Source organism: Mycolicibacterium arseniciresistens, assembly GCF_030519285.1.
GTDB classification, from domain to species: Bacteria; Actinomycetota; Actinomycetes; order Mycobacteriales; family Mycobacteriaceae; genus Mycobacterium; species Mycobacterium arseniciresistens.
In genome coordinates, this window is the sequence record NZ_JAUMSQ010000017.1 from 1 (window position 1) to 56959 (window position 56959).

The following is a 56959-nucleotide window of genomic DNA, read 5'->3' on the forward strand; positions in this document are numbered from 1 at the left end:
ACCCGCAGGCGCGGGCGCAGACGGCGGCGGCATGGAACATCTCCGCACTGCCCGCCGCCACCGGACGCGACACGGCGGCGATCCTCGACGCGGCGGGTTCGGGCGATGTGGGCGCCGTCCTCGTCGGCGGCCTCGACATCGCCGACCTGCCCGATCCGGACGCCGCCATGGCGGCTTTACGCGCCGCACCGTTCGTGGTGAGCCTGGAGCTGCGCGAGAGCGCGGTCACCGCGATCGCCGACGTGGTGTTCCCCGTGGCCCCTGTCGTGGAGAAGTCGGGTTCGTTCGTCAACTGGGAGGGCCGGCAGCGTCCGTTCCCCGCCGCGCTGCAGACCAACGCGAACGCCGACCGCAGGGTGCTGCACATCCTCGCCGACGAAATGGGTGTGGACCTCGGACTGCCCACGCCGGAGGCGGCCGCGGCCGAGATGGCGGAGCTCGGCCTGTGGGCCGGCGCGCGGCCGGCCGGTCCGGACGAGGCCGCGCCGGCCTCCCCCGCACCGGAGGCAGGCCAGGCGGTGCTGGCGAGCTGGCGCATGCTGCTCGACGCCGGTCGTCTGCAGGACGGGGAGCCGCACCTGGCCGGCACCGCACGCCCAGCCGTGGTCCGGATGTCGGCCGGGACCGCCGCCGAAATCGGGTGTGCCGAGGGCGATCCCGTGCGCGTCGGCACCGAACGCGGTGACGTCGTCCTGCCGCTGGCCGTCACCGACATGGACGACCGGGTGGTGTGGCTGCCGACGAACTCCCCCGGCGCCGCGCTGCACCAGCGACTCGGGGCCGGCGCGGGCGCCGTGGTGACGATCGGCCGGGCCACCTGATGATCCACCCCGACCCGACCCTGTTCGGCCACGACCCGTGGTGGCTGATCCTCGCCAAGGCGGTCGGTGTCTTCGTCTTCTTACTGCTGACGGTGCTGGCGGCGATCCTCATCGAACGCAAGGTGCTCGGCCGCATGCAGATGCGCTTCGGGCCCAACCGCGTCGGGCCGAAGGGCCTGCTGCAGTCGCTGGCCGACGGCATCAAGCTGGCGCTCAAGGAGGGCCTCACCCCGGCGGGGGTGGACAAGCCGATCTATCTGCTCGCCCCGGTGATCGCGACGGTGCCGGCGTTCCTGGCCTTCGCGGTGATCCCGATGGGCGGCGCGGTGTCGGTGTTCGGCCACCGCACCGCCCTGCAGCTGACCGACCTGGCCGTCGCGGTGCTCTACATCCTCGCCGTCACCTCGATCGGCGTGTACGGGATCGTGCTGGCCGGCTGGGCATCCGGATCGACCTACCCACTGCTGGGCGGACTGCGGTCGAGCGCCCAGGTGGTGTCCTACGAGATCGCGATGGCGCTGTCGTTCGCGGCGGTGTTCCTCTACGCGGGCACCATGTCCACCTCCGGCATCGTGGCCGCGCAGGACCGCACGTGGTTCGTGTTCCTGCTGCTGCCTTCGTTTCTCGTCTATGTCACGTCGATGGTCGGCGAGACGAACCGGGCGCCGTTCGACCTGCCCGAGGCCGAGGGCGAACTGGTCGGCGGGTTTCACACCGAGTACTCGTCGCTGAAGTTCGCGATGTTCATGCTCGCCGAGTACGTCAACATGACGACGGTCTCCGCCCTGGCCACCACGATGTTCCTCGGCGGCTGGCACGCACCGTGGCCGATCAGCATCTGGGACGGCGCCAATACCGGCTGGTGGCCGCTGCTCTGGTTCACCGCCAAGGTGTGGGCGTTCCTGTTCCTCTACATCTGGCTGCGCGGCACCCTGCCGCGGCTGCGCTACGACCAGTTCATGGCCATCGGCTGGAAGGTGCTCATCCCGGTGTCGCTGGCCTGGATCATGGTCGTGGCCACGGCGCACAGCCTGCGCGTGCACGGCGAAGGAGTGTGGGCGACCGCCCTGCTCATCGGCGGCACGGTCGCCACCCTGCTGCTCGCCAGGACCCTGTGGCGGGCGCAGCGCCCCGGCACCCAACGATTCATCGCCGACCCGGTCGCGGGCCCGGATTCCTTCCCGGTGCCGCCGTTGCCACACGAACATGCCGCAGCGACGGCCGAGTCCACCCCCAAGGAGAAGACCGATGCCTAAGCTCTGGGACGCCGTCGCCGGATTCGCCGTCACCTTCACCACGATGTTCAAGAAGCCGATCACCGAGGAGTATCCGGAGAAACCCGGTCCGGTCGCCCCGCGGTACCACGGCCGCCACCAGCTCAACCGGTACGCCGACGGTCTCGAGAAGTGCATCGGCTGCGAATTGTGCGCATGGGCCTGCCCGGCCGACGCGATCTACGTGGAGGGCGCGGACAACACCGAGGCCGAACGGTTCTCGCCGGGCGAGCGATACGGCCGGGTGTACCAGATCAACTACCTGCGCTGCATCGGCTGCGGTCTGTGCATCGAGGCGTGCCCCACCCGGGCGCTGACGATGACCAACGAGTACGAGATGGCCGACGACAACCGCGCCGATCTGATCTGGGGCAAGGACAAGCTGCTGGCGCCGATGCAGGCCGGGATGACGCCGCCGCCGCACGCCATGGCTCCCGGCGCATGCGACGACGACTACTACCTCGGTCGGATCGCCCCCGTCCCGGAGATCACCACGTGACCGATGCCGTGATGCTGCTCGCCGCCGAGGGCGCCACCCGCACCACCACCACCGAGGCCGTCATGTTCTGGGTGCTCGGCACCATCGCGGTCATCGGCGCGGTCGGGGTGGTGGCCGCACCGAAAGCCGTGTACTCCGCGGTGTCCCTGGCCGGCACGATGATCGTGCTGGCCATGCTCTACATCGCCCAGGACGCGCTGTTCCTCGGTGTCGTGCAGGTGGTCGTCTACACCGGTGCGGTGATGATGCTGTTCCTGTTCGTGCTGATGCTGATCGGCGTCGACCTGTCCGAGTCGCTGACGGAAACACTTCGCGGGCAACGGGTCACGGCGATCGCGGTCGGCGCCGGATTCGGCATACTGCTCATCGCCGGCATCGGCAGCGTGTCGACCACCGGGTTCACCGGACTGGCCGAGGCCAACGCGGGCGGCAATGTCGAGGGGCTGGCCGCCCTGATCTTCACCCGCTACCTGTGGGCCTTCGAACTGACCGGGGCGCTGCTCATCACCGCGGCGCTGGGCGCCATGGTGCTGGCCCACCGCGAGCGCTTCGAGCACCGGAAGACCCAACGCGAACTGGCCATCGAGCGCTTCCAGGCCGGCGGGCACGCGACGCCGATGCCCAATCCCGGTGTGTACGCCCGGCACAACGCCGTCGACATGCCGGGCCGGCTGCCGGACGGCTCGGCCTCCGAATCGTCGGTCAGCGCGACCCTGCAGCGGCGGCCCGTGCCCACGATGGACGTCGCACCGGTCGACGGCAACGGCAGGAACGGCCACGCCAACGGCAGGAACGGTCGTCGATGAACCCCGACAACTACCTGTACCTGTCGGCGCTGCTGTTCACGATCGGCGCCGCGGGAGTACTGCTGCGCCGCAACGCGATCATCATGTTCATGTGTGTGGAACTGATGCTCAACGCGGCGAACCTGGCGTTCGTCGCGTTCTCCCGGATGCACGGCCACCTCGACGGACAGGTGGTGGCGTTCTTCACCATGGTGGTCGCGGCCTGCGAGGTGGTGATCGGCCTCGCGATCATCATGACCATCTTCCGCTCCCGCCGCTCGGCCTCGGTCGACGACGCCAGTCTGCTGAAACACTAGGCGCGCATGACACTTCCGGTATGGCTGCTCATCGCCCTCCCGTTGGCGGGCGCCGCGGTCCTGTTGCTCGCCGGCCGTCGCACCGACCGGTGGGGCCACCTGCTGGGTTGCGCGGCGGCGATCGCGTCCTTCGCCGTCGGCGCGGTGCTCTTCGCGGGCATGCTCGGCCGCGAGGCCGAGGACCGCGCGGTGGTCGAGACGCTGTACTCCTGGGTGCCCGTCGCAGGTCTGCAGGTCGACTTCGGACTGCAACTCGACCAGCTGTCGATGTGCTTCGTGCTGCTGATCACCGGGGTCGGCTCGTTGATCCACGTCTACTCCGTCGGCTACATGAAAGGCGACGTCGGTCGCAGAAGGTTCTTCGCGTACCTCAACCTCTTCCTGGCCGCCATGCTGCTGCTGGTGCTCGCCGACAACTACCTCGGGCTCTACATGGGCTGGGAGGGCGTCGGTCTGGCGTCCTACCTGCTCATCGGATTCTGGTCGCACAAGCCGTCGGCGGCCGCCGCGGCAAAGAAGGCGTTCGTGGTCAACCGGGTCGGCGACATGGGCCTCGCGATCGCGCTGATGATCATGTTCGCCACCGTCGGGTCGGTCTCGTTCGCGACGGTCTTCGCCGGCGCCGAACAGCTCGGTGACGGCATGCTCACCGCCGTCGGGCTGATGCTCCTGCTCGGCGCGTGCGGCAAGTCCGCGCAGGTGCCGCTTCAGTCGTGGCTCGGTGACGCCATGGAGGGCCCCACCCCGGTGTCGGCGCTGATCCACGCCGCCACCATGGTCACCGCGGGCGTGTACCTGATCGTGCGGTCCGGGCCGATCTTCGACCTCGCTCCCACCGCGCAACTCGGCGTGGTGATCGTCGGCGCGGTCACCCTGCTCTTCGGCGCGATCATCGGCTGCGCGAAGGACGACATCAAGAAGGCGCTCGCCGCGTCGACGATGAGCCAGATCGGCTACATGGTGCTGGCCGCCGGACTCGGTCCCGCCGGATACGCGTTCGCGATCATGCACCTGCTCACCCACGGCTTCTTCAAGGCGGGGCTGTTCCTGGGCGCCGGTTCGGTGATGCACGCCATGGACGACGAGGTGGACATGCGCCGCTACGGCGGGTTGCGCACCGCGTTGCCGATCACCTTCGCGACGTTCGGACTGGGATACCTGGCCATCATCGGGATACCGCCGCTGGCCGGATTCTTCTCGAAGGACGGCATCATCGAGGCCGCGCTCGGCGCGGGTGGCGCCAAGGGCATCATCCTCGGCGGCACGGCGATCCTCGGCGCAGGCATCACCGCGTTCTACATGACCCGGGTGATGCTCATGACGTTCTTCGGTGAACGCCGGTGGGCGGACCACGTCCATCCGCACGAGGCGCCGAAAGTGATGACGTGGCCGATGATCCTGCTCGCGGTCGGTTCGGTGGGCTCGGGCGCGCTGTTCGCGATCGGCGGGACACTCGAGCACTGGCTCGAGCCCGTCGTCGGCAGCCACGAAATCCATCACGTGGCACCGGTGTGGGTGGTCACCACGATCATCCTCGGCGTGGTGGCGGTCGGTATTGCGGTGGCCGTCCGCGCCTACGGCACCCGGCCGGTGCCCGCCGAACCGCCTGCCGGATCGGCACTCACCGGGGCGGCCCGGCGTGACCTCTACGGCGACGCCGTGAACGAGGCGGTGTTCATGCGGGGCGGACAGGTGGTGACCCGGGCGATGGTCGACGTCGACGACAGGGGCGTCGACGGTGCCGCCACCGGACTGGCTGCGGTGGTGAGTCGGACATCGGATGCGTTGCGGCAGTGGCAGACCGGCTTCGCCCGGTCGTACGCGCTGTCGATGCTCGCCGGCGCTGCCCTGGTGGTCGGCATGATCATGGCGGTGCGGGTGTGGTGAGCGCCTTTCCGTGGCTGAGCGTGTTGTGGGCGGCGCCGATCCTGGGCGCCGGCGCGGTCATGCTGGTACCCGCGACCCGGCGGACGGCGGCCAAGTGGGTGGCGCTGGCCGTCGCGGTGGCCGTGCTGGTGTTGACCGCGACGATCGCGGTCCGCTTCGACCCGGCAGGAGCGCAGTACCAGTTCGTCGAATCCCGGCGCTGGATCCCGTCGTTCGGCACCGGATACATCCTGGGCGTCGACGGCATCGCGCTGGCACTGGTGGTGCTGACCGCGGTGCTGGTACCGCTGCTGATCGTCGCCGGCTGGAACGACGCAGGCGGGCAACGTCGCTCGGTGCACACCTACCTCGCGCTGACCCTGGCCGTCGAGGGCATGGTCATGATGTCTCTGGTCGCGCTGGACGTGCTGCTGTTCTACGTGTTCTTCGAGGCGATGCTCATCCCGATGTACTTCCTGATCGGCGGCTTCGGCGGCGAGAACCGGTCCGGGGCGGCGGTGAGGTTCCTGCTGTACAACCTGTTCGGCGGGCTGATCATGCTGGCCGCGGTGATCGGCCTCTACGTGGCGACGGCGGGCAGCTCCGCCTTCGACGCGGGCACCTTCGACTTCCGGGCCATCGTCGCCGCGGTGTCGTCCGGTGAGTTCGCCCCCAGCGCGGCCGTGTTGAACCTGCTGTTCCTCGGGTTCATGTTCGCGTTCGCCGTCAAGGCGCCACTGTGGCCGTTCCACCGCTGGTTGCCCGACGCGGCAGTGGAGGCCACGCCGGCCAGCGCGGTGCTGATGATGGCCGTGATGGACAAGGTCGGCACCTTCGGGATGCTGCGCTACTGCCTGCAGCTGTTCCCGGACGCCTCGACACTGTTCCGGCCCGTGGTGATCACCCTGGCGGTGATCGGCATCGTCTACGGCGCGATCCTCGCGATCGGGCAGACCGACGTCATGCGGTTGATCGCCTACACCTCGATCTCCCACTTCGGCTTCATCATCCTCGGCATCTTCGTGATGACGAGCCAGGGTCAGTCGGGGTCCACGCTGTACATGGTGAACCACGGCATCTCGACCGCGGCGCTGTTCCTCATCGCGGGATTCCTGGTGTCGCGGCGCGGTTCCCGCATGATCGACGCCTACGGCGGTGTGCAGAAGGTGGCGCCGGTACTGGCGGGCACCTTCCTGGTGGCCGGACTGGCGACGCTGTCGCTGCCCGGCCTGGCCCCGTTCATCAGCGAATTCCTGGTGCTGATCGGCACATTCACGCGGTACCCGGTGCTGGCGGTGATCGCCGCGACCGCGCTGGTGCTGTCGGCGGTGTACATCCTGTGGATGTACCAGCGGATGATGACCGGCCCGGTTCCCGACGACCTGGCCGACGGCGCCCACCGGATCCGCGACCTGGTGCCCCGCGAACTCGTCGTGGTCGTCCCGCTGATCGCCCTGCTACTGATCCTCGGCGTCTACCCGAAACCGGCGCTGGACGTGATCAATCCGGCGGTCGAGCACACGCTGACCACGATCGACCAGCGCGATCCGGCTCCGAGCGTCGCCGTGTCGACCGAAGCCGAAGGGGGCCGCTGACATGCCCACGCCGAGCGTCGAGTACGGCCTGCTGTCGCCGATGCTGATCGTGCTCGCCGCGGCCGTGCTCGGAGTTCTCCTGGAGGCGTTCCTGCCCCGGCGCAGCCGCTACGGAGCCCAGGTCGCACTGGCCCTCGGCGCCCTCGTCGCTGCGCTCGTCGCGGTGGTGGTGCTGGCGCGCAGGCACACCGAGAGCCGGGCGGTGATGGGCGCCGTCGTGGTGGACGCCCCCGCGCTGTTCCTGCAGGGCACCGTGCTGCTGGTCGCCGTGCTGGGCGTCCTGCTCATCGCCGAGCGTCAGATTCCCGCCCGCAGCGAAACCGGCGACACTGCAGGCGGACTCGACTCCTTCACGCCGCAGGCGTCGGCGATCACCGGAAGCGTCGCCGAGCAGTTGGCCACCAAGGCGGGGGTGATCCAGACCGAGGTCTTCCCGCTGACCATGTTCGCCGTCGGTGGCATGCTGCTGTTCCCGGCCGCCGACGACCTGCTCACCATGTTCATCGCGCTGGAGGTGCTGTCACTGCCGCTGTACCTGCTGTGCGGCCTGGCGCGACGGCGGCGGCAGCTGTCGCAGGAAGCGGCGTTGAAGTACTTTCTGCTGGGCGCCTTCTCCTCGGCGTTCTTCCTCTACGGCGCGGCCATGCTGTACGGCTACGCCGGCACTCTGGACCTGCGCGGCATCGCCACCGTCGTCTCCGCCGGGACCGGGCGACCGATCACGCTCGCGCTGATCGGCACCGGCCTGCTGCTGGTCGGTGTGTTGTTCAAGGTCGGTGCGGTGCCGTTCCACTCGTGGATCCCCGACGTGTACCAGGGCGCGCCGACCCCGGTGACCGCGTTCATGGCGGCGGCCACCAAGATCGCCGCGTTCGGGGCGATGCTGCGCATCTTCTACGTCGCGCTGCCCGAACTGCGCGACGATTGGCGGCCGGTGCTGTGGGCGATCGCCATCCTCACCATGGTGATCGGCACGGTCACCGCCGTCACCCAGACCGACGTCAAACGCATGCTGGCCTACTCGGCCGTCGCGCATTCGGGCTTCATCCTGACCGGCGTGATCGCCGAGAACCAGGCGGGGCTGTCCTCCACGCTGTTCTACCTGTTCGCCTACGGATTCAGCACGCTGGGCGCCTTCGCCGTGGTGAGCCTGGTCCGCGACGCCAATGGCGAGGAGGAGACGGCGATGGCCCGCTGGGCCGGGCTGGGCCGGCGGTATCCGCTTGTCGGAGTGGTGTTCTCGCTGTTCCTGCTCGCGTTCGCCGGCATTCCGCTCACCAGTGGCTTCGTCAGCAAGTTCGCGGTGTTCAAGGCGGCGGGCGAAGGTGGCGCGATCCCGCTGGTGATCGTCGGTGTGGTCGCCAGCGCCATCGCCGCGTACTTCTACGTGCGGGTGATCGTGCTGATGTTCTTCACCGAACCCCCCGACGACGCGCCGGAGGTGGTGGTGCCGAGTGGCCTGACGACGGCCGCGGTGACGGTCGCCGCCGCTGTCACGCTGGCGCTCGGCGCGCTGCCGCAGCCGCTGCTCGATCTGGCCGACAACGCCGACCAGTTCCTGCGCTGAGATGATCGGGCCATGACCGACCTCGACGCGCTCGTGCTGATCCTCGACCAGGGTGCGGTGCGGCTGATCACGATGAACCGGCCGCAGGCGCGGAACGCGTTGAGCCGGAGCCTGATTCGCGAGCTCTATACAGCGCTGACCGATGCCGACGCCGATGCCTCGGTGCGCGCGGTGGTGCTGACCGGCGCCGATCCGGCGTTCTGCGCCGGGGTCGACCTCAAGGAGGCTCAGCAGCTCGGCACGGCCTACTTCGAGGAGTTCCGTGAGCACAGCTGCATCAATGCCACCGGCCGGATGCGGACACCGATCATCGGGGCCGTCAACGGCGCGGTCTTCACCGGCGGCCTGGAGATGGCGCTGGGCTGTGACTTCCTGATCGCCTCGGAGCGGGCGGTGTTCGCCGACACCCATGCCCGGGTCGGCATCCTGCCCGGCGGAGGGATGACCGCGCGATTGCCCCACGTCGTCGGGTCGGCGATGGCGCGCCGGCTGTCGATGACCGGTGAGGTGGTCGACGCCGCCCGCGCCGAACGGATCGGCCTGGTCACCGAGGTCGTCGCGCACGACCGCCTCGTCGAACGGGCCCTCGAATTGGCGCACCAGATCGCCGAGGTACCGGCGCCGACGATGGCCGGGTTGAAGGAGATCTATGCGCGCGGCCAGGAGCCCGTCCTCTCCCCCGCGCTGGCGGCCGAGCAGGAGATCGCGGCGGCGCAGACCCGGGACTTCGCGGACCTCGGTGAGCGGTTCAGCCGGGTGAGCGCGCGCAACAAGGGGCAGATCGCCGGGGAATAGCCCGCCGCCGGTCGCGGTTGTGGCGCGCATGACCACACTTTCCGGCAAGACCGCACTGGTGACCGGCGCCTCGCGAGGGATCGGACGCGCGATCGCGCGCCGACTGGCCGCCGACGGGGCCGTCGTCGCCGTGCATTACGGCAGCAACGACGCCGCGGCCGCGGAGACCGTCGACGCCATCCGCGCCGCCGGCGGCGAGGCATTCGCCGTCCGAGCGGAACTCGGCGTCGACAACGACGTCGAGACCCTTTTCGCCGCACTCGAACACGGACTCGACGGTCGTCCTCTCGACATCCTCGTCAACAACGCCGCCATCGCCACCGCGGACGCCACCATCGAGAAGGCGACGCCCGAGCAGTTCGAGCGCGAGTTCGCCATCAACGTGCGGTCGCCGTTCTTCATCACCCAGCGAGCCCTGCCGCTGCTGCGCGACGGCGGCCGCATCATCAACGTCTCGTCGGGCGTCACCTGGTTCGCGACACCGCAGATCGTGTACTCGATGACGAAGGGCGCGCTGAACGTCCTCGGCCGCTCACTCGCCAACACCCTTGGGGAGCGTGGCATCACGGTGAACAACGTGGCGCCGGGCGTCACCGACACCGACATGAACTCGTGGCTGCACGACAGTGCCGACGCGCAGCGGGGATTCACGAACATCACGGCGCTCGACCGGATCGGCAAGGCCGAGGAGATCGCCGACGCCGTCGCGTTCTTCGCGTCCCCCGACAGCCGCTGGGTGACGGGCCAGACGCTCGACGTCAACGGCGGGATGTACCTCGGTCCGAAAGAGAAGCTGCTGCCGAGCTAGTCGTCAGCGTTGCCGCGTCAGGATGAACTCGACGGTGCGCCGGTTGCCGAACTCCGCCCGTGGCTGCGTCGCCATCTCGACCTGACGGCGGGCCTGCTCGATCACCGGGGTGTCCGGGTCGAGAACCGACAGATACGTGTGGTGGGCGGCCAACGACGCGACGGCCGCGTCGATGTGATCGTCGACCGTCTCGCCGTGGGTGCCGTCGGGACCGTTCTCGAACAGCCACCGCGGCGGGTCGGTGAGCGTGTCGTAGACCGCCGCGACCGCCCGGGCGAATTCGATGTGGTCGCGCTGATTCAGGGCGCCGGGCTCCCCTTCCGGCCCGCTGTAGATGGTGACGACGACGTCGGGGGCAGCGGCCGTGACGCAGCCGGCGATCGCGGCGCGCAGGGCGGGGGTGTCGCGGATGTCGCTGTCGGGGAATGACCAGAACTCGACCTTGTCGACCCCGACGACCGCCGCGGAGCGGCGCTGTTCGCCCTCCCGGATCGGGCCCGCCTGTTCGGGCGCCGTCCCCGCGATACCGGCTTCGCCGCGGCACGCCAGCGCATAGCGCACCGTGCGGCCCGCGGCGGTCCATTTCGCCACCGCGGCGCCGATGCCGTACTCGGGGTCGTCGGGGTGCGGGACGAGGACCAGCGCCGTGTGCCAGTCGTCGGGGAACGGCTGCAGGGCCTTCGCGGGCGTCACCGCCCTATGCCACCACGCCGCGCGCCACGATGGCCGTGGTCTGGTCGACCCAGGTGTCGTCGAGCGTGTGACCCGGCACGAGCAGCAGCCGGAGCATGGTGGCGCCACCGATGATCTCGACGAGCCGGTCGGGATCGACGTCCTCGTGCACCTCGCCGCGGCGCACCGCGTCGGCGAGCCGGGTGTGCACCGCGGCGAACACGCCGGCGAATCGGCCCATCACCCTGGCGTTCAGTTCGGCGTCAGCGGACATGTCGGCGATCAGGCCGGGCAGCGCCGCCCGCACCACCGGAGTGGTGAACACGTCGCGGGTGGCTTCGATCATCGCGCGCACGTCGGCGGCGATGTCGCCCGCTGGCGCCGTCAGCGCGGTCGGCGCCGCGGGGAACGCCGCCTCGTGCACCAGTTCGGCCTTGCTGGACCACCGGCGGTAGAGCGCGGTCTTGGTGGTGCCGGCCCGCTGCGCCACCGCCGCCATCGTCAGGTTCGAATAGCCGATTTCCACAAGCAGATCCGCGGTCGCGCGCAGTATGGCAGCGTCAATGCGCGGATCCCGGGGCCGACCGGCGCCGGGGGTCTTGTCAAGCGAAACAGGGTCTGCTTTCATAACGCTACCCACCGTATCGTAATTGCGGCAAAGGAAGGGTCTCATGCCCACAGAACCGGCTGTCGAAGACGTCGGCCGTCTGCAGCGCTCCGGCCGCGACACCAGCACGCTGCCCGATGTGCTGTCCCAGTGGCTGGCCACAGTGCTGCCCGGCGGGGTTGCGCCCCAGGTCACCGTCGAGAGCGGCATCGATGCGAACGGGATGTCCTCGGAGACAATCGTGCTCACCGTGCGCCGGGACGTCGACGGTGCTCCCGTCGAGGAGCGGTTCGTCGCCCGGGTCGCGCCGTCGGCGGAGGACGTGCCGGTCTTCGACTCCTACCGGCTGGACCACCAGTTCGAGGTGATCCGGCTGGTCGGCGAGTCGACCGACATCCCGGTGCCGCAGGTGCGCTGGCTGGAGCCGACGGGATCGGTGCTGGGCACCCCGTTCTTCCTGATGGACCATGTCGAGGGCATCGTGCCGCCCGACGTGATGCCCTACACGTTCGGCGGGAACTGGTTCTACGATGCGCCTGCCGAGAAGCAGCGCGAACTGCAGGACCGCACCGTCGAGGTGCTGGCCAAGCTGCACGCCGTGCCACAGCCGGAACAGACCTTCGGCTTCCTGGCCGAGAAGGCGCCGCAGCGGAATGCGTTGCGACGCAATCTCGATTGGCTGACGTCGTGGTACGCGTTCGCCGTTCCCGACATCGGCCGCTCCGAGCTGATCGAGCGGGCGCTGGCGTGGCTGGAGGAACACTGGCCCGCCGAGGTCGCCGACGCGGACCCGGTGCTGGTGTGGGGTGATGCGCGGATCGGCAACGTCCTCTACGAGGATTTCCGGCCCGTCGCCGTCCTGGACTGGGAGATGGCCACTCTCGGCCCGCGGGAGATGGATCTCGCGTGGATGATCTTCGCGCACATGGTGTTCCAGGAGCTCACCGGCCTCGCCGGGTTACCGGGCATGCCGGACTTCATGCGCGAGGCCGACGTCAAGGCCACCTACACCGAACTGACCGGCGTCCCCGTCGGCGACCTGCAGTGGTTCTACGTGTACTCGGCCGTGATCTGGGCGTGCGTCTTCATGCGGACCAGTGCGCGGCGGGTGCGCTTCGGCGAGATCGAGGCGCCCCAGGACGTGGAATCGCTGTTCTACCACGGCGCCTTGCTGCGCCGACTGATCGGAGACGACGCCTGATGCTCGGACCCATGGACGAGTTCCCCGTTCACCAGATCCCGCAGCCGATCGCCTGGCCGGGGTCGTCGGACCGCAACTTCTACGACCGGTCCTACTTCAACGCCCATGACCGCACCGGCGACATCTTCGTCATCACCGGGATCGGGTACTACCCGAATCTCGGTGTGAAGGACGCTTTCATGCTGGTCAGGCGGGGCGACACGCAGACCGCGGTGCACCTGTCCGACGGCGTAGACCAGGACCGGCTGCACCAGCACGTCGGCGGCTACCGGGTGGAGGTCGACGAACCGCTGCAGCGGCTGCGGATCGTGCTCGACGAGACCGAGGGCATCGCGGCCGACCTGACCTGGGAGGGCCTGTTCCCCGTCGTGCAGGAGCAGCGGCACCTGCTGCGCACCGGCCACCGGGTGACCCTCGACGCGCAACGGTTCGCGCAGGTGGGGACGTGGAGCGGGCACCTCGTCGTCGACGGTGAGGAGATCGCCGTCGATCCCGCCCGCTGGATCGGGACACGGGACCGGTCATGGGGTATCCGGCCCATCGGCGAGGCCGAACCGGCAGGCCGGCCGGCCGATCCGCCGTTCGAGGGCATGTGGTGGCTGTACGTGCCGATGGCGTTCGAGGACTTCGCGATCGTGCTGATCATCCAGGAGGAGCCGACCGGCTTCCGGTCGCTCAACGACTGCACCCGAATCTGGCGCGACGGCAGGGTCGAGCAGCTGGGCTGGCCGCGGGTGAAGATCCACTACACGTCGGGGACCCGGATCCCCTACGGCGCGACGATCGAGGCCACCACCCCCGACGGTGCACCCGTGGTGCTGGAGGTGGAGTCGAAGCTGGCGGTGCCCATCCACATCGGCGGCGGCTACGGCGGCGACTCGGACTGGATCCACGGAATGTGGAAGGGCGACAAGTTCACCGAGCGGCTGACCTACGACATGACCGACCCGTCGGTGTCGGGGCGGGCGATGTTCGGCGTCATCGACCACGTCGGGCGGGCGAGCTGCAGTGTCGGCGGTCAGACCGTCGAAGGGTGGGGCCTGTTCGAGCACGGGGCACTCGGCCGCCACGACCCGTCCGGCTTCGCGGACTGGCTGACCCTGGCGCCCTAGCGGAAGCGGCGGTGCAGCGACTGCTTCGATACACCGAGGATGCGGGCGATGTCGCCCCAGGAGTAGCCGGCGGTGCGTGCCGCACGGATCGCCGCGTCGTAGTTCTCCCGCGCGCGGTCGAGGTTGTCGCGAGCTGAATGGAGTCCGCGTCGGCATTCGCCCGACATGATCTCGGTGATGACCGGGTCGGGTTCGTCGACAGCAGGCCGGGGGTCGCGTGCTCCGCATTCGAGTTCCTCGAGGGTGCGGCGGCGCATCTCCTCGAGGTCAGGGTGGTTGGCCCACCATGGTTGCCGCGGTGGGGGCGGACCGGGCGGCTCCGGCATGCCGCTTCCGTCGGGTGCCATGGGCGCAGTATGCGGAGGAGCACCGACAGGTGCGGAGCGCGCCGCACCGACGCACCCCAACAACCCGCGCCCGTCAACAAAAGGTGACGCACGCAAGTGCACACACCATCCGCCGAGCGCGCCGCACCGACGCACCCCAACGACCCGCGCCCGTCAACAAAAGGTGACGCACGCAAGTGCACACACCATCCGCCGAGCGCGCCGCACCGACGCACCCCAACGACCCGCGCCCGTCAACAAAAGGTGACGCACGCAAGTGCACACACCATCCGCCGAGCGCGCCGCACCGACGCACCCCAACGACCCGCGCCCGTCAACAAAAGGTGACGCACGCAAGTGCACACACCACCCGCCGAGCGCGCTCAGGCGGTCTGGGTGACCGGCGCGGGCACCTTGCCGAACACCATCGACTCCTCGATGCGGTCGAAGCGGTGGTCGATGACGTCGAGGAAGTAGTTGTGCCGGACGTGCCACGGCCGCCTGGTGCCCGAGCGCGGCAACGCGTGCGGGGCCCGCTGGATGTAACCGGCCTGCAGGTCGAACGTCGGCTTCTCCTTCATCGGCGCCTCACCCAGATGCGGATATGCGTGGGTGTAGCCGTGAGAGTCCATGTAGGCCAGCAGCTTTGCCACCGCCTTGGCGGTCATGTCGGCACGCAGCGTCCACGATGCGTTGGTGTAGCCGATGCACCACGCCATGTTCGGCACGTCCTCGAGCAGGTACTCCTTGTAGACGAAGCGGTCGGTGGGTTTGATCTCGCTGCCGTCGATGCTGACCTTGATGCCACCGAGCGCCTGCAGCTGCAGTCCCGTTGCGGTGACGATGATGTCGGCGTCGAGGTGGCCGCCGGACTTCAGGGCGATACCGGTGGCATCGATGTGATCGATGTGGTCGGTCACCACCTCGGCCCGCCCGTCGCTGATGTGCTCGAACAGGTCGTGGTCGAGCACCAGGCACATCCGTTGGTCCCACGGGTTGTAGCGGGGATTGAAGTGGACGTCGACCTCGTAGTCCGGCGGCAGCGCCGCCATCGTCCGGTTCCTGATCAACTTCCGGCCGAACTTCGGCGCCTTACGGAACATGAAGTACGTGAGCACGTGGAACACCGCGTTGCGCAGCCGGACCACCGGGTGGGCCAACTTCGGCGGCAACAACTTCCGGATGAAGTCCACCATCGGGTCGATGCGCGCCATCGACATCATGTACGTCGGCGAGCGCTGCAACATGGTGACATGCGCGGCCTCCTTGGCCAGCGCCGGAATCAGGCTGATCGCGGTGGCGCCACTGCCGATCACCACCACCCGCTTGCCGGAGTAGTCGAGATTCTCCGGCCAGAACTGCGGGTGCACCACCTCGCCGCCGAACTGCTCGACACCGGGGAACTCGGGGGCATAGGGCTCGTCGTAGTTGTAGTAACCGGTGCCGCAGAACAGGAAGCGGCCCCGGTACTGCTTCTCCTCGCTCCCGTCGGGCCCCTCGTGCACCGCGGTGACCGTCCAGGTGTCGGTGCTGGAGTCCCAGTCGGCCGAGCGGACGTGCGTGTTGAACCGGATGTGCCGGTCGATGCCGTTGTTGCGCGCCGCATCGGTCAGGTAGTCGCGGATGTCGGCGCCCTCGGCGACATTCTCGGGCCGTCGCCACGGCTCGTAGGGGAAGCTCAGGGTGAAGATGTCGCTGTCGGACCGGATGCCGGGATAGCGGAACAGGTCCCAGGTGCCGCCGATGCGCGCCCGTCGCTCCAGCAACGTATACGTCAGCTGGGGGTTCTTCTCGTGGATCCGGTAGGCCGCGCCGATCCCGGATATACCCGCCCCGATGATGATGACGTCGGAGTATTCGGCCGCATGTGCCATCCCGATGAACCTCCCTTGGTCCGCTCGGGTACCACGATAGGACTCAGCCCTTGAGCTCGTCGACTATCCGGGCCAACGCCTCGATCTCGATGGGTCCCGGCTGGTAGAGACAGATCCGGTCGGACACCCCGGCCACCCGGTCGCGGATGTGTGCGGCCACCTCGGCCGGCGTGCCGCACGCGGCGATCGTGTGCAGCACCTCGTCGTCGATCAACGTTCCCATCTCCTGCCAGCGGCCCTGCTTGGACAGCGCATGCAGGTCCGGCTGCAGATCGCCCCAGCCGTGCACCTCGAGCACCGGGCGGTACGCCGGGGTCGACCCGTAGAACGCCAGCAGTCTGCGGGCGGCGGCGTGGTCGGGGTTGTCGTCGCCGAGGACCGACACGATGACCTCGGGCACCACGGCGAACTCGTCGAGTTTGCGGCCCGCGGCTGACAGGCCCTCACGCACGGCCGGCAGCGTGGCCTCCTCGAGGTACCGCCTCGATCCGAACGGCATCACCAGCAGGCCGTCGGCGACCTCGGCGGTGGCCCTGGTCAGCCGCGGGCCCAGGGCACCGACGTAGATGGGCGGTGGACCATAGGGATTCGCGCGCGGGGTGAACGTCGGCGTCATCAGCGTGTGCCGGTAGAACTCGCCGCGGAAGTCCAGCCGCTCCCCCGTCGACCACGTCTGGAAGATCGCCCGCAGCGCCGCGACCAGTTCGGTCATCCTGGCCACCGGACGGTCGAAGTCGGCGCCGAACCGCTTCTCGATCTGGGTGCGGATCTGGGTGCCCAATCCCAGCGTGAACCGGCCCTCGCTGAGCAACTGGTGATCGATGGCCTGGTGCGCGAGGTGGATCGGGTTGCGCGGAAACGCGATCGCCACGTTGGTCATCAGCTGCAGGCCGCCGACCGTCGAGGCGAGCGTCAGCGGCGCGAACACGTCGTGCGGCCCCTCGAAGGTGAACACGCCCGCCGCCCCGGCCTCGCGCAGTGCATGCGCCCGGTCGATCGCGTCCGTCGGGCCGAACAACGCCGTCATGACTTCCACGGCGTGAGAGCCTAGTCGGATGACCATGCCAGCCGAGGCAGATGTCGTCGTGGTGGGCGCGGGATTCGCCGGATTGTCGGCCGCCCGCGAGCTGATCCGGCTCGGCCGGGAGGTGGTGGTGCTGGAGGGCCGCGACCGCGTCGGCGGCCGGTCGCTCACAACCACCATCGCCGGGACCCCGATCGACCTGGGCGCGACGTTCGTCGGCCCCACCCAGGACGCGGTCACCGCCCTGGCAGCGGAGCTGGGCTGCCCCACCGTGCGGACCCACAGCCGCGGCAAGAACCTCATCCGCTGGCGCGGCAAGGTCCGGTCCTACCGCAGCACCGTCCCGCGGCTGTCGATCATCGAACTGGTCGACGTGTCGCGGATCCAGTGGCGGTTCGAACGGCTGTGCCGGCAGGTGAAGGTGGCCGAGCCGTGGGCGTCGCCCGCGGCGCACCGCCTCGACGAGCAGACCCTCGAGAGCTGGCTGCGTTCGGTGCACGCCAGCGCGTCGACCCGCGACCTGATGGCGATCATGGCGCGCGTGACGTGGGGCTGCGAGCCCGACGCGGTGTCGATGCTGCACGCCGTGCGCTACGTCAAGGCCGCGGGCGGGATCGGGCGGATGCTCGACGTGGAGGGCGGCGCACAACAGGACCGCTTCCCGGGTGGGACGCAGGAGATCGCGCTGCGGATGGCCGAACAGCTGGGTGCCCGCGTCGTGCTGAGCACGCCGGTGCAGCGCATCGAACGCCACGACGACGGCACGGTCACCGTGCACGGCGCGTCCGGCACCTCGACGACGGCGAAGGCGGTCGTCGTCGCCGTCGCGCCCGCCCACCGGGACGCCATCACCTTCGAGCCGGCCCTGCCCGACGGCTTGCGCGAGCTGGCCGCGCACTGGCCGCAGGGCCGGCTGAGCAAGGCCTACGCCGCCTACGAGACGCCGTTCTGGCGGGCCGGCGGCTGCTCGGGCGAGGCGCTGTCCGACGAGGGCCCGGTGTTCATCACCTTCGATGTCAGTCCGGGCGACGGGCCCGACGCGGACGGCCCCGGCATCCTGCTCGGCTTCACCGATGCGCGGACGTTCGATGCGCTGCCGCCGCAGGTCCGCCGCGACGAGGCGCTCGGCGGCTTCGCGGCGCTCTTCGGCGACCCGGCACTGTCGCCGATCGACTACGTCGACCACTGTTGGGGCGCCGAGGAGTTCGCGCCCGGCGGGCCGACCGCGGCCGTGCCGTCGGGGTCGTGGACCACCTATGGTCCTGCGCTGCGCCAGCCGGTCGGGCCGATCCACTGGGCGGGCACCGAGACCGCCGACGAGTGGACGGGTTTCCTCGACGGCGCGGTGCGGTCGGGACTGCGCGCGGCGGCCGAGGTGCACGCCGCCCTCGGCTAGGAGGTGGCGCGGCGGTCGGCCGCCGAGGACTCCAAGAGCTCGCGCAGGTGGCGGTTGACCTCTTCGGGGCGCTCGAGGATCGCGCAGTGGCCGCCGCTCAGTTCGACGAAGGCCGCGAGGTTGGGGGCGTTTTCGGCGATCCGCCGCGACGACGTGATCGGCAGCAGCCGGTCCTTCTCGCTGCCGATCACCAGGGTCGGCACGGTCAGGTTCTGCAGGCCGATGTGATCCCTGCCCATCGCGTCGACCAGGATGCGGGCCCAGCCGCCCCGGCCGGCCGGCGGGGTGTTCACGAACAGTTCGTAGACGAAGTCGGCGACCGACGGGTCGGCGTCCCGCCCGACCGCGAGCGTCGAGACGAAGCGGCGGCTCGACCGTTCGGCGGCCCGCAGCGCCGGGACCGCACCGAACGTCTTGAGCAGCGTGCCACCGGCGCGCACCCGTGCGGCCGACAACCGCTCCGGCACCGGCAGGAACTTCACGTCGCGCAGCAGGTCGCCGGTCGTGGTGTTGATCAGCGCGGCGCCGCGGACGCGTTGCGTCACCCGCTGCGGATACCGCTCCGCCCATGACGTGATCGCGATGCCGCCCATCGAGTGGCCGGCGACGACGGCCCGCTCGTCGGCGGACACGGTGGCGGCGAGGACGGCGTCGAGATCGGCGGCCAGGTAGTCCAGGCTGTAGTTGCCCCGCCGCGCGGGCACCCCGCTGCGGCCGTGACCGCGGTGGTCGAAGGCGATCACCCGGTAGTCGCGGGCCAGGTCGGCGATCTGGTACGCCCACACCCGGATGGCGCAGGTGATGCCGTGGGCCAGCACGATCGGCGGCGCGTCGTCCGGGCCGAACACCTCGGTGTGGATGCGGACCCCGTCGATCGACCGGACCGGCACGATGCGGCCGGTCGGGAGCGATCTCGCGGCGGCGAATCCGCCACTGCCTCTGCGGTCACGCGGTCCCATGATTCGCTCCGATCGCCGCCGGCAACGCTGCCGGGACTGCCAGATTAACTCCCGGTGACCAGAACCGGTTTGACGACCCGGCCGGATTTCGCCGCGGACCAGCCGTCGCCGAAGTCGTCGAACCGGTACCGCGTCACCACCTTCTCCAGCGGTAGCTCGCCGCTGCGGACCAGGCCGGCCAGCCGAGGGATGAACGTGTGCGGCTCGCTGTCGCCCTCGACGACGCCGCGCACGGTCAGGCCGCCGCCCATGATCAGCCCGACGGGCAGGGACGCGGTCGGCGCGCCGAGGCCCACGATCGCGAGCGTTCCGCGTGCCCGCAGCGCCGTCAGCGCCCCGGCCAGAACGTCGGGGATCGCGGTGGTGTCGATCGCGGCGTGCGCACCGCCGCCGGTGAGCTCGAAGATCTCGGCGGTGGCGTCCGCGGAGGTGGGGTCGACGGTGGCGGTCGCGCCCAACTCCGCGGCGAGGGCGCGGCGCTCGGGCACCGGGTCGACCGCGACGATGACCCCACAACCGGCGATTCGGGCGCCCATCACCGCCGACAACCCGACCGCGCCGACGCCGTAGACCACGAGGGTGTCGCCGCGCTGCGGCGCGATCGTGTTCAGCACGGTGCCCACGCCGGTCTGCACGCTGCAGCCGAGCGGGGCAGCCAGCGCGGGGTCCAGGTCGTCATCGATCGGCACGGTGTTGCGGGCGGAGGCCAGTGCGTAGGTGGCCAGGCTGGACTGGCCGAAGAAGCCGCCGGTGATCGCCTCGTCGCCCAGGTGCAGCGCGTCGCGCGCCCCGCGCATGTTGAGGTCGGTGGAACGCCTGCAGTACGCCGGACGCCCCTCGACGCAGTTCGGGCACTCACCGCAGCTGGCGAAGGTCAGCACCACCCGCCGGCCGACGGCCACACCGGCGGAGGGGCCGGCCGCCTGGACGGTGCCAGCCCCCTCGTGGCCGAAGACCATCGGCATCCGCCGCTGCGGCCAGCGGGCCGCCACACTGATGTCGGTGTGGCAGATGCCGACCGCGTCGATGCGCACCAGCACCTCGTCCCGGGCGGGCGGGCGGATCCGGATGCCGGTCAGCTCCGGGTCGGCCCCGGCGTCGAGCAGCACCGCGGCACGGGCATCGATCACCCGGGAAGGTTAAATGTTCAACGTCGACGACAGGAAGGCGGCCATGCGCGCGATCCAGATTGCCCGGCTCGACGGTCCGCAGGCGGCGGAGGTCGTCGACATCGACGAACCCGGTGCCGACGGCGCTGTCCTCATCGACGTGCACGCCGCCGGGGTGGCGTTTCCCGACGCGCTCCTCAGCCGCGGCCTCTACCAGTACAAGCCCGACCTGCCCTTCGTTCCCGGCGCGGAGATCGCCGGGGTGGTGCGCAGCGCCCCCGCCGATTCCGGTGTCTCCGCGGGCGACCGGGTGGCGGGCCTGACCATGCTGTCCGGCGGGATGGCCGAGGTGGTGGCGCTGCCCGCGGAGCGGGTGTTCACGCTGCCCGACAACGTGTCCTTCGAGGCCGGCGCCGGTCTGCTGTTCAACGACCTGACCGTGCACTTCGCCCTGCGTACCCGGGGCCGCCTCGCGGAGGGTGAGACCGTGCTGGTGCACGGCGCCGCCGGCGGCATCGGCACCTCGACGCTGCGGCTGGCGCCGGCGTTGGGTGCGTCGCGCACCATCGCGGTGGTGAGCACCGAGGACAAGGCGGACATCGCCCGCGCGGCCGGGGCGTCGGACGTCGTGCTCGCCGACGGCTTCAAGGATGCGGTCAAAGAGCTCACAGGGGGCCGCGGCGTGGACGTGGTGGTCGATCCGGTCGGCGGCGACCGGTTCACCGACTCGCTGCGCTCGTTGGGCGTGGGCGGGCGGCTGCTGGTGGTCGGGTTCACCGGCGGTGAAATCCCCACGGTGAAGGTGAACCGACTGCTGCTCAACAACGTCGACGTGGTCGGCGCGGGCTGGGGCGCGTGGACGTTCTCCCACCCCGACTACATCAGGGAGCAGTGGGCCGAACTGGAGCCGCTGCTGGCGTCGGGCAAGGTGTCCGCGCCTGCGCCGGAGGTGTATCCGCTGGAGCGGGCGGCCGACGCCATCGCGGCGCTGGAGAACCGCACCGCGAGGGGCAAGGTCGTCGTCGCGCTGCGCTGAGCGGGACTGACCTCGCGGGAAAGCCTCGCCCGCGCAACGCCCGCCATACACTCGGAGCACAGCGGCAGCCTGCTCAACGAGGAGCGTAGAACCATGACCTTGATCGACGCGGAGCCGACGGCCCGCACCAGCTTCGATGACGACGTCGAAGCCACCCAGAGCTACTTCGACAGCCCCAGGTTCGAGGGGATCATCCGGCTGTACACGGCGCGGCAGGTGGTCGAACAGCGCGGCACGATCCCGGCCGACTATCCGGTGGCGCGGGAGGCTGCCGCCGCCTTCTACCCGCGGCTGCGCGAGCTCTTCTCCGAGCACAAGAGCATCACCACTTTCGGCCCCTACTCGCCGGGGCAGGCCGTGACGATGAAACGGATCGGCATCGAAGGCATCTACCTCGGCGGGTGGGCGACCTCGGCGAAGGGGTCACTGAGCGAGGATCCCGGACCCGACCTGGCGAGCTATCCGCTCAGCCAGGTGCCCGACGAGGCCGCCGGGCTGGTGCGCGCCCTGCTCACTGCCGACCGCAACCAGCAGTACCTGCGGCTGCGGATGAGCGAGGAACAGCGCGCGACGACGCCTGCGGTCGACTACCGGCCGTTCATCATCGCCGACGCCGACACCGGCCACGGCGGTGATCCCCACGTGCGCAACCTGATCCGTCGCTTCGTCGAGTCTGGTGTGCCGGGCTACCACATCGAGGACCAGCGTCCGGGCACCAAGAAATGCGGCCACCAGGGCGGCAAGGTGCTGGTGCCCTCGGACGAACAGATCAAGCGCCTCAACGCCGCCCGCTTCCAGCTCGACATCATGGGCGTGCCCGGCATCATCGTGGCGCGCACGGACGCCGAGGCGGCCAACCTGATCGACAGCCGCGCCGACGAGCGTGACCAGCCGTTCCTGCTCGGCGTCACGAACGTGAACGTGCCCCCGTACAAAGCGTGCTTCCTCGCGATGATGCGCCACTTCTACGACAGCGGCGTCAAGGAGATCAACGGCCACCTGCTGTACGCCATCGCCGACGGCGAGTATGCGGCTGCGCACGCGTGGCTCGACCGCCAGGGCATCCTCGCCGCGATCGACCAGGCCGCATCGGACTGGAAGGACGGCGACCCCGCCAACGAAAAGCTCTACGACGGAATCGAATCGAAGCTCGTCGATGCCTGGCAGGTCGATGCCGGCGTGATGACCTACGGCGAGGCGGTCGCCGAGCTCATCTCGTTCCGGGAAGGCGAGGGCGACGGGCTGGACATGTCCGTCGCCGATTGGCGGGCATTCGCAGAGCGGGCCTCGCTCTACAGCGCCACCGAGAAGGCCCGTGAACTCGGCCTGGTCGCGACGTGGGACCCGGAACTGGCCAAGACGCCGGAAGGCTACTACCAGATCCGCGGCGGCATCCCCTATGCGATCGCGAAATCGCTTGCCGCGGCGCCGTTCGCCGACATCCTTTGGATGGAGACCAAGACGGCCGACCTCGCCGACGCGAAGAAGTTCGCCGAGGCGATCCACGCGCAGTTCCCCGACAAGATGCTGGCCTACAACCTGTCGCCCTCGTTCAACTGGGACACCACCGGCATGAGCGACGACGAGATGCGGGTATTCCCTGAAGAACTTGGCAAGATGGGGTTCGTCTTCAACTTCATGACCTACGGCGGCCATCAGATCGACGGCGTCGCCGCCGAGGAGTTCGCCACCGCGCTCCGCCAGGACGGCATGCTCTCGCTGGCCCGTCTGCAGCGCAAGCTGCGCCTGGTGGAGTCGCCGTATCGCACGCCGCAGACCCTGGTCGGCGGACCGCGCAGCGACGCCGCGCTCGCCGCCTCGTCAGGCCGCACGGCGACCACGAAGTCGATGGGTGAAGGCTCCACCCAGAGTCAGCATCTCGTGCAGACCGAGGTGCCGAAGAAGCTGCTCGAGGAATGGCTCGCGCTGTGGGGTGAGCACTATCAGCTCGACGAGACCCTGCGCGTGCAACTGCGGCCCCGCCGCGCCGGCGGCGAGGTGCTCGAACTCGGCATCTACGGCGACGGTGAGGACAAGCTCGCCGACGTGCTCGTCGACCCCATCAAGGACCGGCACGGACGCAGCATCCTCACGATCCGCGACCAGAACACCTACGCCGAGAAGCTGCGGCAGAAGCGCCTGATGACGCTCATCCACCTGTGGCTGGTGCACCGGTTCAAGGCAGCCGCGTTCTATTACGTGACGCCGACCGAGGACAACGTGTATCAGACGGAGAAGATGAAGTCGCACGGCATCTTCAGCGACGTGCACGAGGACGTCGGCGAGATCATCGTCGCGGAGGTGAACCAGCCGCGCATCGACGAACTGCTCGCGTCCGACCGCGAGGCGCTGCAGCGGCTGATCCGCAAGGAGGACTAGCCGGTCGTGACCACCACCGCAACCGCGCCGTTCCGGACGGCGTGGAACGACTGGCACGCCGATCGCGAACGCTACTACCGCGATCCGCTCGGCTGGGTGAGCATCACCGGGTTGTATTGGCTCACCGAAGAATTCGAGACGGTGGCCGATCTGCCGGGCCAATGGCGCGCCGACGCCGACGCGGTGTACGTCGAAGGCATCGACGGCGCCGAACGGCTGGAGCCCGTCGAGGGCGCGCCGGGACTGCTGGTCGACGACGGCGATCGGCGCATCGAGGTCATCCGTCGGACGGGATCGGTGGGGCTGCGGGTACACGATCCGCGGTCGCCGCACCTGGCGCAATTCTCCGGAATCCCCGCCTACGGGCCGGACGAACGCTGGCACGTGACGGGAACCTTCACGCCGTTCCAACATGCGGAGACGGTGACGACGGGCGCGGTGGTGGCGGGACTCGAGCACCATCACTCGGCCGTCGGCACCATCGATTTCGACATCGCAGGCACGGCAGCGCGATTGATCGCATTCGCCCGTACGGACGGGTCGCTGCATCTGCTGTTCACCGACGCCACCAGCGGGGTCACCACCTATCCGGGCGCCCGGTCGCTGGCGGTGGTCGGGCCGGACGACGCCGGGCAGGTGGTGCTCGACTTCAACCGAGCGGCGAATCTGCCGTGCTCGTTCACCGACTTCGCGACGTGCCCGGTGGCACCGCCGGAGAACAGGCTCGCCGTCGCGGTCGAGGCCGGCGAGAAGGATCCGCGGCACTAAGCGTCTGCCGCGAGCGATCGATCGCTGGGGTTCGCAGCGAAAAAACTTGTGTCACAGTGGTTTCTGCTGTCACACAGCCCGTGAGTTCTGTCGGACCCTCGCACTAGTGTTCGAGGCATGGACAGGGAGCAGGTGGTGGCGGCGTTGGAGGCTTTGGATGCCGCGCGTGCCGCGATCGCCGCCCTGCCCCTCGACAACCTCTCCGCCGCGGACCTTGTCGCGGTGTATGAGCGCCGCGTGTACGCGCACCGCCAGGACGCCGCGGTGGATCACACTGTGCTCGCGCACCTGAAGAATGCGTTCCGCCCCGAGGTGTACGGGAACACCAGTCTGCGAGATGTGCTGGCCCAGCGTTTGCATCTGGACACTGCCGATGTGACCCGACGCCTCTCCGCGACTGAGGCGTTGGGGCCGCGGTGGACGTTGACCGGCGAACGCCTCGACCCGCAGTGGGTGCACACCGCCGCCGCGTTGCGGGCGGGGGCAATCGATCTCGCGCACGTCGAGGTGATCCGCAAATGCCTCAAGAAGGTGCCCGGTTGGGTGGACGCGACGACCCGGGCCGACGCCGAACGCGACCTCGCCGGCTGGGCTCAACGGATGCCGCCGCAGGATCTCGAGGTGGCCGCGGACTACCTGCTCAACGCGATCGACCCCGACGGCGCCGAACCCGATCACGATGACCAGCAGCACCGCCGCAATCTGGTCATCGGTAAGCAGCAGCCCAACGGCATGACGCCGATCAAGGGTGACCTCGACCCGGAGACCGCTGCGCTGTTGGACGTGATCATCGCCAAGTACGGCGCCCCGGGTCAGAATCTGCCTGAGGATCCGGGTGCCGGGGAGACCGTCCCGCGGGAGGTCTTCGGGATCGCTGACCCGCGTACCCGCCAGCAGCGCCACCATGACGCGCTGAAGACCGCGTTGCGTGACGTCGCCGCCTCGGGATCCTTGGGTCAGGTCAACGGGGTGCCGGCCACCATCGTGGCCACCACCACTGTCACCGATCTCGAGTCCCGGGCGGGGTACGCCGACACCGCCAGCGGCCGCAAGCTTCCGATCCGGGATCTGATCCGCCTGGCCGGGCAGTCGCAGCATTACCTGGCGGTGTTCGACGACCACACCGAGGAAGTCCTGTACTTCGGGAGGGCGCGGCGGTGTGCGTCGACGGCGCAGCGGTTGGCGTTGTTCGCCCGCGACAAGGGTTGCACCCGACCCGGCTGTACCCGCCCGGCATTCGACTGCCAGGTTCATCACGCTCAACAGGACTGGCGCGAAGGCGGTTTGACGAACACCACCGACATGGCGTTGGCCTGCGCACCGGACAATCACCTCATCGAGAACACCGACTGGACCACCCGCCGCCGCAACGGCCGAACCGAATGGATCCCCCCACCACCCCTCGACACCGGACAAACCAGGGTCAACAACCACCACCACCCCCGCCGCTACCTCACCGACCATTCTGACGACGACGGCGAAGCAGACTAGCTGCGATCACCGCTCAGTCGGGTCACACCTGCATCCGCGACCCGACGAGTATCGTGCGGTCCCAAGGCAATCTGAAGTAGCCGGCGGCGGTCTGAACGGCGCCGTCGGGTTGCCGTGGCGGTCGTCGACGGGACGTGCGTGTTAGGTTGAACCTCGGCGTCGAACATGTGTTCTAATGGCTCGGACCGCGAGCCTGCGCACTGCGGGCGACGATCAGAAGGAGTTCGCCGTGACATTGACCGTAGACACTCTGGCAGAAGATGCGTTGCCGACCGCCTCGGACACTCCCGAGGTCCTGGTCGCTGCTGAGCCTCCTGCGGGGAAGCCGGAGAAGGCGCCGGCCAAGAAGGCGACGAAGAGATCCAAGACGCTCGAGCTCACCCTCACCGTCACCGGTACCGCCGACGGCGAATGGAGCGCGGAACTCAAGCGGGGCAGCAGCTACCTGGTGCGTGACCTCGCCGTCGCGGCTGCCGCGGTCTCTCGCGCCGCGAGGGAACTGCACGACGATCTCTCCGCCCCGATCGACGAGGTCATCGAAGAGGCGCGTGCCCAGCAGGCCGCCAGGGTCGCCGCCCTCGAGGCCGAACTCGAGGCCGCCCGAAAGGTTCTCGCCGACCTGGACTGAGGTGTCGCGTCGTCCCGTCCGCTGTCAGTCCATACATAAGCCAGGCTGTTTCCGTATCTGAGATGGTGTGGTGGTCGCGACGAACGGAGGACCACGTGGAGACCTGGGATGCGCTGCGCGCCCGACGTAACGTCAGGAGCTACCGACCGGACCCGGTGCCCGAGGAGGCGCTGCGGCGCATCGCCGAGGCCGGGTGGCGGTCACCGTCGGCGAGGAATCGTCAGCCGTGGGAGTTCGTGGTCGTCACCAACCCTGCGACGCTGCAGGAGTTGTCGACGGTATGGCAGGGCGCGGGTCACATCGCGTCGGCGCCCGCTGCCATCGCGCTCGTCGCGCCGGTGCCGCCAGAGGAGCGTCGCAAGACCCTCGACCAGTACGACCTCGGGCAGGCGACGATGGCGATGATGCTCGCGGCGACCGATCTCGGCATCGGCACCGGACATTCCTCGGTCGGCGATCAGGAGAAAGCCCGCGCCATCCTGGGTGTGCCCGAAGACCGCATCGTCGCGTATCTGCTCGGTATCGGATATCCCGCCGACCGCCCGCTGGCGCCGATCACCACACCGGATCGCCGCCCGTTCGACGACGTCGTCCGCGACGGCCGCTGGTGACATGCCGGTAAGGGGCCTCTACGTGTCTGCGTACAGACCGGAGGTGCATCTCCGCATTCATGGTTGAATAACGGTGAAATAGCCGCAGCTGCGGTTCTGCATTCGACCAGTGGGTGACGACGTGCCGGCAATGAAGATCAAGGACGCCGCGGTGATCCTCGGCGTCAGCGACGACACCGTCCGCCGCTGGATCGACAGCGGCAGCCTCGCGTCGCACAAGGACGAGACCGGCCGCAAGGTCATCGACGGCAAGGCGTTGGCCGAATTCGCCCGCGAACATGCGACGCCGCCACCGGACCCCCTCGGTGTGGGCAGTTCGGCGCGGAACCGGTTCGTCGGGCTCGTCACCAAGGTGACCGCCGACCAGGTGATGTGCGAGGTGCAGATGCAATGCGGACCGTTCACGGTCGTCTCCCTGATGAGCACCGAATCGGCCCGCCAACTCGGCCTCGAACCCGGCGTGCTCGCCGTCGCGGTCGTCAAAGCCACCAACGTGATCGTCGAGACTCCCGCAGGTACGTCATGAGGTCGATCCTCGCCATCGCCGCGACGCTGAGCGCTGTGGCGCTCGTCGCGGCGTGTTCGTCGTCGCAGACCGACTCGTCCTCCACAAGCGCAGGCGCGCCGATCACCGTGTTCGCCGCGGCATCGTTGACGGCGACATTCACCGAACTCGGCGCCCGGTTCGAACGCGAGAATCCCGGGGCCACCGTCGCGTTCAACTTCGCCGGCTCATCGGATCTGGCTACCCAGCTGACGCAGGGCGCACCCGCCGATGTCTTCGCCTCCGCCGACGTGAACAACATGACCAAGGCCGTCGACGCCGGCCTGGTGGCCGGTGAGCCGGTCAACTTCGCCACCAACAGCCTGACCATTGTCACGCAGCCCGGGAACCCGACGGGCATAACGACATTCGCAGACCTCGCCAAGCCCGGAACGCAGGTCGTCGTGTGTGCACCGCAGGTGCCCTGCGGCGCGGCCACCGAGAAGGTCGAGCGGGCGACGGGCGTCACCCTGACCCCGGTGAGCGAGGAGTCCGCCGTGACCGACGTGCTCGGCAAGGTCACCTCCGGCCAGGCCGATGCGGGTCTGGTGTACGTCACCGATGCCGTCGGCGCGCGCGACGACGTCACCGCGATCCCGTTTCCCGAAGCCGGCGACGCGGTGAACACCTACCCGATCACCGTCCTCGAAGACTCGCCGAATCCGGTTGCAGCACAGACATTTGTCAACTTGGTCACCGGTCCGGCAGGCCAGGAAGCCCTGGCGGCAGCGGGCTTCGCCGCGCCGTGACCACCACGCGGCGGACAAATGGGCTGATCCAGGTCGGGCTGCCGGCCTGGGTTTACCTCCCCGCCGCCGCGGGAGCGCTCTTCGTCATCGTGCCGCTTGTGGCGATCCTGCTCGAGATCGACTGGGCGAACTTCATACCGCTCATCACCTCCGAATCCTCGCGTGCGGCACTGCTGTTGAGCCTGCAGACCGCGACGGCGAGCACCGCGGTCTGCGTGCTGCTCGGCATCCCGATGGCGCTCGTCCTGGCTCGTGGCAGCTTCCCGGGTCAGTCGGTGCTGCGCGCGCTGGTGCTGCTTCCGCTCGTGCTGCCACCGGTGGTGGGCGGCATCGCGCTGCTGTACACGTTCGGCAGGCAGGGTCTGCTCGGCCAGCAACTCGACCTGCTTGGTATCCGGATCGCCTTCTCCACCTCAGCCGTGGTGCTCGCCCAGTCGTTCGTGTCGCTGCCCTTTCTCGTCGTCAGCCTGGAGGGTGCGCTGCGTTCGGCGGGGACGGGCTACGAACACATCGCCGCCACGCTCGGCGCCCGGCCCACCACGGTGCTGCGGACCGTGACCTTGCCGCTGGTGCTTCCCGGATTGGTGTCGGGCGCAGTGCTCGCCTTCGCGCGCTCGCTGGGCGAGTTCGGCGCCACGCTGACGTTCGCCGGCTCACTGCAGGGCGTGACCCGGACCCTGCCGCTGGAGATCTACCTCCAGCGCGAAACCGACGCCGACGCTGCCGTCGCGCTGTCGCTGCTGCTCATCGTCGTCGCCGCGGTGATCGTCATCGCCTCGGCGGGCCGCCGCCTGACGGGCCGACTGTGAGCAGCGTGCGCGTCGATGCGCGCCTGACAGGACGCGGCGTCGACCTCGACCTGGCTCTGGGCGACGGCGAAGTCCTTGCGGTGCTCGGCCCCAACGGGGTCGGCAAGTCCACCCTGCTGCTGATGATCGCGGGCCTGCTGCGGCCCGATGACGGACGGATCGAACTGGGCGGCACCGTCGTCACCGACACTCAGACAGGCACCTTCGTCCCGGCTCACGCCCGCCACGTCGCGATGCTCACGCAGCGGCCGCTGTTGTTCCCGCATCTGAGCGTCGAGGCCAACGTCGCCTACGGGCCGCGCTGCAGTGGGCAGTCCCGGTCGGCGGCGAGGGCCACCGCCCGCCGCTGGCTGGACGCCGTCGACGCCACCGATCTCGCCGACCGTAAGCCTGCCCAGCTCTCGGGCGGGCAGGCGCAGCGGATCGCCATCGCCCGCGCGCTTGCCGCCGAACCACGACTGCTGCTGCTCGACGAACCGCTGGCTGCGCTCGACGTCGCCGCCGCTCCGGCGCTGCGCCGGCTGCTGCGCGAGATGCTCCGTGACGCGGGCCGTACCGCGATCATCGTCACCCACGACGTGCTCGACGCGTTGGCCGTCGCCGACAGGATCGTCGTCATCGAGAACGGCCGGGTGGTGGAGAGCGGTCCGGCCCGTCGCGTGCTCACCGCGCCTCGCAGCGACTTCGCGGCCAGGATCGCGGGGGTCAACCTCGTCCCGGGCGTCGTCACCGAACCCGGGGTGATCCGCACATCATGGGGCGCCGACGTCCGCGGGATCGGCGACGTCGAGCCGGGCGCCGGCGCCATCGCGCTGTTCCGGCCCGGTGCGGTCGCCGTCCACCTCGAACCGCCGCACGCCAGCCCGCGCAACGTCATCGCCGTGACGATCGCCGAGGTCGACATCCATGGCACGGCCGTTCGGATCCGGGGGGCCGAACAACCTGACGGGAGCACGGGCCTGGCCGCCGACATCACCGCGGCCGCGGCGGCCGACCTCGACATCGAGCCCGGCAAGACGGTGCATTTCGTGGTCAAAGCTCAAGAAGTGCAACTGCATCCGGCGTTGCCGCGACCCTACTCCTCGCCCAGGTAGGCCTTCAGGCACCGGTCGGCCACGGCGCGCGCCGCCGAAGCATCCGCGCCATTGCCGACGTCCGCGGTGTACCAGTCCTCGCTCGACAGCCGCAGGAAGCGGCGGCCGTCCTCGGTGGCCAGCCACTGCTGCCCGAAGGCGGGGTCGATGGACTCACCACTGCTCAGGTGCATCGCCAGACCGAGCAGCATCGAGTCCCAGCCGATCCCGACCGCACCGGGCCCGAACTCCCGCCAGTTGTCGTCGTCGGCGGCGATGATGTGCTCGAGCACCACCCGGGCCCGACCGGGGCCCTCGCTGGTGACGCGGACGTCGATCCAGCTGACGTTGTCGCCGTATTCCCAGGTGGCCGTGAAGTTCTCGGGCGGATCGCAGGTGAGGATCTTGCCGCCGGCATGCCCCTCGAACTGGTAGGTGCCGCCGAGGGACAGGTCGCCGGATATCGGCAGGAACCATCGCGGGATGCGTTCGATGTTCGTCACCGCGTCCCACAGGTCTGCCTGGTCGGTGTCGTAGGCCTGGCTGATGGTCAGGATGCGGGCCTCCCCCGCGTCGTGCACCGTGTCGCCGACGGTGCGCCGCACGGCATTGATCTGATGATCGACGTCAATCATGATGTCTTCCCTCGTCGTTGTCGTTTCCCACGTGCGATCTCGGTAGCCAGCGCATCCAGGCGCGGCGCCCAGAATCGCCGGAACGTGTCGAGCCATTCGTCGACGTCGCGCAGCGCGGCGCCGTTCACGGCATAGAGTCGGCGCTGGCCCTCCGGGCGCACCGTCGTGAAGCCGTTGTCCCGCAGCACTTTCAAGTGCTGCGACACCGCCGGCTGGGTGATGGCGAACTCCCGACGGATGGCGAGACCGATCTCACCCGCAGGCATCTCACCGTCGGCGAGCAGTTCGAGTATGCGGCGACGCACCGGGTCTCCGAGAACGTCGAACGCATGCACAGTCCCGAAGATAAAACTAGCACTTATATAAGTCAAGGCTGAACTATTGCCCGCGGAGCGCCTCGTCGAGGGCAGTCATGAGGTGTGCGGTCCGACTGGCGCCGGCCGGGGCGGACGGATACCGGCACAGAACGTCGATCACCACGGGTGTGGCGCGCGCCCGTGCCCGCTCGATCATCGCGTCGGCCGCGGTGGCGTCATCCCCCGCCCGCAGCTCAGCCGCCCGCGCCGCATTCGCAGCGGCACGCAGGATGTGGCCGACCTGGGTCGCCTTGGCGAGTGGATGGAGGTAGGCCGCGGACGCCGCGTCGCCTGCGGCGCGCGCAGCATGACGCGCGGCCTCGTCGACCGCCTCCCTGGCCGCACGATGGGCGTCGAGCGAGGCCACTCGCGGCAGGGCCGTTCGCGGAGCGCCGCCGGCGAAGGCCCAGGCGGCCGCGATCGCATCGCGGGGCCTTCGGTCGTGCGGATCGCCGTCCTCGAAGATGGCCAGGACCTCCTGCGCGCTCTCGGCCGCGTAGCGGGCCACCGCCCGCAGTTCGTCCCGGGTCAACGCGAAATCACCCGGTCCGATCGGCACGCATGCCATTCTCACGCGCCGAGCGTCGGCGAGTCGGCACCGTCAGGAGCCCGGGCCGTATTCAACCCCCGGAATGATTTTCGTGCCGATTTCGTTATCAGAGTTTGTCCCAGTTGTCACACGGGTAACTCCAGTAACAGTGGGCGGGACTTCCGCACCGCTGTCAACGGCGAGAAAGAGTCGAATGGATCATCGGGATGAACACAATTCTCTACTTCAGCACCCGCGGCACCGTCTATGAGACCCGGGCCTACACCAGGGCCGATGTCGAGCGTCTCGTCCACGACCAGGGCCTGCACAGCCTGACCAGTGCCGATCGGCAGTTCGACTTCTGGTTCAGTCCGTCGGCGAGCCGGTGCCAGCGCCGCGTCAATCGGGCGGCCACCGAACTGTTCCTGGCCACCACCGATTTCACCGCCAAGACCGTCCCCCTGTTGCGGGGTTCCGTCGTAGTGGCCACGCATGACGCAGACGGTGACCTCGACGGTCTCAGCTGGGAGCAACTCGATCTCCTGGTGGACCGCAACCGCGCCGTGACCAGGCGCGACGCCCGGGTGCTCGGCCGGCGGATACAGCACGACCTGCGTCTCGAGCGGCGAACCATCGAGGCGCCGCAGGTCGCCGGCGTCAGCTGCGCGAGACCGCGCACTCTCGTGAAGCGCTGACAACCTCTCGTCGCGCCATCGCGGGCGCAGTGGAAAAGTAGCCGCGATGAGTTCCGACAAGCCCGCCCTGGTGCTGCTGCACGGCGTCACGATGTCCGCCGCGGCCTGGCGGGACGTGACACCGCTGCTCGACGCGGACTTCGAGATCCACGCGCCCACCGCCGCCGGACACCGCGGCGGACCCGCGGCACGGCGGCGCCCCGCCACCATCGCCGACACCGTCGATGCCGCGGAACGCTACCTCGACGAGCGCGGACTCGACCGGCCGCACATCGCCGGCAACTCGATGGGCGGCTGGATGGCCGTCGAACTCGCGCGCAGAGGACGGGCGGCGAGTGTGTGCGCCCTCTCGCCGGCGGGCTTCTGGACCGTGGGTCAGCGCTCGCACTCCGCGTCGACCGCACGCGTCCGGCGGACCGTCACCATGAGCCGGTTACCGCGGCCACTGTCGTCGGTCACCTTGCGATCAGGTCTCGCGCGGCGGCTTGCCTTCCGCGACATCGCGTCTCGCGCAGATCGGCTCTCCCACGAGCAGGCCGTCGCCGCGATCGACGACGTGCTCGGCTGCGCGGTCGCGGCCGACCTGCTCGGCACCCCGGAAGCCGTCGCGCCCCTCGACCCGCTGCCGTGCCCGGTCACGCTGGCATGGGGCGAACGCGACAGGGTGTTCCCCGTCGACGTCAACGGCGTCATCGCGCGAGAACGCCTGCCGCAGGCGACGTTCGTGGTGCTGGCGGGCGTGGGGCATGTGCCGATGATCGACGACCCCGCCCTGGTCGCTCAGACGATCCGCGCGAGCATCGGTTGACCGCTTGACAGTGCGACGCAGCGTGACCCCGGAGACGCTGGGGGCCTGGGTGATCAAGTGCAACCCGCACAGGACTCCCGTGGAACCCATGCGCGCAGCGGGCCGGGCGAAGCCGGTCTGGTGCGTGGCTGACAACTACCGGTCGGCACTCATCCGGCCTGGTCACCGCGTGCTGTTCTGGGTGTCGGCGCACGCCCGGCGAGGGATCTGGGGAGCCGGCCGGATTGCCGGCGAGGTTTCCGACGAGGACGGGCAATTGCATGTGCCGGTGGACATTCCGCTGTTCACCGCGCCGCTCACCGTCGACGAACTCTCCGCGGTGCCCGGTCTGCGCTCGATGGAGGTGTTCCGCTCGCCGCAGCAGGCCAACCCATCCTGGGTGAGCCTGGCGGAGATGGCGCTGCTCGAACCCCTGCTGCACGACCGGTGACACAGGGTTCAGACCATGCGGAGGCTCAGCGATTGCGGCTGCTCCGGGTGTGATCACTGCAATTCGTTCGCGCCGGCGTCGGCCTGCCGCCGCAACAGCAGCATAGAGGTGACGCTGATGACGGCGAGCGCGTCGATGTAGCCGGCCACCGACCAGCTGGTGTGGGTGGCCGCGAGCAGCGACGCCGTCACCAACGGAGCGAGGCCACCGCCGAAGACGGTGCCTACCTGATAACCCAGTGATGCTCCGGAGTAGCGCACTTCGGTCGGGAACAGCTCCGAGTAGAGCGCCACCTGCGGGCCGAACATCATCGAGTGCCCGACGAAACACACGACGAGCGCGACCAGCATCAGCCACAGGTTGGCCGTGTCGATCAGGGCGAACATCGGCCACGCCCAGACCGCCACTCCCAGCGCTCCGAGCAGGAACAGGCGCGGCCGGCCGTACCGGTCACTGAGGTGGGCGAAGTACGGGATGCAGAACAACGGGCAGACGCAGGCGGCCAGAATCACGCCGAGTACTGCGTCCCTGCGGAGTTCGAGAGCCTGGACGCCGTAGTTCAGCATGCCCGAGACGATGATGAACACGACCGCGTTCGGCAGGACGAACGCCCCGCCGGCGAGCAGGATCGTCCGCCAGTGTTCCCTGACGACGCGGACGATCGGCGCGGGCTGCGTGGCAACGGCCGGGCGCACGGAACGCTCGGCCTCGAGACGGCGGAACATCGGAGTGTCCTCGATGGTGCGGTGGATGTAGAGGCCGATCCCCACCATGACGATGCCGCTCAGGAAGGGAATGCGCCATCCCCACGACAGCATCTGCTGGTCCGAGAACGCCAGCGACAGAACGAAGTAGCTCGACAGCCCGCCGATGAGGCCCAGTTGCGCCCCGATCTGCACGAAGCTGCCGAAGAACCCCCGACGCGCGGCAGGAGAACCTTCCGTCAGCAACAGCGACGCGCCGCCCCACTGACCGCCGAGTGCGAAGCCCTGCAGAATCCGCATCGCGATCAGGACCGCAGGCGCCGCCCAACCGATCGCGGCCGCGGTGGGCAGCAGGCCGATCACGAACGTGCTCATGCCCATCAACAGGTTCGACGCGACGAGGACGGGTTTGCGGCCGTACCGGTCGCCGAAGTGACCGGCGACCGCGCCGCCGAGCGGGCGGGCCACGAACCCGACAGCGAAGGTGCCGAAGGCGGCGAGAGTGGCTGCGGTGCCGCTCAATTGCGAGAAGAACAGCGGGCCGAGGAAGATCGCCGAGGCGGTCGCGAAGACGAAGAAGTCGAAGTACTCGACGGCCTGGGCGAGCACGGCGACGGTGATCACCCGTCGCGGCGGCCCGGCGCTTTGCGTGCGCGCACCGCGAGCCGGGTCGGGATCTGCCTGCGCTGTGTCTGTCATCGTCGCCGCGGCTACGTGTCCACTGGTGTCGGCTCGGGCTTCTTGCGGATCGCGACGATGCCGCCGCCGATCACCAGAACCATGCCAAGGACGACGAACAAGGTCGGCGCCCGGTCCCAGAGCACCCAGTCGATCAGGGCGGTGAACACGATGACCGTGTAGATGAAGGGGCCCACCTTGACCGCCGACGCGTAGCGGTAGGCAAGGACGATGAACACCTGGCCGACGAGCAGGGTCAGCCCGATACCGACCAGGTAGATCGACGCCTCCGCCCCGAACGGTTCCCAGTCGACCAGCGCGAACGGCGCGACCAGGATGGTGGCGAACAGGAAGTAGTAGAACAGGATCCTGGGCGCCGGCTCGGTAGTCCCCAGCCACCCCACGGACATCAGCGCCACCGCGAGGAAGAACGCACCCGCCAGCGCGTAGACGACGCCGACGTTGAAATCCTGGTGATGGGGTTGCAATACGAACACCACGCCGACGAAGCCGATCGCGGCGCCGACCCATGTCGCCCGCGAAACACGTTGGCGCCGGACCGCCCAGGCGATCACCGGCATCCACAACGGCGCACTGAACGTGAGCAGGATCGCGTTCGTCAGCGGCATCAGCGTGATGGCGACGAAGAGCGCATACCAGGCAGCCGTTCCGGTCACCGCGCGCAGCACGTGAAGGCCGATCTTGCCGGTGCGCAGCGAGGCCCAACCGCGACGGAGGGTGACCGGGATGATGAACAGAAGACAGATCAGGTTCTGGAACAGCAGGATGACGGCTGTCGAGGTGAGGTCTTCGGTGGCTCTCACCAGGGCACTCATCACCGCGGTGCAGAAGAACGACAGTGAGCTCAGCGCGGCCCCGAATGCCAGGTTCTCCGGCATGGATCCTGCGCCGGTGCCAGGCATCTGGGCCGGCGTCATGCGATCATCACGCCGACGAGGTGGCCGATACCGAAGGTGATGACCATCGCGAGCGCGCCGCCCACGGTCACGCGCAGGATCGGGCGCAACGGTTTCGCGCCGCCGAGCCGGGCGGCCAGCCAGCCGGTGACCGCCAGTGCGATCAGGACCACAACGGCGGTGACCGGTATCCGGGCGGTCGGCGGCGGAATGAGGATCGCGAGGAACGGCAGCAGGGCGCCGACGGTGAACGACGCCGCGGATGAGAACGCCGCCAGCCACGGATTCGTCAGGTTCTCCGGATCGATGCGCAATTCGACCTCCGCGTGCGCGGCGAGCGGGTCGAAGGCGGTCAGTTCGGCGGCGGCCTGACGCGCCGTCTGCGGCGACAGCCCCCGTGCCTCGTACAGCCCGACGAGTTCATCCAGCTCGGCGTCCGGCTGTTGTTGCAGTTCTTGTTCTTCTCGGTCGAGCACCGCCCGTTCGGTGTCGCGGGCAGTGCTGACGGACACGTACTCGCCGACCGCCATCGACAGCGCCCCGGCCACCAACCCGGCAAGGCCGGCGGTGAACAGTGGTCCGCGGTCGGCGGAGGCCGCAGCGACCCCGACGACGATTCCCGCTGTCGAGACGATTCCGTCGTTGGCTCCCAGAACCGCGGCGCGTAGCCAGTTGAGCCTGCCGGCGACCGATCCGTGGTGCGGCTTCGCTGTGCCCGGCGTGGGGGCGCTTCCCGCACCGTCAGCTGTCATAGGTTGAGGCTAATCCCGCCGCTGACGCTGACGACGATTTCCCGCAAAGCAACTTCACGCTTCGACAGGGAGGTTTAACCTCCGAGCTAACCCAAGGATCACATGTCGCGGATATTCCTCAGCCATTCCAGTCTCGATGCGCGAGAGGCGTTGGCCCTGAAGCGCTGGATGGTGGGCCAGGAGCCTGCGCTGGCGACCGAGATCTTCCTCGACATCGACCCAGAGGTGGGGCTGCGGCCTGGAGAGCGATGGAAGGACCGGCTGCAGCAGGCCAGCGCCAGATGTGAGGCCGTGGTCTGCCTGCTGTCCGCAAATTGGGAAGCGTCCCATGAGTGCAAGACCGAGTACCGCGTTGCGGAGAATCTGAACAAGCAGATCCTGTGTGCTCGAATCGAGCCTTCGGTCGGTGACGATCTCACCTCGGAGTGGCAGCGGTGCGACCTCTTCGGCGAGAGTGACATGACCCCCATTGACATCGGCAGCGGACCGCCGGTGTTGTTCGCCACCAAAGGGCTTTACCGGTTACGTGACGCGATCCGCGGGACCGGCATCAGCGCGAATTCCTTCGTCTGGCCTCCACCGGAGGACGTGAACCGGGCCCCGTATCGCGGTTGGGAGCCGTTCGAACAAGTCGACGCGGCGGTGTTCGTCGGCCGCGATGCGCCAATCGTGAGGGGGCTCGACGAACTCCGCGGCATGAGACTGGCAGAAACGAAGTCGCTGTTCGTGATTCTGGGGCCGTCCGGAGCGGGCAAGTCCTCGTTCCTCCGCGCGGGTCTGCTGCCGCGCCTGGCACGCGAGGACCGTCGTTTCACTCTGCTCGGCACCGTGCGGCCCGGCCGCAACGCGCTCACCGGAGCCACCGGACTGGCAGCGGCCATCTGGAACGCCCGGGACAGGATGGGCATGTCGACACCCAGTCTCGGCGACATCAAGACCGCCTGCACCGACGACATCGAGCGCCTGCGCGAATTACTGCTCGACATCCAGCGGGCGGCGGCCGACCGGTTGCCCGATCCGGTTCGCGGCGATGAGAAACCCGCCCCTCCGACTTTGATCCTCCCCTTGGATCAAGCCGAGGAATTGTTCTCCGCGGACGCCGGAGCGCAGGGTGGCGAGCTGCTGTCGCTGCTCAGGCGGCTGACGGCACGCACCGACGCTCGGCCTCTGAACCTGGTCGTGGTGGCGACCATCCGGACCGACCGGTTCGAGATCATGCAGACCCATCCTGAATTGGCCGGTCTCGAATCGAGGGTTTTCGACGACCTGAAGCCGATGCCGCCCAACCAGTTCAAGGAAGTGATCACAGGCCCCGCTGCGCGCGCCACCGAAGGGGGACGTCGCCTCGCGATCTCGCCCGCCCTGGTGGACATGCTTCTCGCCGACGCCGCCGAGGGCGCCGACACACTGCCGATGCTGTCGTTGACGTTGGCGCGCCTGTACGCCGACTACGGCTCGACCGGTGAACTGACGGTGGAGCAGTACGAGGCAATGGGTGGGATGCGCCGCGTCGTCCAGACCGAGATCGACGAGGTCCTCGCGACCGACCCCGACGAACGGAACGTTCAACTCGGTTGTCTGCGATCTGCTTTCATCCCGTGGCTGGCCACGGTGAACCCCAAGAACGACCAGCCCCTTCGGCGGATGGCCCGCTATGACGACCTACCGGAGGACAGCAGACCACTGATCGACCGGCTGGTCGCCAAACGACTGCTGGTCAAGGACCGGCGCGATGACCACGTGGTGGTCGAGGTCGCGTTGGAAAGCCTTCTGCGACAGTGGGACGAGCTGGCGAAGTGGCTTCGCGAGCAGCGGCACGAACTGCAGGTCGCCGATGACGTCGAGCGCGCCGACACAGCGTGGAAGACCAACAACAGAGATGCGGCATGGCTTCTCTCCGGAACCCGTCTCACGGATGCCGAAACCGTGGTGAGCTCTCCCACATTCATCCAACGCATGCAGCCGGTGCGCGAGTACCTCGACGCCTCTCGGCAGAGCGAGAACGAGCGGGTGGCCGCGGAGGAAGAACGCCGCCACGCCGAATTACGTCATGCGCAGGAACGGCAAGCGGAGGCCGAGGCGCACACGATCGATCTCCGCAAGCGATCACGCATCCTGCGTGCCGTTCTCGCCATGACCGCGGTGGTCGCCGTTGTTGCCGTCGTCGGGCTCGTCTATGCCACCAGCGCTCGCCATCAGGCACAAGACCGGTTCCGCCAGGCGACGAGCGTGCGGCTGGCCTCCGATGCCGACAGCATGCTGAACGGCAGCAGGCCGGGCAGTGACGCACGGGCCCTGATGGAGCTACTCGCCGCGAACGCGCTCTCTCCGAACACATTCGACCAGAACATGTACTCCGTCGGAGTCGAGACGTTCAACACCCTCAAGCTGATCGACCCGGCGATGGGCGTCTTCGGAGCCATCTTCAGCCCTGACGGTCGCCGCTTCGTCGCAGGCGGGGACAACGGGACATTGCGCTTGTACGACGCTCAGACCGGCCTTCAGCTGGGACCGGACCTGGTCGGACACACCAAGTGGATCGACGGCGCCACCTTCAGTCCCGACGGTCACACAATCGCCTCCGTCAGCGACGATCTCACCGTACGGCTGTGGAACGCAGACACCGGGCAACCCATCGGTCAGCCGATGACAGGCCATCAGGACCAGGTGTGGGCGGTGTCGTTCAGTCCGGACGGGCAGATGCTTGCATCCGGCAGCATAGACCGCACCGTGCGGCTGTGGAATACCAAGAACGGCATGCCCATCGGCCAACCGCTGAAACACCCGGACAGGGTCATCAGCGTGGAGTTCGGTCCCGACGGCCGGCGCATCGTCACCGGGAATGCCGACGGAACGCTGAGGTTGTGGGACGTCAAGACGGGCAAACAGTCCGGGCCTTCGCTGACCGGTCACGCCGGCGAAGTGATCGATGTGGCGTTCAGCCCGGACGGCCGCCGCATCGCCTCCGCGGGCGGCGACGGGGATGTGCGTTTGTGGGACGCCGGAACCGGGCGGCCGATCGGCGAACCCCTTGCCGCACGCGGGAGCCGGGTACTCAGCGTGGTGTTCAGCCCCGACGGTCACCGGCTCGCCTCCGGCAGCGGCGACGGTGCGGTGCGGCTGTGGGACGCCGACACTCGCCGAATGCTGGGTGCGCCCATGCTGGGGCAGAAGGGTGGTGTGTGGACGCTGTCGTTCAGTCCCGACGGAACGCGGCTCCTCTCGGGATCGCAGGACGGGACGATCCGATTGTGGGATGTCGGCATACGTCGGCCATTGTTCGGCCACATCGGAGGCGTGACCAGCGTGGCGGTGAGCCCCGACGGTGAACGCATCGCATCGGCCGGCGACGACGGCACAGTGCGCCTGTGGGACGCGGCCAACGGCCGCCCGGTCGGAAACCCGCTCGTCGTCAGTGACAGGCCGCTGTCCAGCGTCGCATTCGGCCCGGACGGGCGGCGCCTGGCAATCGCCGGCGCCGACGGCTTCGTCCGGATGTGGGACGCAAGCACCGGCATGGCTGTCGGTGCGCCGATCGACCCTGGGCAGGGGCCACTGACGAGCGTGGCGTTCAGTCCCGACGGACGCCGTCTGGCCATCGGCGGTGGCGACACGTCGGTCGGCATAGAGAGCGACCGCGATGGCACCGTCCAGTTGTGGGATGTCAAGACGTTCCGTCCCGTCGGTGAGCCGCACAGACACGGCGAACGGGTGAACAGTGTCGCGTTCAGTCCGGACGGGAACCGCATCGTTTCCGGCGGTGACGAGGGTGACAACACCGGGTCCGTGCGGTTGTGGGACGCCAACACAAGGCAATTGGTCGCGGCCACCACGATCGGCGAGGCGCGGCGGATCGTGTGGGCCGTGACCTTCAGCCCCGACGGGCGCCGCGTCGCGGCCGCCGGTGTCGACGGATTCATCGAGGTGCTGGATGCCGACGGGCTCGACATCGTCGGTCAGCCGATGGAAGGCCATGAGGACAGGGGCGTTTCTCTGGCGTACAGCCCGGACGGCCGCACGCTTGCTTCTGCCAGTCGCGACGAGACCATCCGGTTGTGGAACGTCGAGTCCGGCCAGCAGCTGGGTGATGCGTTGACCGCGCACACCGACAACGTGAACAGCGTGGTGTTCAGTCCTGACGGTCGGCGCATCATCTCGGGCAGCGCAGACGGAACCGTCCGAGTCTGGCCGGCCGTTGCCGGGTCCAAAGAGTTGTGCGACAAACTGACTCAGAACATGAGCCACAAGCAGTGGAACGAGTGGGTCTCGCCCGACCTGGACTACATCAAGGTCTGCCCTGATCTGCCGGTCCCCAACGACTAGCGAGGCCCTGGTAGCCGATTGTCGCCGACGAGCGTCGGCTGTGGGACGTGCGCCGGCCCGTTGACGGACCGGACGGCCTTGAGGTCGACCAGGGCGAGTGCGTCAGGGATCTGACGCACCGCGTCGCGGTCAAGATCGGCAATGTCGTCCGGCAGTTCGTCGAACGGGACCAGATACGGCGTGGTCTTGCGCTCGACGTCTTTGGGACCCGGACGCCAGCCCGACTCCAGGCGTTCAGTGACCCAGCGCTTGTGCTCCGCGACGGCGAGCATCTCGAACTCCGCGTCGGTGAACTCGAATGCCGGTGCGCCGATGTCATGCAGCGGCGCGATGCTGCATCCGATGCTGCGCAGCTTGACCGGCATGTCGCGGGCTTGGGCCCGGTTGGACTCCCTGCGCGACTCGTCGAGCTCCGACCAGGGCGGCGCGTCCTTCCCAACGGCGAGCTGCCCCGCGCGCCAGCGATCGTGGATGGCGATGGCAACCCGCTCGAACGACCCGCCTGCGACGAATTCGGCTGTGCACGTTCGCTCCAGCGCCGGGAACACATTGACGTGCGTCAGCTCGCCGCTGGCGGTGGCGTCGGTGATCAATCGGGCCACTCCGTCCGTCCGCGACAACACGACGACCATCGGAACCGCCGGGCCGACGTCGTGGCGCAGCCTCAACATGGCCTCGATCGCGTCCTCGTCGCGATACGCACTCACGTAGGCACGCGTGACAGGGGGCGCTCCCGCCTCGGCCTGCATCGCGTCGAGTCGGTCCAGATCACGCACCGACATCGACGACTCGATGAACCGGCACGTCGATTCGAGTGCGGGATACCGGTCGAGCAGCCCCTGGATGCGGTCCCGGGCCTGATCGTCGACGACCGTGACCCATAGCGGCGTGTCGTCCTTCCGGTCCGAATACCAGCTCCACGCCGCGTGTTTCACCAACCACGTGCCTACCGCGTCGAGTCGGCTGACCAGGATGTGCGGCCGGTCGCACTCCCCGACTGCGATCGGGAACTCATCGAGGCACAACTGCGCGCTGATCTCCTCGAGGTTGAAGAAGTCGAGCGATGACGGCGATCCGGCGGACAGGTTCGCCTCCTGTACCCGCAACAACCGGCACAGCTCGGGGTTGTCGATCCGCGCCAGGCATCGCAGCGGACCGCGACGCCGGCCGGTGACGAGTCGCCGCGCGACAGCAACGATCTCGGTGTTCACCGAATCGTCCGGGCAGACCGCGAGAAGACGGTCCGCGCGATCCACGCCGGCCTCACGCAAGGTGGCTTCCAGTCGCGCGTCGCCCACGATGACGGGACTGCGCCAGCTCCGGGACACCTGCAACTGCGGATTCGCCGGGTCCAGCTCGACGACGACGACCCGGTAGCCGGCCCGCCGCAGGCGGTCCACGAACAGGGTGCCGACATAGCCCAGTCCGCAGACGACGACGTGTCCCCGCATCAGCGGGATGCGCAGTTGTTGCATTCGGTCGCGAAACAGCAGGGCCAATCCGCTCAGCGCGGCGTACCCGGACACGACCGGGGCGAGGATCCGGGCGATCTCCAGCGTCACCGGCAACGCCGTCGCGCCGGGCGATCCCCCCAGGAACAGCTTGAAGGTGTTGTAGGCGATGTCGGTTGCCACGGGAGGATGCTTGGCGGATCCCTCGACGTACAGTTCGGTGAGGTGGTCCGAGTAGCCCACCCAGCCGAGCACGAACGCCACGAGCGCCGCGAATCCGAGCCACGCCCAACGGAAGTCGGCGAGGACGCGTCTGACAGACCGAGGGCGGACCATGTGGGATCCCTACGCCGACGTCACGTCATCAATGCGCGATCCACCTCGGAGCGACGCCATCGGGCGAGCGTATCCGACCACCTGCGGTCGCCATGGGCAATCGCCGGCATCGGTGCTGACTCGAGTTGGTCGCCTGAGAGCCCCGGGTCCGAGACGGCGCATGCGCTGTGGTTCGGCGGCGATCCTCAGCCGTCCTGCGCCGCAGATCCGATCATTGATCCGGCGGCCGTGCAGTGGCGCGACCACGGAAGGCTTCGACTGCCGTCGGCAGGGTCATGAAGATGCGGTCCTCCCCGATCTTCTCGACCAACCCAGCGGCGTCCAGAAGTTCACGCAGGTCCTGCTTCACCCGGGCCATCGCGAAGACAATGCCGCGTGTCTCGAGATCGCGGCGCAACTGGTCAAGCGCATCGACCGCGGTGAGATCCACTTCGACATTTGCTTCCGCATTGAGCACGAACCATTCGATCGGACCCACGCCCTCCGCATTCTCCGCAACCGCGGCAAGGGCGCGTTGACGGAAATCCTCGGCGTTGGCGAAGAACAGCGGCGCGTCATACCGGTAGACCATGAGTCCGGGCACCGGTTTCGCGTCGGGATAGTCGTCGAGATCGTGCATCCCTGCCACACCCGGCACCAGCCCGAGGACGCCGTCATGCGGCCGGGCCACCCGCCGAAGGAGGTCGAGGATGGACAGCGCGATAGCCACCAGCACGCCGTAGAGCACGCCGAACCCGAGTACCGCTGCGGTGGTGGCCAGCGCCAGCAGCAGTTCGCTGCGGCGGAATCTGCCGAGCCTGCGGAACTCTGCGACATCGATGAGCCGGAGCGCGGCGAACACGACCAAGGCGCCCAGGGCCGCGGTCGGGAAGTTCTCCAGGAGGCCGCGTCCGAAGAACATCACCGCGACCACGGAGGCCAGCGCCACCAACGAATACACCTGGGTCCGGCTACCGACCGCGTCCCCGAGAGCAGTGCGGCTGCCGCTCGAGCTGACCGGGAAGCCGTGCGTCAAGCCGGTCGCCACATTGCAGATCCCCAAAGCTCGAAGTTCAGCGTTGGCGTCGATGCTCTCGCCCTTCCGCGCCGCGAAAGTGCGGGCGGTCAGCGCGTTGTCGGAGAAGGCCACCACCGCGATTCCAGCCGCGGGAATGAGCATCGCCAACAGATCTGCGGCGGGAATCACCGGCACACTGGGGGTCGGCAGGCCCGCCGGTATCTCGCCGACCACCCGGATTCCCCGGGATTCGAGCGCGAAGACCACCACCGCAGCAGTCGCGGACAGGACAGCGACCAACGCGCCGGGGAACTTCGGCGCCACTCGCCCGATCGCCAGCAGCATCACCAGCACGGCCGTGGCGAGTATGATGGTCGGCCAGTGGGCGCCAGCGGCGCCGGTGACGAAACTCCGCACCTGATCCACGAATTCGGCGCCCTCGACGGTCACACCGGTCACCTTGCCCAGCTGTCCGCCGATCATGATGACCGCCACCCCGGTCATGTAGCCGATCAGAACCGGCCGCGACAACAGGTCAGCCAGAAAGCCCAACCGCAACAACCCGCCCAGCAGGCAGAACCCGCCGACCAGGACTGCCATCACCGCCGCGAGCACGGCATAGCGGGCGGGGTCGCCTACCACCAGCGGCGCCAGCGCGGTGGCCGTCATGAGGGCGGTCGTGGATTCCGGTCCCACCGACAGCTGCCGTGACGACCCGAGGAATGCATACACGGCCAATGGCACCAGCGCCGCCCAGAGGCCGGCTACGGCGGGGAGGCCCGCGACCGTCGCGTAGGCCATCACCTGCGGAACGAGATAGGCAGCCACGGTGACGCCGGCGAGTATGTCGCCGCGAAGCCAACCACGCTGATAATTCAGGAGCGGGCGCAACCCAGGGACCAGCGTCGACCAGCTCGCCGACGAATTCCTCGGTGACGTCATAGCAGAGACAGTGTGCCGAACTCGCTGAACGGTGTGTAGCCGAATGGAGAGTTGGACGCTTCAGCCCCTCGATGTCACTGATCGACACGCGCGAAGACCGGTCGATCAGACTTTCGGCCAAGGCACATCCGGTGAGCGACCGTTGCGGCATCATCTGGATAGCGCGACGGACGGAAACGATCGAAAGGCCCCATGCCCGGCACAGAGTCCCAGGACCACAACGACGTCGAGAGACTTGCCGATGCACTCCTGGCGGCAATCGAGGAGGGCGCCGAGGCGGACACCAGCGCCGCGGACACCCCCAGTGACCTGATCAGCGGTGCGGCCTTTGCCTTCCGGCGCATCGCGATCGAGTTCGTCCGTCGATACAACCGCCTCGAGGTGACCTCCGAGGCGACGACTCCAGACGACCCCGTTCTCTTCGTGGCGAATCACGGGTTCGGCGGGATCTTCGACCTCAACGTCTTCGCGGTGGCAGCCACGCTGGAACAGCTGGCACTCGAGCGCGAGGTCACCATTCTCACTCACCAGTTGGCCTGGACGCTGAGAGTCGGCAGCCTGATAGAACCTCTCGGGGCGCGCCCCGCCGACAAGCAATCCGCGCAAGAGGCATTCGCGCGGAGTGACCACGTCGCCGTGTTCCCCGGCGGCGACATCGACTCTGCCAAGTCGTGGGACGACCGTAACGTCATCAAGTTCGACGGTCGCGCCGGGTTCGCCCGATTGGCCATCGAAGCGGGTGTTCCCATAGTCCCCATCGTCACCGCGGGCGCCGGCGAGTCTCTGTTCGTGATCTCCAGCGGGGAACGCCTGGCTCGGGCGCTCCGGCTCGACAAGCTCCTTCGTCTGAAGTCGGCCCCGATCAGCGTTTCTCTTCCCTGGGGCATCAACGTCGGTGCCGTCGGCTTGCTGCCCTATCTTCCGCTGCCCACCAAGCTGGTCACTCGCGTACTACCCGCGATGTCGGCATCCGAGGGCGAGGATGCCGATGAGTACGCAGCCCGCGTCCAAGCAGCGATGCAGGACGCGCTCACCGACATGACCGCGACGCGAACCCCCCTCATCGGCTGACTCCACACTCGCAGCGGCGGCCAGTAGGCGTCCGGCCAGCCATCGTCGGCCCGGGGTGAGCGGGCCCGCAACAGCTCCTCCCATCACGCGGCGCCATGCCGCTGTTCCGGCCACCGTCCGTTCGGTGCGGAGCGACGTTCAGGCGCCTTTGGCCCACGCCCAGGCGGTGAGGCGCCAGTCTGACTCGATCCGGCGTAGCGCGACCGTATACAGCGACCCAGTCTGTGTCATGGTCTGACCGCGTAACTCGAAGGTCATGGTGGCGGGAACAACAACGTAGGCGGAATCGCCGGTGACGTCGACATGGCGGGGTTCGCCAAGGGCGATGCGGTAGCCCGACGCCCCGAGGTGTTCGCCTTCAATGAGCACGTCACTCCACCAGTCTTGGGCTGCTGTTGGCCCCTGCCATACGTGGGGCGCCATTCCGTCGAGGATTTGCATCGGGTCAGCGCAGCCGGCGGCCATGGCCGTCGGGTCGCCATTGTTGAATGCTTCGACGTACTGCAGCACGGCGTCTAACGGATTCGCTGAACTGGACACGATGCGTTTCCCTTCACGTGGCGTGCCGGCCCTCGCTTACTTGGTAAGCGGCGGACCGGTACGTCACTCGCCAGCTTCCTGGGAGGGTCGTCATACGACCATCTGCTGATGGTGACAGCACCGCGACGGTTGGGCACAGAGTTTTCGACAATCTGTGCATAGGTCCGTGACACCAGCCCTCTGCGCGCATTGGCCATTTCACGACGGATCGAGTCGCAGAGGGCGCAACCTGGGAATGGCTGGTACTCCAGCGTGGCTGACCCTTGATGAAGGAGAATCGCGCATGGTCCTCGAGGTTGCGACCCAAGCCCGTGGCCGGCCGTCGATTCGACGTGGTGGCGGTAGCTCGCGATGACGGCCATGGCCGTCACGAATTTCGAGCGGGCCGCCGACCCCGAGATCTTCGAGAGTTGGATCTGCGACGTGCGATCAGCCGTGGAGGACGCGGAAGGGTTCGTCGCATTCGCCGCGTCGATCTCCCGCGATGCCCCGCTGGACTGGGCCGTGGCCGTCACCTTCGAATCCGAGGACTCACTCCATCTGTGGCTCGACGGGGCGACGTGGAAGCAGTTGGCGCTTGCCGCCGCGACACATGGATTTTATCGGCTTACCTCGGATTTGGTGGTCATCGATGGTGCGGTGATCCCGACCGGTGTGGCGATTGTTTCCTCCAGCGTGTCCACCGGGATGGAGGCCGACTTCCAAGCCGCCCACGTCACGCTGACGGCGGCCGCCTCCCAGTTCCCCGGCTATGAGGGCACGGCCATCTTCCGGCCGGGCGCGGCGGGCCAGTGGATGTCGATCATCCGGTTTCGCACCGAACCCCAGTTGTCGGCGTGGCTGGGGTCTCATCAGCGCAACGAGGTGCTGCCGCCGGTGCGGTCCAGTCTGACAAGGGATTTCGCGGTGTACGCCAAGACCACCCCATTCGGCACCACGGTGCGCAACGTGGACGGGAAACCACAGATGACACCGAGCTGGAAGACGGCGATGCTCCTGCTGATGGTGCTTTACCCCATGGTGATGCTGATGTCGAAATACGTGACACCGGTGATCGCGGGGTTGGGTGCCGAGCCGTGGCTGTCGGTGTGGCTCGTCCAGGTTCTCAGCGTGGCACTGATGCAATGGTGGTTGATGCCCACGGCGGCGTCATGGTGCCGCCGCTGGCTGGACCCGGTGGACGGGGCCAGTCGGCGAATCAGCCTGCGTGGCGCCGCAGTAGCCGTGATCGTCTACGCCGCATGTTTGACCACCTTCGCGACCGTCGAGGTGCTGCAGTTCTGGAACTGACGGCACGTCATTTCATTGTGGCGAGGTTGTGCCAGAGGTTGCGAAGGCTGTCGGTGCCGCCGAACAGGGTGGTGAAGTGGGTGGAATCGATGAGGACGATGTCGCCCGCGCGCTGAGCGACAGGCGGCATCCAGATCAGCGCATTGAACTCGGTGTTGCCCGCCTCGGTGAACGGGTGCGGGCGGTTGGGATCGACGCGCTGGCGTCCGAGGACCCGTAGTCCGTCGCTTTCGGGCGCGGTGAGTTCGTAGTGCGGCAGGTGCGGATGGAAGTTGAAGGTGGTGACGTTGTCGAGCAACCCAGGGCTGTCGAGGTCGCGGATGCCGGTCAGGGGCGCAATGTCCTTGGTGCCTTCCACGACGGCGGGTCGCAACCCCCAAATGTTGTGCACGGGCACTTCGAGCGCGCGCATCAGCGAGCGGGTGTACTGGCTGAATCGTTGTTGGCGCGGGACCAGGCGGTCGCCGTGGTGCTCGTACTCCATTTGGCGTTGATCGGGATCGTCGGTGAAGCCGACATCGTGGTGCGGCGCCAGCAGCAGACAGGTGCCCTCTCGCTTGAGCCACTCAGTGATCGCGGCGATCTCGTCAGGAGAGGCTTCTTCTTCGCCGAGCAGATGGTCGAGTCCGAACACCATGAGCGTGTCGGTATCGGCCAAGATGCGTTCGTCGATCGGGAGCTTGTAGCCGGCCTGGTCGATGCGCTGGAAGACGGCCACCGGGTGTCCGGTGGCTTCCTGGGCGAGGTCCTGAAACGCCAGGGCGGAGCGATGGAAGAGTTCCAAGGTGCCCGCGATACCCTGCAGGAAGTTCGCTGCGTCGTACTCGGGTGTCTCGTAGGCGGGCCACAAGACATTGCGCACTTCGGTAATGGTGGAGAATCGGTTGTAGATTTCAGCCGGATCGCGTTGAGCTTCCCAGGGATAGCTCCACGTCCAGTAGATGCTGATACGCCGGCCGCCGGTGTGGGCCCGAGCGATATGAGCCTGGTTGTACGTCCGAGCCTTCATGGTGATCCTCCTAAACGCCGAGCGTGGCGAGGTAGCGCAGGGCGTTGATGCCGGGAAGGAAGAAGTACGCGCCGCCCCGCAACGTTGTGAAAGCCGGTATCCCCTTGTGCACCTTGCGGATCGGCCGCTGAGGAACGGTGAAATCCAGTGCGCCGTCCTGGGTCCCGCAGATCGGGTCGTGCTCGTTGCCCAATTCGTGGAAGGTCTTGTCGTTGATCCACACGTTCTGGGCGAACTCGAACTGGCGCACCAGATCCGCGCAGATGATGAACGCAGCGATCCCACGGTCCACTCCGTCGTCGGGTGCACCATCGGGAAGGGCGGGCCCATAGGTTGCACCGCGGCGGATCATGCGGCGACGGTTCATGTTGTGGGCGGTATCGCGCGGATTGAGCCGACGCGCGTGTGATCCCAGCGGACACGCGTAGCCGAGCGGGTCCATCTCCTTGTAATTGAAGTCGTTGTTACGCATCGGATCTGCACCGAGTTCCGGATCGTCGGCGTCGGGGGCGAGCACCAGTGGTGCGCCGCTGCGCCAGCGCCCCATGAACTTCGCCGCCAGCAGTTCCTGCCCCTCGGCGGTGTCGGCCCGCTCACGCAAGTAGTCGCGGAAGAGCCCGACGTGCTCCTGCAACCGCCGGTACGCCATGAAACTTCCATTGCGCGACAACACCTGCGGTTGGGGAAGATTGACGACTGGCCCGTCTTCGTCGGGATAGCCCAGGATGAACTCACCAGGCTCCAACGCCGCTCCCGAACCGGGTGTGGGCTCCTCCCCGGATCCCTTCATCACCGGCTGCGACAACCGATCGCGGAAGCCGAAGTGGTCGTGGGCATAGTTGAACGGTGGGGACGCATTGAGATCGAGGACCGACACACTGCGCACCCCGTCGGTCCGCGCCAGCAGCTTGTCGTGCTCCGCGATCGAGCGTCTGCACTGCTCCTCGGTGCGGGAAAACAAGATCGCGATCGCGTGCACGTCCTCACCAGCCAACCCGCCGACCCAATGCTCGGGCGCCGCGGCGTCGGTGTCACCGAGGATGTCCGCCCGGGCCGCCATCCCCTCGCGGAACTCGTCGGGAAAACTGGCAAGGGACTCGTCATCTACGCCGAGTGCGCGCAACCCGTTCCAGGTGAACGCCAACGTGACCCAACGATCCGACTCGTCCATCGTGGCCCGGGCATCGGTCGCCGACTGGACCTTATCGAGCAACTCCGTGAGCCACGCCCGTCCGCCCTGCGGTGTGTCGAAGGACAGGAACTCGTAGCGGCCGGTGATCGCAGGGGTGCGGGTCAGCAGGAGGTGCTGAATGTCGTCGAACTCAAGCACTGTTATTGCATCTGGTCGAGCATGGTCGAAAACGCGGCCTTGAGCCGCAGCGCCTTCTTGATCTCGTCGGCCGTCACGTACGGGTACTCCCCATACTCCAGAAAACTGGGAACGTGGTGATCACGAACGAACTTGATGAACGCGTCCGGGTTCTCCTTCCAATCCTCGGGGAAGCCTTCGAGTTGGGTGAAGATGGTCGTAATACCCGTCGCGCCGAACAGCGCGACCGCGTCCTCGGTGTACTTGTCGAAGTCGGTGTCGAAGATGCCCATGTACTGGAAGTGCAGGCCAGATCCGATGTCGAAGAGATTCCACCGCAGGTAGTGCAACCGCAGTGGCGCCAGCGCATCCGGACTGCTCGCAATCGTCTCCTCGATCGTCTTGCCGTACGCCCGAACAGCCTCCTCGCGGCCCTCCTTCACCTTGGCGATGATCGAGAACCCGTAGCAAGCCGGGGTCCGCGGGAACACCGGGCCGAACCGGCCCCGCTCCAATTCGAAATAGCCCTCCTCGGGGATCGCCAACGCAGCCGGTTTCGACCAATCTTGCTCCGCCATATTGACGCCCCTTCACAGTATCGGTGAGCCGAACCTAGCACCGGCGCAGTTCCAGCGAGATGCTTTGAGGAGGCGCAAGAAGAGGCCGAATCGCCAAACGCATGCGTACGTTCACGGGATGGTTCACAGTGCGGCATGAATTCCGTCTGCCACACAGACCATCTCCGGAGCTGACGGTCTAGAGCAAGCCGTCCGCTTCCGCAAACCCGAAGCCTTGACGACCAAACCGATCACTGAGTTCATGTCGCGGCGGGTTTGTTGTGAAGCGCGGCGCGCGGCCAACGCACTACAGCCTTGTTGCAGAGCATCGTCGCCTTGCGCGTGACTCGCTGCGCTTCCCCGAATACCTCGAGTCGGCTGTTGAACGCGCCATGGCTCATCGCGCCGACGGCGGCACGGCTCCGCGTCTTGTACTGGCGACATTCAAGGGAGCTCGACCCACAGACACGACCCTTCGTCAGGAAGTCTGACGCGCTCATAGAGGTGTTCCCGAACCCAATGAAAACGGCCCCCGAACCGAAGGCCGGGGGCCGATTACCTGGTAGCGGTGACAGGATTCGAACCTGCGACCTGTGGGGTTATGAGACAGGCACCGGCGATGCACCGAGGTACGCCGTGTCCCATAAGACCAGCTCAGGCCAGCGTAGGCGTTGTACGCATTGCGCTGGATCTCAGTCGTTCGGGTTGGTTTTATAGCGCTTCGTTCCCAAGTTCGTTCCCCTTCCGGTCGTTCCGGCGGGCCTCCGCGAGCATGTTCGACAGGCCCTATCACGGGCTGCGTCTCAGTCCCGGTGGTGGAAGTACCGGCTATAGGACCGCTTCTGCGATGACGCATGGCGACTTCCAATCGTCATCTGTCCCATTGCGCGATCTGATCTACTATCTACGTATGAACGCAGATAGCGGTGGATGTCGGCGGCGGCTGCCGGACGATCAGACTGCGCTGGTCGTCGAGGTGTTCCGGATGCTGTCCGACGCCACCCGCGTGCAGGTGCTGTGGGCCCTAGTGGGCCGCGAAATGTCAGTGAACGAACTCGCCGAGCACATCGGGAAGCCCGCGCCGTCCGTCTCCCAACACTTGGCCAAGCTCAGGATGGCCAGGCTGGTCCGCACTCGCCGGGACGGCACCACAATCTTCTACACCTTGGAAAACGACCACATCGGGCAGTTGGTGACCGATGCCGTCTTCAACGCCGAGCACGCCGGCCCCGGCACACCCGGGCATCACCGTGACAGCGCAGACCTGCGCGAGCTGCACCTCACTACCGACGCCGAAGTTACTGCGGCGCAGCGAAAAGGATTCGGTACATGACCCGCGACACCCACCTGCACGCTCACGGAAGCGACCACTCCCACCACGCGCACGACCACGACCACGAGCCCCTGAGCACTGGCGGCAAGGTCAAAGCCGCACTCAGGGAAGTCTTCGCCCCGCACAGCCACGATGCCTCCGACAGCATCGACGGCGCCCTGGAATCTAGCGCCGCAGGTATCCGGGCCGTGAAGGTCAGCCTTATCGCCCTGGGCCTCACCGCGTTGGCGCAGATCGTCATCGTGGCCATCTCGGGCTCGGTCGCGTTGCTCGCCGACACGATCCACAACTTCTCAGACGCACTGACCGCCATACCCCTATGGATCGCTTTCGTCCTTGGCCGCCGAGCGGCCACGCGCCGCTACACCTACGGTTTCGGCCGCGTCGAAGACCTCGCCGGATTGTTCGTCATCGCCATGATCGCGCTGTCCGCGGCGGTCGCGGGCTACGAGTCCATCCGCCGACTGGTCAACACGGTCACCATCGACCACGTGGGCTGGGTCGGCGCGGCCGGCCTGGTCGGGTTCATCGGCAACGAACTCGTCGCGGTCTATCGCATCCGCGTCGGTCGCCGCATCGGCTCCGCGGCCCTCATCGCCGACGGCCTGCACGCCCGCACCGACGGATTCACCTCACTGGCGGTGCTTCTCGGCGCCGGCGGCGTCGCGCTGGGCTTCCCACTTGCAGATCCGATCATCGGAATCGTGATCACCGTCGCCATCCTCGCCGTTCTGCGCACCGCCGTGCGCGACGTGTTCCGCCGACTCCTCGATGGCGTGGACCCCGAACTCGTCGACGCCGCCGAAGCCGCGCTCGCCGCCGAACCCGGCGTCACAGACGTGCGAAGCGTCAGAATGCGGTGGATCGGACATCGCCTCCACGCCGACGCCGAGCTCGACATCGATCCCACCCTCAGCCTTCACGACGCGCACAAGATCGCCCACGACGCCGAACACACCCTCACCCACGCCGTACCCAAACTCTCCACCGCACTCATCCACGCCTACCCGGCTTGAGAACGGCCATGACGGTCAGCCCCCCAACGGCCGAGGCTGCTTGACCCCGCGCGCCGTATCAACTGGGCTGCCGATGTGTCTTTACGGAATCTTCACCGAACGACGAACCAGCCCATATCCGAGGGACGGAGGCTGGCGACGAGTCAGGCGGATGGGTTGCCGTCACACGGTATGGACCTCGCGGGGTGAGGCCACGGAAAGGATTAGCGATGCAGCATAGGCGGTACGGATACTTCGCCGCAGCCGCGATGGCAGCGGTGCTCGCCCTGAGCGCCTGTAGTGACTCGGGAGGCGATACTGAGGCCTCGGCAACGACGTCGTCAGCAGAGGCGCCCAGCAGCAGCTCCGTTGGCGCTCAGGCACATAATGATGCTGACGTGGTGTTCGCGCAGGGAATGATCCCGCATCATCAGCAGGCCGTCGAGATGAGCGACATGCTGGTGGCCAAGCGAGGCATTGATCCTCAGGTGATGGCGCTGGCCAACGAGATCAAGGCCGCTCAGGCACCGGAGATCGAACAGCTGCAGAGCTGGCTGGACCAGTGGGGTGCCTCGGCAGCGTCGACGACAACGCCGCCCAGCAGCATGCCTGGTCATAACATGCCTGGCCATGACATGTCCGGTGGCGGTGACATGCCGGCCATGGGCGGTAGCGGCCACGGGATGATGTCGGAAGCGGACATGGCGGCGCTGGAAAGCGCTCAGGGCGCTGAGGCGAGCCGGCTGTTTCTCACTCAGATGATTGAGCACCACAAGGGCGCGATCACGATGGCGCAGCAGGAGATCGACGGTGGGCAGTACCCGCCGGCGGTGCAGTTGGCACGTGACATCGTGTCCTCCCAGCAGCAGGAGGTCGCCACGATGCAGGGCTTGGTAGATGCGATGTGAGCGCAGGCGTCGCCTCTAACGCGTGCCCGATCTCGCCGCGGCGTTTGCGCGCTGAGTATCGGAGGCTCGCAGCGGCATCGTCACGGTGAAGACGGCTCCCGAGCCGGGGCCTGGGCTGTCGACATGGATGGCGCCGCCGTGGGCCACGACGAGGGCCTTGGCGATCGCCAATCCGATCCCGGCACCCCCGTGCTCGCGATCTCGGGCGTTATCGGCGCGGTAGAACCGTTCGAAGACATGCGGCAGGTGTTCGGCGGCGATGCCCTCACCGGTGTCGGAGACTCCGATCACGAGCCTGGGCCCATCGATGCGAGCACTGAGCTCGACGCTTCCACCAGATGCGGTGTGACGCACGGCGTTGTCGAGCAGATTGGCCAGGACTTGGGCCAACCGCAACTCGTCTCCCCAAATCGGCGGAAGTTTCGTGTGCGCCGTGGTACGCAGGGCTACTCCCTGGCGCTCGAAGCGTTCCTGCGCTGCAGCGGCGCAGCGCTGCAGCAGGTGATCGACATTGATCGGGTTCCATTCCATGGAGGTGGAGCTTTCCTCGGCTTGCGCCAGGGCGGCGACGTCGCTGGCGAATCTGACTAGGCGCCGGGTCTGGTCGCGCAGCATCGCGGCGGTCTGGGGAGTGAGGGTGCGTACACCGTCCTCCAGCGCCTCGACGTAGGCTTCCAATACCGCGACCGGAGTACGTATTTCGTGTGCGAGATCGCCGAACAGTCGTCGGCGTGTGGCCTCCACCGTCTGCAACTGCATCGCCATCTGGTTGAAAGCGTCCGCGAGGGCGTCGAAATCCTCGCCGAGGTGTGGAGGTGAAACCCGGATGTCGTACCGGCCATCGGCGACCGCGGTTGCCGCTGAGGCGACCTCGGTGACCGATCGTTGCAGTCGGCGGCTGACGTACCAGCTGACAGCCAGTGCAGCGAGGGCCGACACCGCGAGCGCCCCGCCGATTGAGATGACGGTGGCATAGCCGTAGGCCTCCTCGGCGTGTACCTCTTCCAGCGAGTTCGTCGGTACGCCCGCTCGGTGCAGGTGTTCGCGAAACAGTGGCGGTCCGACGATGGCCGCTACCACGGCTGTAGTGGCCGCGCCGGCGGCCAGCACGATGGCTTGGGCCGCCAGCAGCCGTAAACCAATGCCCGGTCGGCGCCATGCCGGCCCTCGGTCCATCTCGAGTCCCTCGGCGGATGTCATTGGCCGCTGCCCATCCGATACCCCACGCCGCGCACTGTGGCGATGAAGCGCGGTTTTGCGGCGTCGTCGCCGAGCTTGCGGCGCAGATGGCCCATGTGGACGTCGACGAGGTGCTCATTGCCAACCCATGGGCCCTCACGTACAGCCTCGAGAAGCTGGCGCCGGCTCAAGACGACCCCGGGTCGCGCCGACAGCGCCTCGAGGATGTCGAACTCGGTGCGAGTCAGCATGATCGGCTCGTCGCCGATACTGACTTCGCGCGCGGCGACGTTGATGCGCAGCGGGCCGAAGATCCGCGGTGGCGCCTCGATCGGCGAGGCGGCGCCGGCGGCGTGCAGCACTCGTGGCCGCCGCAGCATCGCTCGGATGCGAGCGACCAGTTCTCGAGGACTGAACGGCTTCGTGACGTAATCGTCGGCGCCGACGGTGAGTCCCAGGACGGTGTCGATCTCGGCATCGCGGGCGGTGAGCATCACCACGTAGGCGTCCGAGAACGTCCGTAACTGCCGGCAGACCTCCAGTCCGTCGATACCGGGCAGGCCGATGTCCAGAATGACGACATCAGGATCGAGTTCGCGTGCGATGGTGATTGCCTCGGTGCCGTTGCCGGTCACGGTGGCCTCGAAGTGCTCACGTTCCAGATAGCTCGCTACTACCTCAGCCAGCGCCGTCTCGTCGTCGACGACCAATGCCCGATATCCCCGCGGCTGAGCATGGAGAGGTCCCACGGGCTGTTCCATAGCGTTCATGATGCCCATCGCAGACCCACCGCATGTCCGAGACTGATGCCATGGACGTGTCCTTGAGCAGATCTTCACACGACCCTTATCGAGTCCGGACCGGTCAGGCCCGACCCTGGAAAGTGAGGAGGTCCCGATGCCCGACTGCGCTGCGGTGTTGGCAGCGGTTCTGGGCCGGGAACGGTGGCTGCTGCCAGGTGTCACGATCGCGTTGTTCTGGACACTCGCGTTGTGGGGGCTGCAGCGCTTTTTCGCGCCTCAGCCCAGGACCGTGTCGAGAGCGATAGGCAAACCCGTGCGCGGGACACACGGCGCCCAAGCTGAGGTTGAGAAGTGGCAGGTGCCGCCGTGCCTCCCGATGATGGGTACGAGGCGCCCCACGGGTGGCCGTCGGGCTGCTGGTCGCCGCGATTGCCGTCATGGGCGTTTGGCGACCGGGCCGTAAGGCCGTAGCTCCGAGTGGCGTGTCACGGTTAGGTCCGCGCTGTCCCGAGATCTGCCCGTTGACCCGCTACATTGGTCTGACAAATCGCGTCTACCACGCCCGACAGGGCGGGCAGCGCTGAGAGCAGGAGTGTCGAGATGGAGCAGCGAGGATTCGGCGACCTCGAGGCCGTGGTGATGGATCGGGTGTGGGACCACGCTGAACCGGTCACCGTTCGCGAAATCTTCGATGAGCTCTCCCGCGGTCGCCGGATCGCCTACACGACGGTGCTGTCGACGATGGACAACCTGCACCGCAAGAGCTGGCTGCAACGT

The 56959-nt window shown here is 67.9% G+C and carries 54 protein-coding genes (1 of these 54 cut by a window edge); 33 read left to right on the forward strand and 21 right to left on the reverse strand.

The window, feature by feature from the left end; translation table 11 throughout:
• The 10 genes from Q2100_RS04175 to Q2100_RS04220 form a co-directional block, all read left to right on the forward strand.
• Positions 1-821: molybdopterin dinucleotide binding domain-containing protein (locus Q2100_RS04175; protein ID WP_302912939.1), on the forward strand; the 821-nt coding region annotated here is incomplete at its 5' end.
• Positions 821-2077, forward strand: a complete 1257-nt coding sequence (gene nuoH, locus Q2100_RS04180) for an NADH-quinone oxidoreductase subunit NuoH (RefSeq protein WP_302912940.1) — start codon at positions 821-823, stop codon at positions 2075-2077. The genes Q2100_RS04175 and nuoH, both read left to right, overlap by 1 nt.
• Positions 2070-2594, forward strand: coding sequence for an NADH-quinone oxidoreductase subunit NuoI (gene nuoI / locus Q2100_RS04185; protein ID WP_264015818.1), 525 nt, complete (start codon positions 2070-2072; stop codon positions 2592-2594). Before nuoH ends, nuoI begins: the two co-directional genes overlap by 8 nt.
• An 11-nt stretch (positions 2595-2605) precedes the next feature.
• A complete protein-coding gene (locus Q2100_RS04190) occupies positions 2606-3400 on the forward strand; it encodes an NADH-quinone oxidoreductase subunit J (RefSeq protein ID WP_302912989.1) in 795 nt (264 codons plus the stop codon).
• The gene (nuoK, locus tag Q2100_RS04195; protein WP_264015819.1) at positions 3397-3696 is read left to right on the forward strand and encodes an NADH-quinone oxidoreductase subunit NuoK; all 300 of its coding nucleotides are present in this window, start codon (positions 3397-3399) and stop codon (positions 3694-3696) included. The genes Q2100_RS04190 and nuoK overlap by 4 nt, the downstream gene beginning before the upstream one ends.
• A 6-nt stretch (positions 3697-3702) precedes the next feature.
• A complete protein-coding gene (gene nuoL / locus Q2100_RS04200) occupies positions 3703-5583 on the forward strand; it encodes an NADH-quinone oxidoreductase subunit L (protein ID WP_302912941.1) in 1881 nt (626 codons plus the stop codon).
• Positions 5577-7157 carry an NADH-quinone oxidoreductase subunit M gene (locus Q2100_RS04205; protein ID WP_302912942.1) on the forward strand — a complete coding sequence of 527 codons (1581 nt, stop codon included), beginning with the start codon at positions 5577-5579 and terminating at the stop codon, positions 7155-7157. Before nuoL ends, Q2100_RS04205 begins: the two co-directional genes overlap by 7 nt.
• Position 7158: 1 nt before the next feature.
• Complete coding sequence (gene nuoN / locus Q2100_RS04210) at positions 7159-8724, forward strand: NADH-quinone oxidoreductase subunit NuoN (RefSeq protein WP_302912943.1); 1566 nt, start codon at positions 7159-7161, stop codon at positions 8722-8724.
• Between the two features lie 12 nt (positions 8725-8736).
• Entirely contained in the window at positions 8737-9519 is a 783-nt protein-coding gene (locus Q2100_RS04215; protein ID WP_302912944.1) for an enoyl-CoA hydratase, read from the forward strand.
• 28 nt (positions 9520-9547) lie between these two features.
• Complete coding sequence (locus Q2100_RS04220) at positions 9548-10327, forward strand: SDR family NAD(P)-dependent oxidoreductase (RefSeq protein ID WP_302912945.1); 780 nt, start codon at positions 9548-9550, stop codon at positions 10325-10327.
• Between the two features lie 3 nt (positions 10328-10330).
• On the opposite strand, the gene Q2100_RS04225 is transcribed toward Q2100_RS04220, so the two are convergent.
• Together Q2100_RS04225 and Q2100_RS04230 are read right to left on the reverse strand one after the other, a co-directional pair.
• The gene (locus Q2100_RS04225; protein WP_302912946.1) at positions 10331-11020 is read right to left on the reverse strand and encodes a PIG-L deacetylase family protein; all 690 of its coding nucleotides are present in this window, start codon (positions 11018-11020) and stop codon (positions 10331-10333) included.
• A gap of 4 nt (positions 11021-11024) precedes the next feature.
• Positions 11025-11627: a TetR/AcrR family transcriptional regulator gene (locus tag Q2100_RS04230; protein WP_302912947.1), complete on the reverse strand. Its 603-nt coding sequence runs from the start codon at positions 11625-11627 to the stop codon at positions 11025-11027.
• A 43-nt stretch (positions 11628-11670) separates the two neighbouring features.
• Here Q2100_RS04230 and Q2100_RS04235 point away from each other — a divergent pair, with 43 nt between their 5' ends.
• Both Q2100_RS04235 and Q2100_RS04240 read left to right on the forward strand, forming a co-directional pair.
• Positions 11671-12807: a phosphotransferase family protein gene (locus Q2100_RS04235; protein ID WP_302912948.1), complete on the forward strand. Its 1137-nt coding sequence runs from the start codon at positions 11671-11673 to the stop codon at positions 12805-12807.
• On the forward strand, positions 12807-13919 hold the full coding sequence (locus tag Q2100_RS04240; RefSeq protein ID WP_264015827.1) for an Rv3169 family protein: 1113 nt from the start codon (positions 12807-12809) through the stop codon (positions 13917-13919). Before Q2100_RS04235 ends, Q2100_RS04240 begins: the two co-directional genes overlap by 1 nt.
• Here Q2100_RS04240 and Q2100_RS04245 read toward each other — a convergent pair.
• The 3 genes from Q2100_RS04245 to Q2100_RS04255 form a co-directional block, all read right to left on the reverse strand.
• Entirely contained in the window at positions 13916-14266 is a 351-nt protein-coding gene (locus Q2100_RS04245) for a helix-turn-helix domain-containing protein (protein WP_302912949.1), read from the reverse strand. The genes Q2100_RS04240 and Q2100_RS04245 overlap by 4 nt on opposite strands.
• A gap of 362 nt (positions 14267-14628) precedes the next feature.
• The gene (locus Q2100_RS04250) at positions 14629-16119 is read right to left on the reverse strand and encodes a flavin-containing monooxygenase (RefSeq protein ID WP_302912950.1); all 1491 of its coding nucleotides are present in this window, start codon (positions 16117-16119) and stop codon (positions 14629-14631) included.
• Between the two features lie 43 nt (positions 16120-16162).
• Positions 16163-17146, reverse strand: coding sequence for an LLM class F420-dependent oxidoreductase (locus Q2100_RS04255; RefSeq protein ID WP_302912990.1), 984 nt, complete (start codon positions 17144-17146; stop codon positions 16163-16165).
• Between the two features lie 28 nt (positions 17147-17174).
• Here Q2100_RS04255 and Q2100_RS04260 point away from each other — a divergent pair, with 28 nt between their 5' ends.
• Positions 17175-18539 (forward strand): flavin monoamine oxidase family protein, encoded by a 1365-nt coding sequence (locus tag Q2100_RS04260; RefSeq protein ID WP_302912951.1) that lies wholly within the window; start codon positions 17175-17177, stop codon positions 18537-18539.
• Here Q2100_RS04260 and Q2100_RS04265 read toward each other — a convergent pair.
• Both Q2100_RS04265 and Q2100_RS04270 read right to left on the reverse strand, forming a co-directional pair.
• The gene (locus tag Q2100_RS04265; RefSeq protein ID WP_302912952.1) at positions 18536-19498 is read right to left on the reverse strand and encodes an alpha/beta fold hydrolase; all 963 of its coding nucleotides are present in this window, start codon (positions 19496-19498) and stop codon (positions 18536-18538) included. The genes Q2100_RS04260 and Q2100_RS04265 overlap by 4 nt on opposite strands.
• A 44-nt stretch (positions 19499-19542) precedes the next feature.
• Positions 19543-20628, reverse strand: a complete 1086-nt coding sequence (locus tag Q2100_RS04270; protein WP_302912953.1) for an NAD(P)-dependent alcohol dehydrogenase — start codon at positions 20626-20628, stop codon at positions 19543-19545.
• 43 nt (positions 20629-20671) lie between these two features.
• Between Q2100_RS04270 and Q2100_RS04275 the strand changes: the two genes are divergently transcribed.
• From Q2100_RS04275 to Q2100_RS04320, 10 genes are all read left to right on the forward strand, one after another.
• Complete coding sequence (locus Q2100_RS04275) at positions 20672-21643, forward strand: NADPH:quinone oxidoreductase family protein (protein ID WP_302912991.1); 972 nt, start codon at positions 20672-20674, stop codon at positions 21641-21643.
• Between the two features lie 93 nt (positions 21644-21736).
• Positions 21737-24022: an isocitrate lyase ICL2 gene (gene aceA, locus Q2100_RS04280; RefSeq protein WP_302912954.1), complete on the forward strand. Its 2286-nt coding sequence runs from the start codon at positions 21737-21739 to the stop codon at positions 24020-24022.
• A 6-nt stretch (positions 24023-24028) separates the two neighbouring features.
• Positions 24029-24790, forward strand: coding sequence for a DUF1684 domain-containing protein (locus tag Q2100_RS04285; protein WP_302912955.1), 762 nt, complete (start codon positions 24029-24031; stop codon positions 24788-24790).
• A gap of 117 nt (positions 24791-24907) precedes the next feature.
• Entirely contained in the window at positions 24908-26281 is a 1374-nt protein-coding gene (locus Q2100_RS04290; RefSeq protein ID WP_302912956.1) for an HNH endonuclease signature motif containing protein, read from the forward strand.
• 229 nt (positions 26282-26510) lie between these two features.
• Positions 26511-26909 (forward strand): DUF6319 family protein, encoded by a 399-nt coding sequence (locus Q2100_RS04295; protein WP_302912957.1) that lies wholly within the window; start codon positions 26511-26513, stop codon positions 26907-26909.
• Positions 26910-27004: 95 nt separating this feature from the next.
• Positions 27005-27520, forward strand: a complete 516-nt coding sequence (locus Q2100_RS04300) for a nitroreductase family protein (RefSeq protein ID WP_302912958.1) — start codon at positions 27005-27007, stop codon at positions 27518-27520.
• A 130-nt stretch (positions 27521-27650) separates the two neighbouring features.
• Positions 27651-28046: a TOBE domain-containing protein gene (locus Q2100_RS04305; protein WP_276009793.1), complete on the forward strand. Its 396-nt coding sequence runs from the start codon at positions 27651-27653 to the stop codon at positions 28044-28046.
• Entirely contained in the window at positions 28043-28813 is a 771-nt protein-coding gene (modA, locus tag Q2100_RS04310) for a molybdate ABC transporter substrate-binding protein (protein WP_302912959.1), read from the forward strand. Before Q2100_RS04305 ends, modA begins: the two co-directional genes overlap by 4 nt.
• Entirely contained in the window at positions 28810-29622 is an 813-nt protein-coding gene (locus Q2100_RS04315; protein ID WP_269895722.1) for an ABC transporter permease, read from the forward strand. The genes modA and Q2100_RS04315 overlap by 4 nt, the downstream gene beginning before the upstream one ends.
• Positions 29619-30716 carry a sulfate/molybdate ABC transporter ATP-binding protein gene (locus Q2100_RS04320; protein ID WP_302912960.1) on the forward strand — a complete coding sequence of 366 codons (1098 nt, stop codon included), beginning with the start codon at positions 29619-29621 and terminating at the stop codon, positions 30714-30716. The genes Q2100_RS04315 and Q2100_RS04320 overlap by 4 nt, the downstream gene beginning before the upstream one ends.
• Here Q2100_RS04320 and Q2100_RS04325 read toward each other — a convergent pair.
• Genes Q2100_RS04325 through Q2100_RS04335 form a run of 3 tightly spaced genes read right to left on the reverse strand, consistent with a single transcriptional unit; the run spans position 30698 to position 32245 of the window.
• On the reverse strand, positions 30698-31330 hold the full coding sequence (locus tag Q2100_RS04325) for an SRPBCC family protein (RefSeq protein WP_302912961.1): 633 nt from the start codon (positions 31328-31330) through the stop codon (positions 30698-30700). The two genes, Q2100_RS04320 and Q2100_RS04325, sit on opposite strands and share 19 nt — an antisense overlap.
• Positions 31327-31665, reverse strand: a complete 339-nt coding sequence (locus Q2100_RS04330; protein WP_302912962.1) for an ArsR/SmtB family transcription factor — start codon at positions 31663-31665, stop codon at positions 31327-31329. The genes Q2100_RS04325 and Q2100_RS04330 overlap by 4 nt, the downstream gene beginning before the upstream one ends.
• A gap of 43 nt (positions 31666-31708) precedes the next feature.
• Positions 31709-32245 (reverse strand): putative immunity protein, encoded by a 537-nt coding sequence (locus tag Q2100_RS04335; RefSeq protein ID WP_302912963.1) that lies wholly within the window; start codon positions 32243-32245, stop codon positions 31709-31711.
• A gap of 197 nt (positions 32246-32442) precedes the next feature.
• On the opposite strand from Q2100_RS04335, the gene Q2100_RS04340 reads away from it, so the two are divergent.
• From Q2100_RS04340 to Q2100_RS04350, 3 genes are all read left to right on the forward strand, one after another.
• On the forward strand, positions 32443-32910 hold the full coding sequence (locus Q2100_RS04340; RefSeq protein WP_302912964.1) for a hypothetical protein: 468 nt from the start codon (positions 32443-32445) through the stop codon (positions 32908-32910).
• Between the two features lie 46 nt (positions 32911-32956).
• Complete coding sequence (locus Q2100_RS04345; RefSeq protein WP_302912965.1) at positions 32957-33718, forward strand: alpha/beta fold hydrolase; 762 nt, start codon at positions 32957-32959, stop codon at positions 33716-33718.
• A 124-nt stretch (positions 33719-33842) separates the two neighbouring features.
• On the forward strand, positions 33843-34148 hold the full coding sequence (locus tag Q2100_RS04350) for an EVE domain-containing protein (protein ID WP_328518105.1): 306 nt from the start codon (positions 33843-33845) through the stop codon (positions 34146-34148).
• A gap of 53 nt (positions 34149-34201) precedes the next feature.
• Here the strand turns inward: Q2100_RS04350 and Q2100_RS04355 are convergent, their stop codons facing one another.
• Genes Q2100_RS04355 through Q2100_RS04365 form a run of 3 tightly spaced genes read right to left on the reverse strand, consistent with a single transcriptional unit; the run spans position 34202 to position 37199 of the window.
• Positions 34202-35551, reverse strand: coding sequence for an MFS transporter (locus Q2100_RS04355; RefSeq protein WP_302912966.1), 1350 nt, complete (start codon positions 35549-35551; stop codon positions 34202-34204).
• Positions 35552-35562: 11 nt separating this feature from the next.
• Positions 35563-36429, reverse strand: coding sequence for a DMT family transporter (locus Q2100_RS04360; RefSeq protein WP_302912967.1), 867 nt, complete (start codon positions 36427-36429; stop codon positions 35563-35565).
• 35 nt (positions 36430-36464) lie between these two features.
• A complete protein-coding gene (locus tag Q2100_RS04365) occupies positions 36465-37199 on the reverse strand; it encodes a VIT1/CCC1 transporter family protein (RefSeq protein ID WP_302912968.1) in 735 nt (244 codons plus the stop codon).
• Positions 37200-37301: 102 nt separating this feature from the next.
• Between Q2100_RS04365 and Q2100_RS04370 the strand changes: the two genes are divergently transcribed.
• Complete coding sequence (locus Q2100_RS04370) at positions 37302-41522, forward strand: nSTAND1 domain-containing NTPase (RefSeq protein ID WP_302912969.1); 4221 nt, start codon at positions 37302-37304, stop codon at positions 41520-41522.
• On the opposite strand, the gene Q2100_RS04375 is transcribed toward Q2100_RS04370, so the two are convergent.
• Entirely contained in the window at positions 41519-43309 is a 1791-nt protein-coding gene (locus Q2100_RS04375; RefSeq protein WP_302912970.1) for a potassium channel family protein, read from the reverse strand. The two genes, Q2100_RS04370 and Q2100_RS04375, sit on opposite strands and share 4 nt — an antisense overlap.
• Positions 43310-43520: 211 nt before the next feature.
• Entirely contained in the window at positions 43521-45248 is a 1728-nt protein-coding gene (locus tag Q2100_RS04380) for a SulP family inorganic anion transporter (RefSeq protein WP_302912971.1), read from the reverse strand.
• A 192-nt stretch (positions 45249-45440) separates the two neighbouring features.
• Here Q2100_RS04380 and Q2100_RS04385 point away from each other — a divergent pair, with 192 nt between their 5' ends.
• Entirely contained in the window at positions 45441-46319 is an 879-nt protein-coding gene (locus tag Q2100_RS04385; RefSeq protein WP_302912972.1) for a 1-acyl-sn-glycerol-3-phosphate acyltransferase, read from the forward strand.
• A 138-nt stretch (positions 46320-46457) separates the two neighbouring features.
• Here Q2100_RS04385 and Q2100_RS04390 read toward each other — a convergent pair whose 3' ends face one another.
• Positions 46458-46829: a nuclear transport factor 2 family protein gene (locus Q2100_RS04390; RefSeq protein ID WP_302912973.1), complete on the reverse strand. Its 372-nt coding sequence runs from the start codon at positions 46827-46829 to the stop codon at positions 46458-46460.
• A gap of 534 nt (positions 46830-47363) precedes the next feature.
• On the opposite strand from Q2100_RS04390, the gene Q2100_RS04395 reads away from it, so the two are divergent.
• Complete coding sequence (locus Q2100_RS04395) at positions 47364-48149, forward strand: putative antibiotic biosynthesis monooxygenase (RefSeq protein WP_302912974.1); 786 nt, start codon at positions 47364-47366, stop codon at positions 48147-48149.
• Positions 48150-48156: 7 nt separating this feature from the next.
• Here Q2100_RS04395 and Q2100_RS04400 read toward each other — a convergent pair whose 3' ends face one another.
• Genes Q2100_RS04400 through Q2100_RS04410 form a run of 3 tightly spaced genes read right to left on the reverse strand, consistent with a single transcriptional unit; the run spans position 48157 to position 51045 of the window.
• Positions 48157-49158: a hypothetical protein gene (locus Q2100_RS04400; protein ID WP_302912975.1), complete on the reverse strand. Its 1002-nt coding sequence runs from the start codon at positions 49156-49158 to the stop codon at positions 48157-48159.
• 10 nt (positions 49159-49168) lie between these two features.
• Positions 49169-50488 carry a Dyp-type peroxidase gene (locus tag Q2100_RS04405; RefSeq protein ID WP_302912976.1) on the reverse strand — a complete coding sequence of 440 codons (1320 nt, stop codon included), beginning with the start codon at positions 50486-50488 and terminating at the stop codon, positions 49169-49171.
• Positions 50489-50490: 2 nt separating this feature from the next.
• Positions 50491-51045, reverse strand: a complete 555-nt coding sequence (locus tag Q2100_RS04410; RefSeq protein ID WP_302912977.1) for a hypothetical protein — start codon at positions 51043-51045, stop codon at positions 50491-50493.
• Positions 51046-51934: 889 nt separating this feature from the next.
• Here Q2100_RS04410 and Q2100_RS04415 point away from each other — a divergent pair.
• The 3 genes from Q2100_RS04415 (at position 51935) to Q2100_RS04425 (ending at position 54260) form a co-directional block, all read left to right on the forward strand.
• Positions 51935-52357 carry an ArsR/SmtB family transcription factor gene (locus Q2100_RS04415; protein WP_302912978.1) on the forward strand — a complete coding sequence of 141 codons (423 nt, stop codon included), beginning with the start codon at positions 51935-51937 and terminating at the stop codon, positions 52355-52357.
• Positions 52354-53373, forward strand: coding sequence for a cation diffusion facilitator family transporter (locus tag Q2100_RS04420; protein WP_302912979.1), 1020 nt, complete (start codon positions 52354-52356; stop codon positions 53371-53373). The genes Q2100_RS04415 and Q2100_RS04420 overlap by 4 nt, the downstream gene beginning before the upstream one ends.
• Before the next feature lie 209 nt (positions 53374-53582).
• The gene (locus Q2100_RS04425) at positions 53583-54260 is read left to right on the forward strand and encodes a DUF305 domain-containing protein (protein WP_302912980.1); all 678 of its coding nucleotides are present in this window, start codon (positions 53583-53585) and stop codon (positions 54258-54260) included.
• Positions 54261-54275: 15 nt separating this feature from the next.
• On the opposite strand, the gene Q2100_RS04430 is transcribed toward Q2100_RS04425, so the two are convergent.
• Positions 54276-55460, reverse strand: a complete 1185-nt coding sequence (locus Q2100_RS04430; RefSeq protein ID WP_302912981.1) for a sensor histidine kinase — start codon at positions 55458-55460, stop codon at positions 54276-54278.
• On the reverse strand, positions 55457-56200 hold the full coding sequence (locus Q2100_RS04435; RefSeq protein ID WP_302912982.1) for a response regulator: 744 nt from the start codon (positions 56198-56200) through the stop codon (positions 55457-55459). The genes Q2100_RS04430 and Q2100_RS04435 overlap by 4 nt, the downstream gene beginning before the upstream one ends.
• Before the next feature lie 582 nt (positions 56201-56782).
• Here Q2100_RS04435 and Q2100_RS04440 point away from each other — a divergent pair.
• Positions 56783-56959: the beginning of a BlaI/MecI/CopY family transcriptional regulator gene (locus Q2100_RS04440; RefSeq protein ID WP_302912983.1), read on the forward strand. The gene runs 192 nt beyond the window's last position; 177 of the gene's 369 nt are visible here — the first part of the coding sequence; its start codon is at positions 56783-56785; the stop codon falls past the right edge of the window.

Bases quoted from the DNA above. Each gene is read 5' to 3' on its own strand.
- nuoH (WP_302912940.1), top strand. From the start codon at position 821: ATGATCCACCCCGACCCGACCCTGTTCGGCCACGACCCGTGGTGGCTG.
- nuoI (WP_264015818.1), top strand. From the start codon at position 2,070: ATGCCTAAGCTCTGGGACGCCGTCGCCGGATTCGCCGTCACCTTCACC.
- Q2100_RS04190 (WP_302912989.1), top strand. From the start codon at position 2,606: ATGCTGCTCGCCGCCGAGGGCGCCACCCGCACCACCACCACCGAGGCC.
- nuoK (WP_264015819.1), top strand. From the start codon at position 3,397: ATGAACCCCGACAACTACCTGTACCTGTCGGCGCTGCTGTTCACGATC.
- nuoL (WP_302912941.1), top strand. From the start codon at position 3,703: ATGACACTTCCGGTATGGCTGCTCATCGCCCTCCCGTTGGCGGGCGCC.
- nuoN (WP_302912943.1), top strand. From the start codon at position 7,159: ATGCCCACGCCGAGCGTCGAGTACGGCCTGCTGTCGCCGATGCTGATC.
- Q2100_RS04215 (WP_302912944.1), top strand. From the start codon at position 8,737: ATGACCGACCTCGACGCGCTCGTGCTGATCCTCGACCAGGGTGCGGTG.
- Q2100_RS04220 (WP_302912945.1), top strand. From the start codon at position 9,548: ATGACCACACTTTCCGGCAAGACCGCACTGGTGACCGGCGCCTCGCGA.
- Q2100_RS04230 (WP_302912947.1), bottom strand. From the start codon at position 11,627: ATGAAAGCAGACCCTGTTTCGCTTGACAAGACCCCCGGCGCCGGTCGG.
- Q2100_RS04235 (WP_302912948.1), top strand. From the start codon at position 11,671: ATGCCCACAGAACCGGCTGTCGAAGACGTCGGCCGTCTGCAGCGCTCC.
- Q2100_RS04240 (WP_264015827.1), top strand. From the start codon at position 12,807: ATGCTCGGACCCATGGACGAGTTCCCCGTTCACCAGATCCCGCAGCCG.
- Q2100_RS04245 (WP_302912949.1), bottom strand. From the start codon at position 14,266: ATGGCACCCGACGGAAGCGGCATGCCGGAGCCGCCCGGTCCGCCCCCA.
- Q2100_RS04250 (WP_302912950.1), bottom strand. From the start codon at position 16,119: ATGGCACATGCGGCCGAATACTCCGACGTCATCATCATCGGGGCGGGT.
- Q2100_RS04255 (WP_302912990.1), bottom strand. From the start codon at position 17,146: ATGACGGCGTTGTTCGGCCCGACGGACGCGATCGACCGGGCGCATGCA.
- Q2100_RS04260 (WP_302912951.1), top strand. From the start codon at position 17,175: ATGACCATGCCAGCCGAGGCAGATGTCGTCGTGGTGGGCGCGGGATTC.
- Q2100_RS04265 (WP_302912952.1), bottom strand. From the start codon at position 19,498: ATGGGACCGCGTGACCGCAGAGGCAGTGGCGGATTCGCCGCCGCGAGA.
- Q2100_RS04275 (WP_302912991.1), top strand. From the start codon at position 20,672: ATGCGCGCGATCCAGATTGCCCGGCTCGACGGTCCGCAGGCGGCGGAG.
- aceA (WP_302912954.1), top strand. From the start codon at position 21,737: ATGACCTTGATCGACGCGGAGCCGACGGCCCGCACCAGCTTCGATGAC.
- Q2100_RS04290 (WP_302912956.1), top strand. From the start codon at position 24,908: ATGGACAGGGAGCAGGTGGTGGCGGCGTTGGAGGCTTTGGATGCCGCG.
- Q2100_RS04305 (WP_276009793.1), top strand. From the start codon at position 27,651: ATGAAGATCAAGGACGCCGCGGTGATCCTCGGCGTCAGCGACGACACC.
- modA (WP_302912959.1), top strand. From the start codon at position 28,043: ATGAGGTCGATCCTCGCCATCGCCGCGACGCTGAGCGCTGTGGCGCTC.
- Q2100_RS04325 (WP_302912961.1), bottom strand. From the start codon at position 31,330: ATGATTGACGTCGATCATCAGATCAATGCCGTGCGGCGCACCGTCGGC.
- Q2100_RS04340 (WP_302912964.1), top strand. From the start codon at position 32,443: ATGAACACAATTCTCTACTTCAGCACCCGCGGCACCGTCTATGAGACC.
- Q2100_RS04345 (WP_302912965.1), top strand. From the start codon at position 32,957: ATGAGTTCCGACAAGCCCGCCCTGGTGCTGCTGCACGGCGTCACGATG.
- Q2100_RS04355 (WP_302912966.1), bottom strand. From the start codon at position 35,551: ATGACAGACACAGCGCAGGCAGATCCCGACCCGGCTCGCGGTGCGCGC.
- Q2100_RS04360 (WP_302912967.1), bottom strand. From the start codon at position 36,429: ATGCCGGAGAACCTGGCATTCGGGGCCGCGCTGAGCTCACTGTCGTTC.
- Q2100_RS04365 (WP_302912968.1), bottom strand. From the start codon at position 37,199: ATGACAGCTGACGGTGCGGGAAGCGCCCCCACGCCGGGCACAGCGAAG.
- Q2100_RS04370 (WP_302912969.1), top strand. From the start codon at position 37,302: ATGTCGCGGATATTCCTCAGCCATTCCAGTCTCGATGCGCGAGAGGCG.
- Q2100_RS04375 (WP_302912970.1), bottom strand. From the start codon at position 43,309: ATGGTCCGCCCTCGGTCTGTCAGACGCGTCCTCGCCGACTTCCGTTGG.
- Q2100_RS04380 (WP_302912971.1), bottom strand. From the start codon at position 45,248: ATGACGTCACCGAGGAATTCGTCGGCGAGCTGGTCGACGCTGGTCCCT.
- Q2100_RS04385 (WP_302912972.1), top strand. From the start codon at position 45,441: ATGCCCGGCACAGAGTCCCAGGACCACAACGACGTCGAGAGACTTGCC.
- Q2100_RS04400 (WP_302912975.1), bottom strand. From the start codon at position 49,158: ATGAAGGCTCGGACGTACAACCAGGCTCATATCGCTCGGGCCCACACC.
- Q2100_RS04410 (WP_302912977.1), bottom strand. From the start codon at position 51,045: ATGGCGGAGCAAGATTGGTCGAAACCGGCTGCGTTGGCGATCCCCGAG.
- Q2100_RS04415 (WP_302912978.1), top strand. From the start codon at position 51,935: ATGAACGCAGATAGCGGTGGATGTCGGCGGCGGCTGCCGGACGATCAG.
- Q2100_RS04420 (WP_302912979.1), top strand. From the start codon at position 52,354: ATGACCCGCGACACCCACCTGCACGCTCACGGAAGCGACCACTCCCAC.
- Q2100_RS04425 (WP_302912980.1), top strand. From the start codon at position 53,583: ATGCAGCATAGGCGGTACGGATACTTCGCCGCAGCCGCGATGGCAGCG.
- Q2100_RS04430 (WP_302912981.1), bottom strand. From the start codon at position 55,460: ATGACATCCGCCGAGGGACTCGAGATGGACCGAGGGCCGGCATGGCGC.
- Q2100_RS04435 (WP_302912982.1), bottom strand. From the start codon at position 56,200: ATGGAACAGCCCGTGGGACCTCTCCATGCTCAGCCGCGGGGATATCGG.